This window comes from Pseudomonas aylmerensis, from assembly GCF_001702265.1.
Taxonomy (GTDB): domain Bacteria; phylum Pseudomonadota; class Gammaproteobacteria; order Pseudomonadales; family Pseudomonadaceae; genus Aquipseudomonas; species Aquipseudomonas aylmerensis.
In genome coordinates this window covers 344,377-400,124 of sequence record NZ_MAUE01000026.1, presented here as the reverse complement: position 1 = coordinate 400,124, position 55,748 = coordinate 344,377, and the positions used below count along the sequence as shown (strand labels likewise).

The 55,748-nt window shown below is 62.7% G+C and carries 54 protein-coding genes and 1 pseudogene (1 of these 55 running past the window's edge); 26 read left to right on the top strand and 29 right to left on the bottom strand.

The window, feature by feature from the left end; genetic code table 11:
- From ispH to BBG20_RS19415, 3 genes are read left to right on the top strand one after another with little or no spacing between them, the layout of a single operon-like run.
- Positions 1-930 carry a 4-hydroxy-3-methylbut-2-enyl diphosphate reductase gene (gene ispH / locus BBG20_RS19425; protein WP_065906076.1) on the top strand — a complete coding sequence of 310 codons (930 nt, stop codon included), beginning with the start codon at positions 1-3 and terminating at the stop codon, positions 928-930.
- 18 nt (positions 931-948) lie between these two features.
- Entirely contained in the window at positions 949-2,244 is a 1,296-nt protein-coding gene (gene ispG, locus BBG20_RS19420) for a flavodoxin-dependent (E)-4-hydroxy-3-methylbut-2-enyl-diphosphate synthase (RefSeq protein WP_065906075.1), read from the top strand.
- Positions 2,245-2,267: 23 nt separating this feature from the next.
- Entirely contained in the window at positions 2,268-3,236 is a 969-nt protein-coding gene (locus BBG20_RS19415) for a terpene synthase family protein (protein ID WP_065906073.1), read from the top strand.
- Positions 3,237-3,254: 18 nt separating this feature from the next.
- On the opposite strand, the gene BBG20_RS19410 is transcribed toward BBG20_RS19415, so the two are convergent.
- Together BBG20_RS19410 and BBG20_RS19405 are read right to left on the bottom strand one after the other, a co-directional pair.
- Positions 3,255-4,238, bottom strand: coding sequence for a polyprenyl synthetase family protein (locus BBG20_RS19410; protein ID WP_065906071.1), 984 nt, complete (start codon positions 4,236-4,238; stop codon positions 3,255-3,257).
- Positions 4,239-4,379: 141 nt separating this feature from the next.
- Positions 4,380-5,567, bottom strand: a complete 1,188-nt coding sequence (locus BBG20_RS19405) for an MFS transporter (protein WP_065906069.1) — start codon at positions 5,565-5,567, stop codon at positions 4,380-4,382.
- A gap of 142 nt (positions 5,568-5,709) precedes the next feature.
- On the opposite strand from BBG20_RS19405, the gene BBG20_RS19400 reads away from it, so the two are divergent.
- The gene (locus BBG20_RS19400) at positions 5,710-6,285 is read left to right on the top strand and encodes a TetR/AcrR family transcriptional regulator (protein WP_065906067.1); all 576 of its coding nucleotides are present in this window, start codon (positions 5,710-5,712) and stop codon (positions 6,283-6,285) included.
- A gap of 6 nt (positions 6,286-6,291) precedes the next feature.
- On the opposite strand, the gene BBG20_RS19395 is transcribed toward BBG20_RS19400, so the two are convergent.
- From BBG20_RS19395 to BBG20_RS19370, 6 genes are all read right to left on the bottom strand, one after another.
- On the bottom strand, positions 6,292-7,647 hold the full coding sequence (locus tag BBG20_RS19395) for an MATE family efflux transporter (RefSeq protein WP_065906065.1): 1,356 nt from the start codon (positions 7,645-7,647) through the stop codon (positions 6,292-6,294).
- 70 nt (positions 7,648-7,717) lie between these two features.
- The gene (locus tag BBG20_RS19390) at positions 7,718-8,677 is read right to left on the bottom strand and encodes an AAA family ATPase (protein ID WP_065906063.1); all 960 of its coding nucleotides are present in this window, start codon (positions 8,675-8,677) and stop codon (positions 7,718-7,720) included.
- 3 nt (positions 8,678-8,680) lie between these two features.
- Complete coding sequence (locus BBG20_RS19385) at positions 8,681-9,724, bottom strand: aliphatic amidase (protein ID WP_065906061.1); 1,044 nt, start codon at positions 9,722-9,724, stop codon at positions 8,681-8,683.
- 10 nt (positions 9,725-9,734) lie between these two features.
- Positions 9,735-10,082, bottom strand: a complete 348-nt coding sequence (locus tag BBG20_RS19380; RefSeq protein WP_065906060.1) for an FmdB family zinc ribbon protein — start codon at positions 10,080-10,082, stop codon at positions 9,735-9,737.
- A gap of 2 nt (positions 10,083-10,084) precedes the next feature.
- A complete protein-coding gene (fmdA, locus tag BBG20_RS19375) occupies positions 10,085-11,314 on the bottom strand; it encodes a formamidase (protein ID WP_065906058.1) in 1,230 nt (409 codons plus the stop codon).
- Between the two features lie 87 nt (positions 11,315-11,401).
- Positions 11,402-12,133, bottom strand: coding sequence for a GntR family transcriptional regulator (locus tag BBG20_RS19370; protein ID WP_177343952.1), 732 nt, complete (start codon positions 12,131-12,133; stop codon positions 11,402-11,404).
- A gap of 113 nt (positions 12,134-12,246) precedes the next feature.
- Between BBG20_RS19370 and BBG20_RS19365 the strand changes: the two genes are divergently transcribed.
- From BBG20_RS19365 to BBG20_RS19355, 3 genes are all read left to right on the top strand, one after another.
- Positions 12,247-13,602, top strand: a complete 1,356-nt coding sequence (locus tag BBG20_RS19365) for a class-II fumarase/aspartase family protein (protein ID WP_065906055.1) — start codon at positions 12,247-12,249, stop codon at positions 13,600-13,602.
- Positions 13,603-13,687: 85 nt separating this feature from the next.
- Positions 13,688-14,992, top strand: a complete 1,305-nt coding sequence (locus tag BBG20_RS19360) for a cation:dicarboxylate symporter family transporter (RefSeq protein WP_065906053.1) — start codon at positions 13,688-13,690, stop codon at positions 14,990-14,992.
- Positions 14,993-15,004: 12 nt separating this feature from the next.
- A complete protein-coding gene (locus BBG20_RS19355) occupies positions 15,005-16,396 on the top strand; it encodes a class II fumarate hydratase (RefSeq protein WP_065906051.1) in 1,392 nt (463 codons plus the stop codon).
- Positions 16,397-16,458: 62 nt separating this feature from the next.
- Here BBG20_RS19355 and BBG20_RS31945 read toward each other — a convergent pair whose 3' ends face one another.
- The 6 genes from BBG20_RS31945 to urtA all read right to left on the bottom strand — a co-directional run bounded on the left by BBG20_RS31945 (position 16,459) and on the right by urtA (position 22,808).
- Positions 16,459-17,541, bottom strand: coding sequence for a hypothetical protein (locus BBG20_RS31945; RefSeq protein WP_141697302.1), 1,083 nt, complete (start codon positions 17,539-17,541; stop codon positions 16,459-16,461).
- Between the two features lie 341 nt (positions 17,542-17,882).
- On the bottom strand, positions 17,883-18,572 hold the full coding sequence (gene urtE, locus BBG20_RS19345; RefSeq protein WP_065906049.1) for an urea ABC transporter ATP-binding subunit UrtE: 690 nt from the start codon (positions 18,570-18,572) through the stop codon (positions 17,883-17,885).
- A gap of 10 nt (positions 18,573-18,582) precedes the next feature.
- Positions 18,583-19,341, bottom strand: a complete 759-nt coding sequence (gene urtD, locus BBG20_RS19340; RefSeq protein WP_025855702.1) for an urea ABC transporter ATP-binding protein UrtD — start codon at positions 19,339-19,341, stop codon at positions 18,583-18,585.
- Positions 19,338-20,501, bottom strand: coding sequence for an urea ABC transporter permease subunit UrtC (gene urtC / locus BBG20_RS19335; RefSeq protein WP_065906047.1), 1,164 nt, complete (start codon positions 20,499-20,501; stop codon positions 19,338-19,340). The genes urtD and urtC overlap by 4 nt, the downstream gene beginning before the upstream one ends.
- A 10-nt stretch (positions 20,502-20,511) precedes the next feature.
- Complete coding sequence (gene urtB / locus BBG20_RS19330; protein ID WP_065906044.1) at positions 20,512-21,429, bottom strand: urea ABC transporter permease subunit UrtB; 918 nt, start codon at positions 21,427-21,429, stop codon at positions 20,512-20,514.
- 170 nt (positions 21,430-21,599) lie between these two features.
- Positions 21,600-22,808 (bottom strand): urea ABC transporter substrate-binding protein, encoded by a 1,209-nt coding sequence (gene urtA, locus BBG20_RS19325; RefSeq protein ID WP_065906042.1) that lies wholly within the window; start codon positions 22,806-22,808, stop codon positions 21,600-21,602.
- A 300-nt stretch (positions 22,809-23,108) separates the two neighbouring features.
- Between urtA and BBG20_RS19320 the strand changes: the two genes are divergently transcribed.
- Together BBG20_RS19320 and BBG20_RS19315 are read left to right on the top strand one after the other, a co-directional pair.
- Positions 23,109-26,492: an ATP-binding protein gene (locus BBG20_RS19320; RefSeq protein ID WP_065906040.1), complete on the top strand. Its 3,384-nt coding sequence runs from the start codon at positions 23,109-23,111 to the stop codon at positions 26,490-26,492.
- Positions 26,467-27,132, top strand: coding sequence for a response regulator (locus tag BBG20_RS19315; RefSeq protein WP_065906038.1), 666 nt, complete (start codon positions 26,467-26,469; stop codon positions 27,130-27,132). Before BBG20_RS19320 ends, BBG20_RS19315 begins: the two co-directional genes overlap by 26 nt.
- A 121-nt stretch (positions 27,133-27,253) precedes the next feature.
- On the opposite strand, the gene BBG20_RS19310 is transcribed toward BBG20_RS19315, so the two are convergent.
- On the bottom strand, positions 27,254-28,084 hold the full coding sequence (locus tag BBG20_RS19310; protein WP_065906036.1) for an IclR family transcriptional regulator: 831 nt from the start codon (positions 28,082-28,084) through the stop codon (positions 27,254-27,256).
- 242 nt (positions 28,085-28,326) lie between these two features.
- Between BBG20_RS19310 and BBG20_RS19305 the strand changes: the two genes are divergently transcribed.
- Genes BBG20_RS19305 through BBG20_RS19275 form a run of 7 tightly spaced genes read left to right on the top strand, consistent with a single transcriptional unit; the run spans position 28,327 to position 34,766 of the window.
- Positions 28,327-29,355 carry an ABC transporter ATP-binding protein gene (locus BBG20_RS19305; RefSeq protein WP_065906035.1) on the top strand — a complete coding sequence of 343 codons (1,029 nt, stop codon included), beginning with the start codon at positions 28,327-28,329 and terminating at the stop codon, positions 29,353-29,355.
- Complete coding sequence (locus BBG20_RS19300) at positions 29,352-30,197, top strand: ABC transporter permease (protein ID WP_065906033.1); 846 nt, start codon at positions 29,352-29,354, stop codon at positions 30,195-30,197. Before BBG20_RS19305 ends, BBG20_RS19300 begins: the two co-directional genes overlap by 4 nt.
- Before the next feature lie 4 nt (positions 30,198-30,201).
- Positions 30,202-30,996, top strand: coding sequence for an ABC transporter permease (locus BBG20_RS19295; RefSeq protein WP_065906030.1), 795 nt, complete (start codon positions 30,202-30,204; stop codon positions 30,994-30,996).
- The gene (locus BBG20_RS19290; RefSeq protein ID WP_065906028.1) at positions 30,996-31,286 is read left to right on the top strand and encodes a (2Fe-2S)-binding protein; all 291 of its coding nucleotides are present in this window, start codon (positions 30,996-30,998) and stop codon (positions 31,284-31,286) included. The genes BBG20_RS19295 and BBG20_RS19290 overlap by 1 nt, the downstream gene beginning before the upstream one ends.
- Positions 31,283-32,626: an FAD/NAD(P)-dependent oxidoreductase gene (locus BBG20_RS19285; RefSeq protein WP_065906027.1), complete on the top strand. Its 1,344-nt coding sequence runs from the start codon at positions 31,283-31,285 to the stop codon at positions 32,624-32,626. Before BBG20_RS19290 ends, BBG20_RS19285 begins: the two co-directional genes overlap by 4 nt.
- Positions 32,623-33,720, top strand: coding sequence for an NAD(P)/FAD-dependent oxidoreductase (locus BBG20_RS19280; RefSeq protein ID WP_065906025.1), 1,098 nt, complete (start codon positions 32,623-32,625; stop codon positions 33,718-33,720). The genes BBG20_RS19285 and BBG20_RS19280 overlap by 4 nt, the downstream gene beginning before the upstream one ends.
- 14 nt (positions 33,721-33,734) lie before the next feature.
- Positions 33,735-34,766 carry an ABC transporter substrate-binding protein gene (locus BBG20_RS19275; RefSeq protein ID WP_065906023.1) on the top strand — a complete coding sequence of 344 codons (1,032 nt, stop codon included), beginning with the start codon at positions 33,735-33,737 and terminating at the stop codon, positions 34,764-34,766.
- 123 nt (positions 34,767-34,889) lie between these two features.
- Here the strand turns inward: BBG20_RS19275 and nadE are convergent, their stop codons facing one another.
- The 3 genes from nadE to BBG20_RS19260 form a co-directional block, all read right to left on the bottom strand.
- A complete protein-coding gene (nadE, locus tag BBG20_RS19270) occupies positions 34,890-35,705 on the bottom strand; it encodes an ammonia-dependent NAD(+) synthetase (RefSeq protein WP_065906021.1) in 816 nt (271 codons plus the stop codon).
- Between the two features lie 75 nt (positions 35,706-35,780).
- Entirely contained in the window at positions 35,781-37,019 is a 1,239-nt protein-coding gene (gene pncB, locus BBG20_RS19265; protein ID WP_065906019.1) for a nicotinate phosphoribosyltransferase, read from the bottom strand.
- A gap of 11 nt (positions 37,020-37,030) precedes the next feature.
- Positions 37,031-37,678: an isochorismatase family protein gene (locus BBG20_RS19260; protein WP_065906017.1), complete on the bottom strand. Its 648-nt coding sequence runs from the start codon at positions 37,676-37,678 to the stop codon at positions 37,031-37,033.
- Positions 37,679-37,824: 146 nt separating this feature from the next.
- Here BBG20_RS19260 and BBG20_RS19255 point away from each other — a divergent pair, with 146 nt between their 5' ends.
- The gene (locus BBG20_RS19255; RefSeq protein WP_065906015.1) at positions 37,825-38,517 is read left to right on the top strand and encodes an NUDIX hydrolase; all 693 of its coding nucleotides are present in this window, start codon (positions 37,825-37,827) and stop codon (positions 38,515-38,517) included.
- Between the two features lie 42 nt (positions 38,518-38,559).
- On the opposite strand, the gene BBG20_RS19250 is transcribed toward BBG20_RS19255, so the two are convergent.
- Together BBG20_RS19250 and BBG20_RS19245 are read right to left on the bottom strand one after the other, a co-directional pair.
- On the bottom strand, positions 38,560-39,333 hold the full coding sequence (locus BBG20_RS19250) for an L-iditol 2-dehydrogenase (RefSeq protein ID WP_065906013.1): 774 nt from the start codon (positions 39,331-39,333) through the stop codon (positions 38,560-38,562).
- A gap of 18 nt (positions 39,334-39,351) precedes the next feature.
- The gene (locus BBG20_RS19245; protein ID WP_065906011.1) at positions 39,352-40,662 is read right to left on the bottom strand and encodes an ABC transporter substrate-binding protein; all 1,311 of its coding nucleotides are present in this window, start codon (positions 40,660-40,662) and stop codon (positions 39,352-39,354) included.
- A 210-nt stretch (positions 40,663-40,872) separates the two neighbouring features.
- On the opposite strand from BBG20_RS19245, the gene BBG20_RS19240 reads away from it, so the two are divergent.
- The 3 genes from BBG20_RS19240 (at position 40,873) to BBG20_RS19230 (ending at position 43,954) form a co-directional block, all read left to right on the top strand.
- Positions 40,873-41,808 (top strand): AraC family transcriptional regulator, encoded by a 936-nt coding sequence (locus BBG20_RS19240; protein WP_065906009.1) that lies wholly within the window; start codon positions 40,873-40,875, stop codon positions 41,806-41,808.
- A 155-nt stretch (positions 41,809-41,963) separates the two neighbouring features.
- Positions 41,964-42,911, top strand: coding sequence for a nucleoside-specific channel-forming protein Tsx (locus tag BBG20_RS19235; RefSeq protein ID WP_065906007.1), 948 nt, complete (start codon positions 41,964-41,966; stop codon positions 42,909-42,911).
- A 14-nt stretch (positions 42,912-42,925) separates the two neighbouring features.
- The gene (locus BBG20_RS19230) at positions 42,926-43,954 is read left to right on the top strand and encodes a purine-nucleoside phosphorylase (protein ID WP_065906005.1); all 1,029 of its coding nucleotides are present in this window, start codon (positions 42,926-42,928) and stop codon (positions 43,952-43,954) included.
- A 603-nt stretch (positions 43,955-44,557) separates the two neighbouring features.
- Here the strand turns inward: BBG20_RS19230 and BBG20_RS19225 are convergent.
- From BBG20_RS19225 to BBG20_RS19220, 3 genes and pseudogenes are all read right to left on the bottom strand, one after another.
- On the bottom strand, positions 44,558-45,517 hold the full coding sequence (locus tag BBG20_RS19225; protein WP_065906003.1) for a quinone oxidoreductase family protein: 960 nt from the start codon (positions 45,515-45,517) through the stop codon (positions 44,558-44,560).
- A 27-nt stretch (positions 45,518-45,544) separates the two neighbouring features.
- A complete protein-coding gene (locus BBG20_RS31940; RefSeq protein WP_074851542.1) occupies positions 45,545-45,718 on the bottom strand; it encodes a DUF1427 family protein in 174 nt (57 codons plus the stop codon).
- 70 nt (positions 45,719-45,788) lie between these two features.
- Positions 45,789-46,573 (bottom strand): annotated as a pseudogene (locus BBG20_RS19220) (AraC family transcriptional regulator).
- 117 nt (positions 46,574-46,690) lie between these two features.
- Between BBG20_RS19220 and BBG20_RS19215 the strand changes: the two are divergent.
- Together BBG20_RS19215 and BBG20_RS19210 are read left to right on the top strand one after the other, a co-directional pair.
- Positions 46,691-46,933 (top strand): DUF6555 family protein, encoded by a 243-nt coding sequence (locus tag BBG20_RS19215; RefSeq protein WP_065905999.1) that lies wholly within the window; start codon positions 46,691-46,693, stop codon positions 46,931-46,933.
- A gap of 14 nt (positions 46,934-46,947) precedes the next feature.
- Positions 46,948-47,211: a hypothetical protein gene (locus tag BBG20_RS19210; RefSeq protein WP_065905997.1), complete on the top strand. Its 264-nt coding sequence runs from the start codon at positions 46,948-46,950 to the stop codon at positions 47,209-47,211.
- Between the two features lie 99 nt (positions 47,212-47,310).
- Here BBG20_RS19210 and BBG20_RS31935 read toward each other — a convergent pair whose 3' ends face one another.
- The 3 genes from BBG20_RS31935 to BBG20_RS19200 all read right to left on the bottom strand — a co-directional run bounded on the left by BBG20_RS31935 (position 47,311) and on the right by BBG20_RS19200 (position 48,516).
- Complete coding sequence (locus BBG20_RS31935; RefSeq protein WP_016977247.1) at positions 47,311-47,481, bottom strand: metallothionein; 171 nt, start codon at positions 47,479-47,481, stop codon at positions 47,311-47,313.
- Positions 47,482-47,570: 89 nt separating this feature from the next.
- Positions 47,571-48,023, bottom strand: coding sequence for a DMT family transporter (locus tag BBG20_RS19205; RefSeq protein ID WP_065905995.1), 453 nt, complete (start codon positions 48,021-48,023; stop codon positions 47,571-47,573).
- 4 nt (positions 48,024-48,027) lie between these two features.
- A complete protein-coding gene (locus BBG20_RS19200; RefSeq protein ID WP_065905993.1) occupies positions 48,028-48,516 on the bottom strand; it encodes a DMT family transporter in 489 nt (162 codons plus the stop codon).
- A 118-nt stretch (positions 48,517-48,634) separates the two neighbouring features.
- Between BBG20_RS19200 and BBG20_RS19195 the strand changes: the two genes are divergently transcribed.
- Both BBG20_RS19195 and BBG20_RS19190 read left to right on the top strand, forming a co-directional pair.
- Complete coding sequence (locus BBG20_RS19195; protein ID WP_065905991.1) at positions 48,635-49,567, top strand: LysR family transcriptional regulator; 933 nt, start codon at positions 48,635-48,637, stop codon at positions 49,565-49,567.
- 142 nt (positions 49,568-49,709) lie between these two features.
- On the top strand, positions 49,710-50,114 hold the full coding sequence (locus BBG20_RS19190; RefSeq protein ID WP_226939966.1) for a type II toxin-antitoxin system Phd/YefM family antitoxin: 405 nt from the start codon (positions 49,710-49,712) through the stop codon (positions 50,112-50,114).
- A gap of 184 nt (positions 50,115-50,298) precedes the next feature.
- Here the strand turns inward: BBG20_RS19190 and BBG20_RS19180 are convergent, their stop codons facing one another.
- From BBG20_RS19180 to BBG20_RS19170, 3 genes are all read right to left on the bottom strand, one after another.
- Positions 50,299-51,618 (bottom strand): Nramp family divalent metal transporter, encoded by a 1,320-nt coding sequence (locus BBG20_RS19180; RefSeq protein WP_065905989.1) that lies wholly within the window; start codon positions 51,616-51,618, stop codon positions 50,299-50,301.
- A 41-nt stretch (positions 51,619-51,659) separates the two neighbouring features.
- Complete coding sequence (locus BBG20_RS19175; RefSeq protein ID WP_065905987.1) at positions 51,660-53,213, bottom strand: DUF726 domain-containing protein; 1,554 nt, start codon at positions 53,211-53,213, stop codon at positions 51,660-51,662.
- Positions 53,214-53,316: 103 nt separating this feature from the next.
- Positions 53,317-54,114 carry an AraC family transcriptional regulator gene (locus BBG20_RS19170; RefSeq protein ID WP_065905985.1) on the bottom strand — a complete coding sequence of 266 codons (798 nt, stop codon included), beginning with the start codon at positions 54,112-54,114 and terminating at the stop codon, positions 53,317-53,319.
- Between the two features lie 107 nt (positions 54,115-54,221).
- On the opposite strand from BBG20_RS19170, the gene BBG20_RS19165 reads away from it, so the two are divergent.
- Both BBG20_RS19165 and BBG20_RS19160 read left to right on the top strand, forming a co-directional pair.
- Complete coding sequence (locus BBG20_RS19165; protein ID WP_065905983.1) at positions 54,222-55,007, top strand: crotonase/enoyl-CoA hydratase family protein; 786 nt, start codon at positions 54,222-54,224, stop codon at positions 55,005-55,007.
- 79 nt (positions 55,008-55,086) lie between these two features.
- Positions 55,087-55,748 carry the 5' portion of a diiron oxygenase gene (locus BBG20_RS19160; protein WP_065905981.1) on the top strand. 298 nt of this gene lie beyond the right edge of the window, so only the first 662 of its 960 coding nucleotides appear in the window; it begins with the start codon at positions 55,087-55,089; its stop codon lies beyond the right edge, outside the window.

The following is a 55,748-nucleotide window of genomic DNA, read 5'->3' as shown; positions in this document are numbered from 1 at the left end:
ATGAACATCATCCTGGCTCAATCAAGGGGTTTCTGTGCCGGCGTCGTGCGGGCCATCGACACGGTCGAGCAAGCCTTGGCGCAATTCGGCGTACCGGTCTACGTGCGTCATGAAATCGTGCATAACCGCCATGTGGTACAGACACTGCGCGATCAGGGTGCAATCTTTGTCGACGAACTGGACCAGGTGCCGCTCGGCGCCGTGACCATTTTCAGCGCACACGGGGTGACGCGTGAAGTGGAAGACCAGGCTTCAGACCGTCACCTTCGTGTGCTCGACGCGACTTGCCCGTTGGTGAGCAAAGTCCATCACCATGGGCGCCATTACGCCGCGAAAGGCCATCAACTGATCCTCATCGGCGAGCCCGGGCACCCGGAAGTCATCGGCATCCTGGGCCAGGTTGATACACCGATCACGCTGATCCAGACCGTTGAACAGGTCCAGGCCCTGACGTTTGCGACCGACACTCCCCTGGCCTATCTCACCCAAACCACCTTGAGTGTCGATGACACCCGTCACGTGATCGCAGCCCTGACGCAGCGCTATCCTCACATTATCGGTCCCTCCAGCCGCGACATCTGCTATGCCGTACAGAACCGACAGCAGGCGGTGCGTGAGCTGTGTACCCAGGTAGATAGGTTGCTGGTGGTGGGCAGCGCCAACAGCGCAAACGCCGTGACCTTGCGCAAACTGGCCAGCGACAGTGGTACGCCCAGCTACCTGGTGGCCGACGGCAGTGAAGTGGATATTCGCTGGTTTACGCCACACATGACCGTCGGAATCAGCGCCGGCGCGTCAACGCCAGAGGCTTCGGTACAGGACGTTATTGCAGCCCTGGCACGAATCGCCCCGCTGCACATTCAGACGCTGGCGGGCCGCGAGGAACGTGTGCAGTTTCAACCGCCCCTCGGGTTGATTGCCCGGCAATAAGCCAAAGGAGCCTGCGCCATGAACACCCCCATTGCGCGGCGCGTCACGCGCCAGGTACACGTCGGGACTGTGCGCCTGGGCGGCGACGCGCCGATTGTGATCCAAGCCATGACCAATACGGATACTGCCGACGCCGAGGCGACGGCGACCCAAGTGGAGAGCCTGGCGCGGGCCGGCGCGGAACTCGTACGTATCACCGTCAACAGCCACGAAGCCGCCGCACAGGTGGCGAACATCCGCGAACGACTGGACCGACGCATGATCGACGTGCCCTTGGTGGGCGACTTTCATTTCAATGGCCATCGCCTGCTCGCCACTTACCCCGAATGTGCCCAGGCGCTGGCCAAATACCGGATCAACCCCGGCAATGTCGGCAAGGGCGCACGACGCGATGAACAGTTCTGCCAGATGATCGAGGTCGCCTGTCGCTACAACAAACCGGTGCGCATCGGGGTCAACTGGGGCAGCCTCGACCCTGACCTGCTGGCGCGCATGATGGATGCCAATGCTGTCCTCCCCGCGCCACTGGCGGCCGATGCGGTGATGCGCGAGGCGCTGGTGGTCTCGGCGCTGGACAATGCCCAACGGGCCATCGAGGTCGGGTTACCGACGGACCATATCGTGTTATCGGCCAAGGTCAGCTATGTGCAGGACCTGATAGCGGTTTACCGCAACCTGGCAGCGCGCTGCGATTTCCCCCTGCACCTGGGGCTGACCGAAGCCGGGATGGGTTCCAAAGGCATCGTCGCGTCAACGGCTGCCCTGGCCGTGCTGCTGCAGGAAGGCATCGGCGACACCCTGCGAATTTCCCTCACCCCGGATCCCGGCGGCGAGCGCGCCAAAGAAGTCCAGGTGGCCCAGCAGATCCTGCAAACCATGGGCTTGCGCGCCTTTACTCCGCAGGTGGTGGCGTGCCCGGGCTGCGGGCGTACCACCAGCGTGTTCTTCCAGACACTGGCGCAGCGAATCGAAGGCTTCCTGAGGGAGCAAACGCCGCACTGGCGCGCAAGCTACCCCGGCGTCGAGCAAATGCAGGTCGCGGTCATGGGCTGTGTGGTGAACGGTCCCGGGGAAAGCCAGTTGGCGGACATCGGCATCTCATTACCCGGCGCCGGAGAGCATCCTTCGGCGCCCGTGTATATGGACGGCAAACGGGTGATGACACTCAAAGGACAGACCATCGCCGAAGACTTTATCCGCCTGCTGGACGCCTACGTCGCGGCACGCTACGGCCACCAACCAGAGGCGCAGCTCACGCTCAGCGCGCTGATAGACGGCGATCCGGCACAGGTACAGTGCCTGACCCTTCCGTAAACCCTGAACCTGAGGACACCGCAATGCCGGACTCGCCCCTGATCGTCCCGAAGCTGCATTGCCCTGAGCCCACACGCGTCGATGAACAGCTCGCGCGACAGGTCGACGACTTGCTGCTGCCCTGGATAGACCGGATGGGTGTTTTTACAGGCCAGACGGCAAAGGTCCACGCAACCGGTTTCGGACGCTTCGCCATGCTTTGCCATCCCGATACGGACGCCCCCGAGCGATTACTGCTGGTCGCCCAAGCCTTCGCCGCGCTGATCTCGCTGGACGATCAGTACTGTTACGACGAATTGAGCGGCACCGTCCCGCAGCCGCTGGGGCCGCGCCTGTTATTGGCCCTGGCGGCAGTAGAGCCTGTCCGCTTGACTGCCCCCTACAGTGCGACGCTGGCACACGCCCTGGCGTCGGACGCCGTCACGCGAGCGCTGCAAGATTGCATGGTTCATCTGGTGTCACTGGCGAGCCCCTCCCAGGCAGCCCGTGTCCGGTATGAACTGGCAGTCCTGTTCGTGGCGATGAATGCTGAAGCCACGTGGCGCACCGCACAGGTACCCACGCTTACCTGGGAGTATCTCGTGCAGCGCCAGGGCAACAGCTTTATGCCGTTCACGGCACTGATAGATGTGGTGGCGGGCTATGAATTGAACGCCAATATCTATGCCAGCGCACCGGTGCGCCAAATCATCACCTTGGTGTCTTGCGCGGCGACTCTGGTCAACGACCTGTATTCAACGGCCAGGGAACAAGCAACCGGCGAAGCGTTCAATCTGCCGACCTTGTTGGCGGACGAGCACCACTGCTCTCTTCAGGACGCCATGTGCATGGCCGCGATGATCCATGATGACCTCGTGCGAACCTACGAGGCTCAAGAGTACAAGCTGCTCAAAGACGCCTCGCCCGCGCTGAAGCGTTTTTTGCGCGGGCTCAAGGCGTGGATGGCAGGGAGTCGGGAATGGCATCAACGCAGCGGCCGCTATCAGGTATGAGAGTCGATGGCCATCGCCCTACGCAACCAGGGTCAGATAATAGTTGTCCTTGAGGTCTTGCTTGAATTCAAGGCGCTGCAACAATGCCTTGAACCGGCGGGCCTGCCCCAAGGTTTCGCCCTGCGCGGCTTGATAACGCGCGATTTGATTGTCCACCTCGTCCATATCGCTCAGCATTTTCTTGAACGTGTCGTCCATCTCCTGCAACGCCTGGTCAAATACCCCCTGCTGACCATAGGCACGGATGATTTCGCGCTTTTCTTCGTCAGAACGAATGCGTTTGGCCAGGGTCTTGCCCGCCAGCAGCATCAGATAGGATTTGGGGCCACTGTCGAGATCCGGCGCAAAGCCTTTTTTTTCGAACCAGGGTATATGGTTCATGTCGCAGTAGTCGTTTTGGAATCGGTAATACAGCGACAGCGTCAACAACAGCGAGCGCAGTGGCTGATACACGGCCATCGGCAGGGGCTGCAGAACCTGGAATGCATCCAGGATCAATAAAAACAAACAGCCGGTATTGGCTTCGGAAATAAGCCGGTATTCCTCCCGCGTCGGCAAGCGTTTGCCTGAATTGATTTTCACGTCCAGGCATTGGCCGATATGCATCCGTTCCAGACTTTCAAGGCCAACGCGGACCAGATCGACATTACGGGTTCCCGCCAAAGCCTGCAGGCCTGCCAGGTATCCGTACATGCCCGAGATCAGCGCAACCGGGATGCCATACTTTACCCACGCCGCAGGAGCCCCTCTTCTGACCTCATCCTCATCGATAATATCGTCATGCATCAGGCAGGAGTCATTAAAGTTTTCCGCCACCGTCCATACGATAGCGACAATATCGCCACTGACCCCATATAACTCTGCCAATGCCTCGGTCATTTCAATGCGAACTTTCTTGCCCGGCTGGTTTTCCTGGTAATCAAAGGGACGTTTCCACGCCGTTCGGGTTTCGGAATAAAGTTGACTCGCGAAAGACTCAGTACTCTCAGGAAGCTGTTTCATCACTCATCCTCACTTAAAAACGTTTAACCGCGCTTCCTGTCGGTTACTACTTCCTATCCACTGAGAATAGTCGACAAACAATGGATGGGTAACGTTGAGCACTCACCGTTTTATTGATTGATGCGGGCCGTTATCCACGTCTTATCGAATTGCGTGAACGTCTAGCCGCCGAAACCCCAACACCGCGGAGCCCAGCACCACCGCCCCCGCCGCCAGTGCCACCCAGAACCCACTGGCCGCGCCGGAGTGGTCGATCATCCAGCCGGAACTGGCGGCGCCGATGGCCACGCCGATGCTCAGGCCGGTGATCAGCCAGGTCATGCCTTCGGTGAGGCGGCTGGGGGGGACGATTTGTTCTACCAGCGCCATGGACACAATCAGCGTCGGGGCGAAGAACAGACCGGAGATGAAGATTGCCACGGCAAGGCCGGGGATGTTGGTCACCAGCAGCAACGGCAAGGTGGTCAGCGCCGTGGCTACGCCGCAGTACAGGAACTGGCGGGGCAACGGCGCCTTGAGCTTGAGGGTACCGAACGCCAGCCCGGCCAGGCACGAGCCGATGGCATACACCGACAGCACGATACTCGCCGCCGCCGGCTGGCCCTGCTGTTGGGCAAAGGCCACGCTGACCACATCGACCACGCCGACAATCACGCCCATGGCCAGCAGCAGGATCATCAGGATCAATACCGAAGGCGACGCGATCAGCCAACGGCCGTGATGATCGTGGTGTTCGTGTACCGGCGGTTCGGTCTCGCGCTGCAGCACGAACGTGGTGACGCCTACGGCCAGCAAGAGCGCCGCGACCAACGGCCCGGCTTCCGGGAACAGCACCACACTGAGGCCCACCGAAATCGGCGGGCCGATGATAAAGCACACCTCGTCAAGCACCGACTCCAGGGCAAACGCGGTTTGCAACTGGGGCTGGCCGCGGTACAACTCGGTCCAGCGTGCCCGCACCATCGCCGACATATTCGGCATGCAGCCGGCCAGGGCCGCGAACACGAACAGCGTCCAGTTCGGCGCCTGCAAGCGGGTGCACAGCAACAACAGCAGCAACGCCCCGCCACCGATCAACGCGGCGATCGGCAGCACCCGACCCTGGCTGTAGCGGTCGACCAGGCGCGACACCTGCGGCGCGCAAAACGCCGTCGCCAGGGCAAATACCGCCGCCACCGAACCGGCCAGGCCGTAGCCGCCGTGCACCTGCGAGAGCATGGTGATCAGGCCGATGCCCGCCATTGACACCGGCATGCGCGCCAACATGCCCGCGAGTACAAAAGCCCGGGCGCCGGGGACCTGGAACAACTCGGCGTAGGGGTTTGCCATCCTGCTCTACCTCTTCCTGAATGCCCTGCAACTTGCTATCTGCAATGATCAAGGCAAAATACATACGGTGCGTATGTGACAAAGCATGCGTAACATACGCAGCGTATGTCAATCCTTCACTTGCCGATTGCGAGCCCAATCCATGAGCCGAGCCCGTGCTGAAATAATCGAAGACACCCGCGCCCGGCTGATCGCCAGCGCGCGCCTGGCCTTCGCCACCCAAGGCTACGCGAATACCTCGATGGACGACTTTACCGCCCGCGCGGGCCTGACGCGCGGGGCGTTGTATCACCACTTTGGCGATAAAAAAGGCCTGTTGGCGGCGGTCGTAGCCCAGCTCGACGGCGAGATGGACGCCCACTTGCAGCGCCTCAGTGACGAAGCTTCGGACCCCTGGTCGGGCTTTTGCGAACGCTGCCGCGCGTATTTGCGCATGGCCCAGGACGCGGAGATCCAGCGCATCGTACTGCAGGATGCGCCGGCCGTATTGGGTGACACCGGCTCCCAGCAGCACTGTGTGGAATCCCTGCGTCAACGGCTCGATGCCTTGATGCACAACGGTGTGATCCCGCAGGCACCGAGCGCCGCGCTTGCGCAGTTGATCAATGGCAGCCTGGTCAACACCGCGCTGTGGATCGCCCGGGATGCACACCCGGGCGAACGCCTTGAAGAAGGCCTGCAGAGCCTGGAACTGCTGTTGCGCGGCTTGAAGCAATAAACCGCGCTAGACCAGCCGCTTGATCTGCTTATGCCGCCACACCAACCGGTAATACGCGGTCTGCAAGCCCAGCATCGCCAGGTAGGTCACTGGAAACGCCATCCACACGCCTTCCAGCCCGAAGTGCGCGTTGAGCAGGTAGGCCATCGGCAACTCGACGCACAGCACGCAGAAAATCGAGATGACCACCGGCATCAGCACCACGCCGCTGGCGCGCATGATCCCGCCGATCACCGCCTGGAAACCGAATACCAGGATGCTCCACAACATGATGTGCAGCAGGTGTTCGGCGTTGACCCGCGCCGCGTCGTCGGTGATGAACAAGCCGAGCAACCAGTGCGACAGGACATACCCCAGCACAATCAGGCCACCGGTGAGGCAGGTGTTGATCAGCAGCCCGGTGCGCAAGATCGGCCCGATACGCTCCAGGCGACCGGCGCCAATCGCCTGGGCACCGAGGATCGAGGCAGTGATGGCAATCGACAGCGCCGGGAACTGCACGTAGTTGACGATTTGCGTCACCGCGCCATAGGCCGCCGTCGCCTGCGAACCATGGCTGTTGACCAGGGCAAGAATGACCAACTCCGACAGCGATAACACCACCATCTGCAGGCCGGTAGGCAGGCCGATGCGCAGGACCTTGGCCAAAATCGCACGGTCCAGGCGCAAGGCCGCCAGCAGTTCACGGTCCGGCGCCATCACGTGATGTTTATGCCGCAGGCGCAGGATCAGGAACAGCATCGCCGCGGCGTTGCCCACCAGGCCGGCGTACACCGCACTCTGGATGCCGAGGGGCGGCAGGCCGATCCAGCCGCGAATCAGCGCCGGGGTCAGCAGCAGGCCGACCAGGGTCGAGACCATCAGCGCCAACAACGGCGAGATCGTGTCGCTGACGCCGCGCAACAACTGGGTGTAAAGGATGAACACCAGCAACAGCGGCATGATCAACATCATCATCTGGGCGTAGCCCACCGCGTCGTCGAGCACATCCACCGGGGTGCCCAAGGCTTGCAGCGCCGGGCGGGTAAACAGGCTGCCAAGCACCGCCGCGACCAGCCCCACCAACGCGCCCAGCGTCAGGGTGGCACCGGTGATCGCCTTGACCATGCCGGTTTCCTGGGCGCCCCAGGCCTGGCCGATCAATACGGAGGCGCCCGCCCCCAGGCCAATCACCAGGGCAATGAAGAAGAACACGATGGGGAACATCCCCGACACCGCCGCCAGCGCCTGGGTGCCGAGCATTTGCCCGACATAGATACCATTGAGCGTGCCGGAAAAACTCTGCAGGAAGTTGGACAGCACCATCGGTGCCAGAAAGATCAGGTAGACCTGCCACAGCGGGCGTTGCATGGGGCTTTGCATGAAAAACGGGGCCTCGAAAAGCGAAAGCGTCCGAGGGTTATACCGTAATTGGATCCCAGCTTCCCGTGGTTTATCCGCCGCTGCACGCAACCACCAGGCAACCCTGGTGAAGCGTCGCATGCAGGTGCCGGGCTTCGCCGCGCAATACACACTCGGCAATCGCCGGCTCCAATTCGACACGCAGCCTGCGCGCCAATGCCCGCGCGCCAAAACGCACATCATGCTCGCGACACAACCACGCCCGCGCCTGCGCATCCACGCTCAATGAGCGCTGCTGCGCCGCGAGGCGTTGATTGAGTTTGTTCAACTCCACGTCCAGCAAAGCCTCCAACCACTGGGCGTCGATGGGCTCGAACACCAGGATGCGGTCGATGCGATTGAGAAACTCCGGCTCGAAATGCCCGTGCAGTGCCTCTTCGAGCACCGCCGCCTCGCCACGCGCAAACACCCGCAGCACCCGCCGCCAGCCCTGGGCAAAGCGCTGGCGGTGCCGGCGCGCCTGTTGCGCGCCGATGTTGCTGGTCATGAAGATCAGGCTGTTGCGAAAGTCCAGGGTGCGCGTGCCACCGGCCAGGGTCAGCTGGCCGTTTTCGAGAATGCCGAGCAGGCTGCGCACGACTTCCTGGCTGGCCTTTTCCAATTCGTCGAACAGTACGATACCGGGTCGACTGTAGGTGCCCTGGATCAATTCACTGTTGAACAGGCTGATGCCTTCCTTGCTGCCCACATAGCCCGGCGGTGCGCCAGTCAGCGCGGCGGCGTAATGCTCCTGGGCCAGGGTGTGCATGTCGATGCGGCAAAAACCGTCGGCGCGCCCGTGCAGCGCCTGGGCCAGCAGGCGCACGATTTCGGTCTTGCCGACCCCGGTCGGCCCCATGAACAGGTTGACGCTGAGCGGCCGGTCACGCTCGCCGATGTCGGCCTTGACCACCTTGAGCAAGCTTTCCACCTGGGCCAGCGCCGCCTGCTGGCCGACGATCCGGCTGCGCAGCAACGCCATGACCTGGGCCGGTTCGAAGGTAAAACGCATGCCCTACCCCTGCGTCTGTTCTTTACCGCCATGGGGCAATTGCCCCACCGGGCATTCGGCGACACCCACCGTGCCGCGGGTGATTTTCTCCACGTTCTCCTGGGCCTTTTGCGCATCCAGCACCCAGGTGCGGTAGAACTCGAACGGGCAGTCGGCCACGCCCTTGTCGCCATCGCCCGAGGCGTGCATGCCGGTGTAGCCACGGTGCAACAGCTTGAACAGGTGGTTCTGCGACTGGTCATTGGCCCGCGCATCGCGGATCTGCGAAACCGACAGCTGGGCGTACTGGATGCCCATCTCCTCCTCGCCGCACTCGCCCAGGGTGCGCCCGTCGAAACCGATGATCGCCGAGTGGCCGAAGTACGAATACACCCCGTCGAACCCTGCCGCATTCGCTACGGCCACATAGCAGTTGTTGGCCCAGGCCATGCTCTTGGACATCTGCACCTGTTGCTCCTTGGCCGGGTACATATAGCCCTGGCAACGCACGATCAACTCCGCGCCCTTCATTGCACAATCGCGCCAGATCTCCGGGTAGTTGCCGTCGTCGCAGATGATCAGGCTGATCTTCATGCCCTTGGGGCCTTCGCACACATAAGTGCGATCGCCCGGATACCAGCCCTCGATGGGGCACCAGGGAATGCACTTGCGATAGCGCTGCACGATCTCGCCGAGATTATTGATCAGCACGAGGGTGTTGTAGGGCGCCTTGTGCGGATGCTCCTCGTGGCGCTCGCCGGTCAGGGAGAACACGCCCCAGGTGTTGGCCTGGCGGCACGCCGCCGAGAAAATCGCAGTCTCCTCACCGGGGATGCTTGCGGCGGTGGCCATCATCTCGTCGTGGTCGTACATGATGCCCATGGTGCTGTATTCCGGGAACACCACCAGGTCCATGCCCGGCAGGCCCTGTTTCATGCCGACAATGATGTCGGCGATCTTCCTGGCGTTGTCGATGACGTCGGCCTTGCTGTGCAGGCGCGGCATCTTGTAGTTCACCACCGCTACACCGACGGTGTCCGGGCTGCTGGAAATGTCGCCATGGCGCATTGCAACTCTCCTAGTGACTGATCATCCACGGCCGGGGGCCGGTCTTGGTCTTGAGGCCCAGCGGGTTGGCCTTGCTCGGCAGCACCGCCTTACTGGTGCCGCAGCAACTGCAACCCGCCGGGTGCCGGCGACTTTCCTGGTATTCGCCGACAGTCTGCGGCGCGTGGGCGCTGCGCTCGTTGCCGGCGATGGCCTTGCGTTGGTTGGCCGACAGCGTTTGCAGGGCTGGCGCCGACACCAACAGCTGCCCGCCGGGCCCGGCACAGTACGGGCACTGGCTGGGCGCGTGGCGCTGGGCAATCGGCCGTAGCTGGGTGAAGGTGCCGCACGTGTCGCAGGCGTATTCGTAGGTCGGCATGGCTACAGGTCCGGGGCAATGGGCAGGTCGATGCTGCCGTCGAGGAAGCGCGTCGGGCCATTGGCGTTGGGGTTGATATCGAACTCGAAGATCTCCGTGGGCAACCACAAGGTCGCGCAGGCATTCGGGATGTCGACCACGCCGCTGATGTGTCCCTGCACCGGCGCCGAACCGAGCAGCGCATAGCCCTGGGCCGGCGAGTAGCCGAACTTGGTCAGGTAGTTGATCGCATTCAGGCACGCCTGGCGGTAGGCGACGTTGACGTCCAGGTAGTGCTGCTGGCCCTGCTCGTCGACCGAGATGCCTTCGAAGATCAGGTAGTTCTTGTAGTTCGGCGTGATCGGGCTCGGCCTGAAGACCGGGTTCTTGATGCCGTACTTGGCCATGCCGCCCTTGATCAGCTCGACTTTCATGTGCACCCAGCCGGCCATTTCGATGGCGCCGCAGAAGGTGATTTCGCCGTCGCCCTGGCTGAAGTGCAAGTCCCCCACCGACAGCCCGGCGCCGTTGACGTAGACCGGGAAGAAGATCTTCGAGCCGCGTGACAGATCCTTGATATCGCAGTTACCGCCATGCTCGCGCGGCGGCACCGTGCGAGCACCGGTGGCGGCGGCATCGTCACGGGCCTGGCCCTTGAGCTTGCCCATATGGGCGGTGGCGGCCAGCGGTGCGTTGGCCAGCGGAGGCACGCGGGTCGGGTTGGTGTCGATCAGTTCCTGCTCGCGGCGGTTCCAGTCGGCGAGCATCACCGGGTCAGGCAGGCAGCCGATCAGGCCGGGGTGGATCAGGCCGGCGAAATTCACCCCCGGAATGTGCCGCGAGCTGGTGAACATGCCCTTGAAATCCCAGATAGCTTTTTGTGCGCTGGGGAAGTGATCGGTGAGGAAACCGCCGCCGTTCTGGCGCGAGAAAAAGCCGTTGAAGCCCCACTGGGAATCGGCCTTGGCGCCGATATCGAGCAGGTCCACCACCAGCAGGTCACCCGGCTCGGCGCCGTGCACGCCCACCGGGCCGGAGAGGTAATGCACGGTGGACAGGTCGACGTCGCGCACATCGCTGGCGTCGTCGTTGTTCTTGATGGCGCCGGCGGTCCAGTCGTAGGTTTCCAGGATAAAGTCGTCGCCCGGCTTCACCCAGCACGCCATCGGGATATCCGGGTGCCAGCGGTTGTGGATCTGCTCGTTCTCGGTAACGGGTTGGTTGAGGTCGACTTTGATCAGCGTTTCGGTCATGGGCTGGCTCCTGGACGGATGACATTGCGTTCAATCCAGTCTCATCGGGCCAGCCCAATCGGGAAATACGTTGGATGACGTATGGGCTCAGAGCTTGTCGCGTTTCATCTGCATGGTCAGGGTGAAACGGTCGGCGGGATAGACCGTTTCCGACACCGCAATCAGCGCCCCGGCTTCATCGCGGTATTGGCGGATGATGTTCAACCCCAGCGCGCCGCCCTGCGCCTTGAGGCTGGCAGCCAGCTCGGCGGGCAACTGCACCGGGCGCACCTGTTGGTCAACCACCTCGATAGGCCGCGAGAAGGCCTTGCCGATCAGCGCGGCAATGAGTTCGTCGGGGTGCTTGCGCGCGTCGGGGATCACCTCGGCAAAAGCCTGTTCGGCGTACACGTCGGTCCAGCACAACGGCGCATTGCCGGCGCTGGCATCGACCTTGATGCTCGACACACAGAAATAATGCCCGCCCGGTTCCAGCCCCAGGCGCCGGGCCAGGGCGATATCGGCGACAAACTCCCGCACGCCCTGGATATCGCGGATATGCGTCTCGGCCACCTGCACCAGGTCGGCCACCGAGGCCATTGCCTGGGAGTAGCCGCCCTGCGGCGAGGCGGCTTCGACCCGCGTGCCCACACGCTTGCGGCGCGAGACCATGCCCTGCCCCTGCAACTGGTCAATAGCCGCGCGCACCGTGTGGCGGCTGACCGCGTACAGCGAGCACAGTTCGAATTCAGTCGGCAACAACGACCCTACCGGGTAATGGCCGCTGCCGATCTGCTCGATCAAGTCCTTGGCAACTGCCGCATAACGCCTCTGGCTCACGCTTTCCATTCTTACCCTCGCTGTCGAGTTGACAGTGTATCAGTCCAGGCGCAATCATAATGTACGGACATATTAAATATGTATGGTTTAAAAATAACAAATAGGGTTTTCCCATGTCGAGTACCGTTTTTGATTCCGCCCTGTTCCGTGACATGTTCGGCACCGCCGAAATGCGCGGTGTGTTTTCCGATAAAGCGCTGATCGAGCGTTACATCGAAGTGGAAGTGGCCCTGGCCCGCGCCGAGGCGCGTTGCGGGGTGATCCCTGCCGAGGCGGCCGAGCAGATCGCTGCGCTGTCGCAGTACCAGGCGCTGGACCTGGCGCTGATGCAGCACGAGACCGAGATCGTCGGGTACCCGATCCTGCCGCTGGTGGAGCAACTCTCGAAGATTTGCGGCGAAGCCGGCCGCTACGTGCATTGGGGCGCCACCACCCAGGACATCATGGACACTGCCGTGGTCCTGCAGGTGCGCGCTGCGCTGGCCATCGTCGAGCGTGACATCCAGGCGGTACGCGGCCTGCTCGCCGGCCTCGCGCAGCGCTACCGCGACACGCCGATGGCCGGCCGTACCCACTTGCAGCACGCGCTGCCGATCACCTTCGGCTACAAATGCGCGGTCTGGCTGAGCATGTTCGACCGCCACGCCGAGCGCCTGGTGGAACTGCGCCCACGCGTCGAAATCGGCCAGTTCGCCGGGGCCGCCGGCACCCTCGCCTCCCTCGGCGACAAAGGCCTGGATGTGCAGGCAGCGCTGATGGCCGAACTCGGCCTGGGCGTGCCACAAGCCACCTGGCACGTGGCCCGCGATGGGCTGGCAGAAACCCTGAACTTCCTTGGCCTGGTCACCGGTTCCCTGGGCAAGATCGCCCTCGACATCATGATGATGATGACCAGCGAACTGGGTGAGGTGTACGAGCCCTTCGTCAAGGGCCGTGGCGCCAGCAGCACCATGCCGCAGAAGCGCAACCCGATTTCCTGCGAACTGATGTACGCCGCCGCCAAGGGTGTGCGTCAACACGCCGGGCTGATGCTCGATGCGATGATCCAGGATTTCGAACGCTCCACCGGCCCGTGGCAGGCCGAATGGATCGCCATTCCGGAAGCCTTTGCCCTCAGCGCCGCGTCCCTGGGGCAGGCAACCTTCATGCTCGCCGGCCTGGAAGTGCGCCCCGAGCGCATGCGCAAGAACCTCGACATGACCCAGGGCCTGATCGTCGCCGAAGCCGTGATGATGGGACTCGCCCCGGCGCTCGGCCGCCAGGTGGCCCACGACGTGGTGTACGCCGCCTGCCGCATGGCCAACGACCAGGGCACCAGCCTGCTCGACGCCCTGCTCGCCCAGGGTGAAGCCACTGCGCAACTGGACCTCGCCGAACTGCAACGCCTGACCGACCCGGCCAATTACCTGGGGCTGGCACCGCAGATGGTCGATATCGCGCTCGCGCGCCAGGGTGCGGTAAAACGCTGACCTTGCAGGGGCCGGCTTGCCGGCTCCCGCAGGGGGTTACCTGCGCTTTACGTCGCCGAACCATAACAACAATGAGATCACAGACATGTCATCCACCCCCGCAAAAAAACCGCTCTACAAGGACCTGACCTTCCAGGTCGTCGCCGCGATGTTCCTGGGGATCGCCTTCGGCTTTCTCGCCCCGGAACTGGCTGCCAGTTTCAAGATCCTTGGCGATATCTTCCTCAAGCTGATCAAGACCGCCGTCGCGCCGCTGGTGTTTTTCACCGTGGTCCACGGCATTGCCTCGGCCGGCGATATCAAGCGCGTCGGCAAAGTAGGCCTGCGTGCATTGATCTACTTCGAAGTGGTGTCGACCATCGCCCTGGCCATCGGCCTGTTGTGGGGCAACCTGCTGCAGATCGGCTCCGGCATGCATGACGCCCACCCGAGCGCCGCTGCCGCTGCCGCCACCACCGCCGCGGTGGCCAAGGGGCACGCACCGGCCTCGACCATGGACTTTATCTACGGCATTTTCCCCGACAATTTCGTCGGCGCCTTCGCCGGTGGCCAGCTGTTGCAGGTGCTGGTGATCTCGGTGTTGTTCGGCTTCGCCCTGCTGGCCCTCAAGCCCGAGCGCCGCGAAGTCATCGAAGATGGCCTGAACCGCATCTCCGAGTGCTTCTTCGAGTTCATCAACCTGATCATGAAGTTCGCGCCGCTCGGCGCCTTCGGCTCGGTGGCCTATGCGGTCGGCAGCAACGGCACGGCGGTGCTGATGTCCCTGGCCAACCTGGTGTTGATGTTCTACGTCGGCATCGCGTTCTTTATCTTTGTGGTACTCGGCGCGGTGTGCCGCCTGAGCGGCTTCAGCCTGTGGCGCTTCCTCACGTATATCAAGGATGAAATCTTCATCGTGCTCGGTACCGCGTCGTCGGAAAGCGCGCTGCCACGCCTGCTGCAGAAGCTCGAGAAGTTCGGCTGTTCCAAACAGAGCGTCGGCCTGGTGCTGCCCACCGGCTATGCGTTCAACCTCGACGGCACCTCGATCTACATGTCGCTGTGCGTGCTGTTTATCGCCAACGCCTACGGCGTGCCGCTGAGCTGGGAACAACAGCTGGGCATCATCGCGATCATGCTGGTGACCTCCAAGGGCGCGGCGGCAGTGTCGGGTGGCAGCTTCGTGGTGTTCGCCGCCACCGTCACGGCCATCGGCGTGCTGCCGGCCGAAGGCCTGGCGCTGTTGTTCGGGGTGTACCGCTTCATGTCCATGGCCATCGCCACCTGCAACACCATCGGCAACAGCGTGGCCACGGTGGTGGTGTCGAAATGGTCCGGCGAGTTTTCCCAACAGACCGCCCAGGATGAATATCAACGTGTCCTCGGCCGCCCCGCCGGCGCGGCGCTTTAACGGAGCATAGGGATGTCCAGTACACGAATCGAACACGATGCGTTCGGCCCCGTCGAAATCCCGGCCGACCGCCTGTGGGGCGCACAAACCCAGCGGGCCCTGCAGGTCTTCGGCAGCAAGCAGCCGTTTCCCGCCAGCCTGATCCGCGCCTTCGGCCAGCAAAAGCGCGCCTGTGCCCGCGCCAATGCGCGGCTCGGCACACTGGCCCCGGCCCTGGCGGACGCCATCGAACAGGCGGCCGAGGCCTTGGCCGACGGCGCTTTCGACCAGCACTTCCCGCTGTCGATCTGGCAGACCGGCTCCGGCACCCAGACCAACATGAACGCCAACGAGGTGATCGCCAACCGCGCCAACCTGATGCTGGGAGGTGAACTGGGCAGCAAGTCACCGGTGCACCCCAACGACCACGTGAACCGCTCGCAGTCGTCCAACGACAGCTTTCCGACGGTGATGCACCTGACCACCGTGCTGGAACTGCGCGGGCGCCTGCTGCCCGCGCTGGGCCAGCTGCACAACGAACTGAAAGCCAAGGCCGACGCCTGGCAGGACGTGCTGAAAATTGGCCGCACGCACCTCATGGATGCCGTGCCGATGAGCCAAGGCCAGGCATTTGGGGCGTTTGCCCAGCAGATCCAGCACGGCATTGCACGCCTCGAAGGTTGCATGCCGCGCCTGTGCCTGTTGCCCCAGGGCGGCACGGCGGTGGGCACCGGCTTGAATACGCCGGTGGGATTCGATGTGGCGTTCTGCGAAGAAATCAGTCAGCTCACCGGCGTCGCCTTTGCAACCAACCCGTGCAAATTCGAAGGCATGGGCACTCACGATGCGCTGGTGGAAGCCTCCGGCGCACTGAACGTGCTGGCCGTGTCACTGACCAAGATCGCCAACGATATTCGCCTGCTCGGTTCGGGTCCGCGTTGCGGCCTGGGGGAATTGATCGTGCCGGACGATGGCCTGACCTCCTCGATCATGCCCGGCAAACGCAACCCGACCATCGCTGAAGTGCTGGTGCAGGCGGCCATGCAGGTCATGGGCAATCACACCACCATCACCCTGGCGGGCGCGTCGAGCACGTTCGAGTTGAATGTGGCCAAGCCGGTGCTGATCCACAATCTGCTGCAATCGATCGAGGTGCTGACGGATGCCGTCAGCCTGTTCAGCCACAGGTTGCTCAGTGGCCTGGAGGTCAATCGCGCGCAACTGGCGCACAACGTCGAGCATTCGCTGTTGTTGGCCACGGCACTCAACCCGGTGCTGGGCTATGACCGTGTGGCGCAGATCACCCGCAAGGCTGCGGACGAGGGGCTGACACCGAAGGAAGCGGCGGTCCGGTTGGGGTTGATCAGTGCCGAGGCATACGCCCAGCACGTACGGCCGGAAGCCATGATCCGCCCGACACCCTAGCGGGCCGCGACGCCTGAAGGACGCGAGGTGCCACCGACGTGATCGGCGGCACCCTGCGCAGGTCAACGGGGGCGCTCGTCGTCCCGCTCTTTCTTGATCATGTACTTCAGGTTGTCCAAATCGAATCGCTGGTCCTTGTACCCAGGATTACCTTTGTCATCCACGCCGATATCGGTGTCTTCCAGAAGCTCTTTGCGCTGCAGAAACTCAGTCGCTGCCTGGCGCGCTGCTGGGGTGTAGGTTTTATTCGAAGGCACTAACCCAGCGGCTTGTTTCAGTTCCTTGAAGTTGACATAGTTATCACCATCACCGTACTCGACAAAGTGCTTTTTAATCGTTTCAAGCAGCTCTGAGTTACTCATGTTTTCGAATCGATTGGAGGCATTTGCCAGGTCCTGCCGAGTAAAACTGCCATCCAGTTCGCCGGTTTTACCTTCATCATATTCTCTAAACCAACTGCCATTATCCAGCAATGCCTTGGCAATATTCATCTCATCCTCAGTCGCCGGGGTACCGTCCAGGCGGTGACCTGCAGCCACTGCATTCAGCGACCTGTCGGTGATATAGCCCGGTTTGCCCGGGTCTTCCAGGGAACTGAAGCGGGTGAGTACTCGGTTGCTGAAGTCTTCCTTATTAAGGTCGCTATACGAGTTGCTTTTATCATCCGGCATCCCGTAACCCGGCGCGCGCTGGTAGCTAGGTCGCTGCGACGAGAAGCCTGGATCTTCATAACGCGGCGCGGGTCCGGAATATTGCGAGGGACATTGCTGGTTGACCCTGTGTTGTTGCATGGCGCCGTTATATTGGCCCCCGCGCACCGGCGGCATGGACAGTGCCTCCTGCGCCTCAAGAACATCAATAGCAGCAGATACGTCGCCTTGACTGATATACCCATCTTCCTGGCCGCCATGATTAACTGAATCGAATAACGTTGCTATTTCCGGAATGCCGAGAATCACTTTAGCCAACTGGGTCATATCATTGTCCCAAGGATTTCTCATCGGGGCACGATTGGCCTTTTCACTGAGTGAATCTATCGTGACAAAACCCGATCCACCTACGCTGAAATAATTAAAGTTATCTGAAAATTTCTGCGCGATACCGGACCACGGAGCATTCGCATAAGGGTTATAAGAACCCCTCATTCCACCATCAGGGGGGACTGACATTAAGCCCATGCCGGAAACCGCCCGACAGTGGGGTTGTTGGGGATAACACAGGTCCATAGTTACACCTCAGGTCATGGAGTCGATAGATGCCAATCCAATAAAGCTGCTCGACGGATTAACGTCCCACTCTGTGGCCACTGACAACACGCCAGTTCCAAAGACCCGAGGCAAACAGACAACTCAGCACCGGAAAAGGACTTGGACAGGCTCAGCATACGGCCCGAGCAGCACGCCGATAAAACCTGGCATGGCTGTAGGAAAACGCCTGGAACAAACACGCTTCCTCGCAACCCAACGGTCACTTTTGCAGCCGCAGTTCACACCGACAAATACCGGCTGATGGTCGCTTCATCCACCCTATCCCGCGTCTCCTCAATTACAAACCGGCCCTTCTCGATCACCAGGAAACGGTCGGCGATATCCAGGGTAAACGACAGCACTTGCTCCGACACCACTATGGTCAGGTCGCGCAGGTTGCGAATCTCCTTCAGCGTGCGCGCGATGTCCTTGATGATCGACGGCTGGATGCCCTCGGTCGGTTCATCCAGCAGCAGCACCTTGGGATTGGTCGCCAGCGCGCGGGCAATCGCCAGCTGCTGTTGCTGGCCACCGGACAGGTTGCCACCCTTGCGCGACTGCATGTCGTAGAGCACCGGGAACAGCGCATACAGATCCTCCGGCACCTTGCCGCGTGCTGACGCCGGCAGGCCGGTCTGGATGTTTTCCAGCACCGTCATGCTCGGGAAAATCATGCGCCCCTGCGGCACATAAGCGATGCCGCGTTCCACCCGCTCATGGGTTTCCAGCGCCGACACATCGTGCCCGTCCACGCTAACCTGGCCTTTCCACTGCGGCAGGATGCCCATCAGGCTCTTGAACAAGGTGGTCTTGCCCATGCCGTTGCGGCCCATCACCGCGACGATCTCACGCTTGGCCACGTTCAGGTCCAGGTCGTGGAGGATCTGGCTCTGCCCGTAGCCGCAGGACAACTGGTCGATCTTGAACATGCCCGCTTCCTCAGTGGCCCAAATACACTTCGATGACTTTAGGGTTGCTTTGCACCGACTCCATGCTGCCCTCGGCCAGCACCTTGCCCTGGTGCAGCACGGTAACCTTGTGGGCGATGCTCTTGACGAACTCCATGTCGTGCTCGATCACCAGCACCGATCGGCCCTGGCTGATGCGATTGAGCAGCTCGGCGGTCTGCGCGCGTTCGTTGACACTCATCCCGGCCACCGGCTCATCGAGCATCAGCAACTCGGGGTCCTGCATCAGCAGCATGCCGATTTCCAGCCACTGCTTCTGTCCGTGGGACAGCAGGTCGGCCTGTTGCTGCAGCAGGTCACCGAGGAAGATTTCCCGCGCGACTTCTTCCACCCGCGCGATCACCTGGGCGTTGCGCTTGAAGAACAACGCGCCCCACACCTTGCGCCCGGCCGGGTAGGACATCTCGAGGTTCTCGAACACCGTGAGGTTCTCGTAGATCGACGGGTTCTGGAACTTGCGCCCGACGCCGGCGCGCACAATGTTGTACTCGCGCATCTTGGTCAGTTCCTGGCCGTCGAACTGGATGCTGCCGCTGGTGGCGCGGGTCTTGCCGCAGATCAGGTCGAGCACCGTGGTCTTGCCGGCGCCGTTGGGACCGATCACCACGCGCACTTCGTTGCGATCGATATACAGGTTGAGGTTGTCGACCGCCTTGAAGCCGTCGAACGACACGGTGAGGCCTTCGATGGCCAGCACCGGTTTTTTCATTTCAAAGCCGACGGCGGTCATGGCTGGGTCTCCAGGATCTTGCTTTTAGCCTTGGATTTAACCGACGGGCTCGCCGGAGTCGCCGCTACGGGTTTGCGCCGCAGCACTTTGGCCAGCGCCTGGCGCCCATGGCTGTCCCACAGGCCGGCCAGGCCGTTGGGGAAGTACATGACCACGGCGATAAACAGGCCGCCCATCAGGTACAGCCACAACTCGGGGAAAGACTCGGAAAAGTAGGTCTTGCCGTAGTTCACCAGCAGCGCGCCATACACCGCGCCGAGCAGCGACATGCGCCCGCCCACCGCGGCGAAAATCACCATCTCGATCGACGGCACGATGCCCACGAACGACGGCGACATGAAGCCCACCTGCAAGGCAAACATCGCCCCGCCGATCGCCGAGAACGCGGCGGCTACGCAGAATACGAAGATCTTGAAGCTGGCCACGTCGTACCCGGAAAACCGCACGCGTTCTTCCTTGTCGCGCATCGCCATCAGCAGCCGGCCGAGCTTGGACGCGAGGATGAAACGGCCAATAAAGATGCAGCCGAACAGCAAGCCGGCGTTGATGAAGTACAGGATCAGCTTCGCGCTGTCGGTGCGCAGGTCCCAGCCGAGCAGGGTCTTGAGGTCGGTGATGCCGTTGACGCCGCCGGTCAGGCCTTGCTGGCCGACGATCAACACGGTGAGGATCAGCGCAATCGCCTGGGTCACGATGGAGAAGTACACATCGCCCACGCGCCGCTTGAACAGCGCCATCCCGATGATGAACGCGAGCAGCACCGGCACCGCGATCACCGCCACCAGGGTAAAGCTGAAACTGTGGAACGGCTGCCACAGCCAGGGCAGTTCGGTGATCTGGTTCCAGTCCATGAAGTCCGGAATGCCCGGGGTTGACTGGATCTTGGTGCTCTCGGGGTCCGAGGCTTCCAGCTTGAGGAACATCGCCATGCAGTAGCCGCCGACGCCGAAGAACACGCCCTGCCCCAGGCTGAGAATGCCGCCATAGCCCCAGCACAGCACCAGGCCCACGGCGACGAACGCGTAAGTCAGGTATTTGCCGACCATGTTCAGCCGGAACGCGTCGAGGGTCAGCGGGAATACCACAAGGATCAACAGCGCCAGCAGCACGATGCCGATCAGGTTTTGCTGGCCGCCCAGCAGCTTGTCTAAAGCCTTCATCTGCTCGCCTCTACTTGCGCACTTTGATGGAGAACAACCCTTGCGGGCGCAGCATCAGGATCAGAATCACCGAGGACAGGGTGAGTACCTTGGCCATCGAGCCACTGAGGAAAAACTCCGACAGCGATTGGGTCTGGGCGATCACGAACGCCGAGGCGATGGTGCCGAACAGGCTTTGCGCGCCGCCGAACACCACCACCAGGAAGGTGTCGACGATGTACTGCGATCCCGCCGTGGGCCCGGTGGAGCCGATGGTGGTGAACGCCGCGCCCGCCACACCGGCGACGCCACAACCGAGGGCGAAGGTCATGCGGTCGACCTTGCGCGTGTTGATGCCCACCGCGCGGCTCATCAGGCGGTTCTGCACCGTGGCGCGCACCTGCAGGCCCCAGCGCGAGCGGTAGAGCATGATGAAGATCGCACCGGTCAGCAGCAGGGTCAGGCCCATCATGAACAGGCCGTTGCGCGGGATCTCGATGGCATCGGTGAAATTCACCGAGCCCATCAGCCAGGCCGGTGGTTCGGCGCTGACTTCGCGGGCGCCGAACACCGAGCGAAAGGTTTGCTGCATCACCAGCGACAGGCCCCAGGTGGCGAGCAAGGTGTCCAGCGGGCGCTTGTACAAGCGGCTGATCATCGCCCATTCCACCAGCCAGCCGATGGCCCCGGCCACCAGGAATGACAGGCCGATGGCGAAGAAGAAGTAATAGGGTTGGAAGCTTGGCGCAAAGTGCGCGGTGAGGCTGGAGCACACGTAGGTGGTGTAGGCGCCGATGGTCAGGAACTCGCCGTGGGCCATGTTGATCACGCCCATCTGTCCGAAGATGATCGCCAGCCCCAATGCCATCAGCAACAGCACGCAGAACACGGACAAGCCGTTGAACCCCTGCATCGCCGCGATGGCTCCAAATTCCGATAGCCATTCCATGATGATGGTCTCCTGAGCGGGAGGTAATGATGAAAACCAAGGTCTGCTTTTGATTTATGTGGGAGCGGGCTTGCTCGCGAATGCGGTGCATCAGTCAAACCATCTGTGAATGACACTGCGCTTTCGCGAGCAAGCCCGCTCCCACCTTTAGATCAGCGCCAGATCCAGGCTTATTGGTAGCCTTTGGGAAACGGGTTCGGCTCGATCAGATCCGACTCGTAGATCACCTTGAACTGGCCGTTGGGCTGCACTTCACCGATGCGCGACTTGCTCCACAAATGATGGTTCTCGTGGATCTTCACGTAGCCTTCCGGCGCGGTTTTCAGCTCGATGCCCGGCGAGGCGGCGACGACTTTATCCACGTCGAAACTGCCGGCCTTCTCGACCGCTGCTTTCCACAGCCATGGGCCGAGGTAGGCCGCCTGGGTCACGTCGCCGATCACCGCGTCCTTGCCGTACTTGGCCTTGAAGGCTTCGACGAAGGCTTTGTTGTTGGGGTTGTCCAGGCTCTGGAAGTACTTCATCGAGGCATAGAAACCGGCCATGTTTTCGCCGCCGATGCCGAGCAGTTCGTCTTCGGTCACCGACAGGGTCAGCAAGGTTTGCTTGGACGAATTCACACCTGCCGCGTTGAGCTGTTTGTAGAACGCCACGTTGGAGCCACCGACCACTGCCGCGAAGACCACGTCCGGTTTCTTCAGCTTGACCTTGTTGATCAGCGAACCGAACTGAGTGTTGCCGAGTGGGTAGTAGTCTTCGCCGACCACGGTGCCGTGCAGCACGTTTTCAATGTGCTTGCGCGCGATCTTCATTGAGGTGCGCGGCCAGATGTAGTCGGAGCCGACCAGGTAGAACGTCTTGGCGCCCTTGGTCTTGGCGATCCAGTCGAGGCTGGCGAGGATCTGCTGGGTGGCTTCCTGCCCGGTGTAGATCACGTTTTTCGACTGTTCCAGGCCCTCATAGAAGGTCGGGTAGTAGAGCAGGCCGTTTTCTTTCTCGAAGATCGGCAGCACAGCCTTGCGCGAGGCCGAGGTCCAGCAGCCGAACACGGCGGCAACCTTGTCGTTGACCAGCAGCTTCTTGGCCTTTTCGGCGAAGGTCGGCCAGTCGGAGGCGCCGTCTTCCTGGATCACCTTGATCTGCCGTCCCAGGATCCCGCCCGAAGCGTTGATCTGCTCGATGGCCAGGCGTTCGGCCTGGATCGAACCGGTTTCGGAAATCGCCATGGTGCCGGTGGCCGAGTGCAACTGGCCGACGGTGACTTCAGTCGGGGTCACGGCCAGGCCTTCGTTATCGGCCAGCACGCCCTGGCTGAACAGTGCGGCCGCCAGCAAGGACAAGGCCAACAGGGGTTTGGAGCGGATCAATCGTGGTGCCATGGGGCGACTCCTCTGCAATGAGGGGTCCAGCATGGCGGCGGCCGGCCAGCACGGGTATACGCAGCCTGACGTAACGGCATACGTCATTTGACGTATGCCACTGCGCACCATTTTCGAGCAGGATCCCGCCCGCCCTGACAGCACCGATCAATGCGGGAGCTGGCTGGCCTGCGATGGCGGTGTATCCATCGACTTCCCATGCCTGACCTACCGCCATCGCAGGCAGGCCAGCTCGCACATTTTGAATCGGGGCACGGAACTTGCTCATCCACCTTGCCCACTCCCCGGAGCCATCCCACCGTGCACCCCCTCCCCGGCACCCAGCGCATCGTCAAGATCCGCCGCGACTACAACACCTGGGTCGCCGACGAGACCATGGAAGACTACGCCCTGCGCTACACCCCCAAGTCCTTTCGCAAATGGTCGGAGCTGCGCATCGCCAACACGGCCCTGGGCGCGGTGTCCTTCCTGGCTCTGGAAGCCATCGGCGGCGTGCTGGCCCTGAGTTACGGCTTCACCAATACGTTCTGGGCGATTCTCGCCATCAGCCTGGTGATCTTCCTCACCGGCCTGCCCATCAGTTACTACGCGGCGCGCTATGGCGTGGACATGGACCTGCTGACCCGTGGCGCCGGCTTCGGCTATATCGGCTCGACCATCACCTCGCTGATCTACGCCAGCTTCACCTTCCTGTTCTTCGCCCTGGAAGCGGCGATCATGGCCCTGGCGCTGGAGCTGTATTTTCATATCCCGCTGGCGATCGCCTACGTGATCTGCTCGCTGCTGGTGATCCCGCTGGTGGCCTACGGCGTGACGTTGATCAGCCGCCTGCAGCTGTGGACGCAACCGGTGTGGCTGCTGTTGCTGGTGCTGCCCTATGGCTTTGTGTGGTGGAAAAACCCCGACGCCTTCAGCGACTGGACCAGCTTCGTCGGACGCAGCGGCGATGGCGGCGGCTTCAACCTGCTGGCGTTCTGCGCCGCCTGCACGGTGGCGCTGTCACTGGTGACGCAGATCGGCGAGCAAGTGGACTACCTGCGCTTCCTGCCGGAAAAAACCGCCGCCAACCGTAAGCGCTGGTGGGCCGCCCTGCTCTGCGCCGGCCCTGGCTGGATCATCCCCGGCGCGTTGAAAATGTTCGCCGGCGCGTTCCTCGCGTTTCTCGCCTTGCAACATGAAATCCCCATGGAACGCGCCGCCGAGCCGACCCAGATGTACCTGGTCGCGTTCCGGTACGTGTTCAGCTCGCCGGAATGGGCGCTGGGCGCGATGGTGCTCTTCGTGTTCATCTCGCAGATGAAGATCAACCTGACCAATGCCTACGCCGGCTCCCTGGCCTGGTCGAACTTCTTTGCCCGCGTGACCCACAGCCACCCGGGCCGCGTGGTGTGGCTGGTGTTCAACGTGGCCATCGCGCTGATGCTGATGGAGCTGGGCGTGTTCGATGTGATCGACCAGGTGCTGGGGCTCTACGCCAATATTGCGATTGCCTGGATCGGCACGCTGGTCGCTGACCTGGTGATCAACAAACCGCTGGGGCTGTCGCCCAGGCACATCGAGTTCAAGCGCGCGCACCTCTACGACATCAACCCGGTGGGTGTCGGCTCGATGCTGGTCGCCTCGTTACTGTCGATCCTCGCGCACTTCGGGCTGTTCGGCAGCCTGGCCCAGGCCGCGCCGCCGTTCGTGGCGCTGGGCACGGCCTTGATCATGGCGCCGCTGTTGGCCTGGCTGACGAAAGGCAAGTACTACATCGCACGCACTAGCGACCTGCAACTGATCCACCCGGTGGCGCCCGCCACCCACGCGGTGTGCGGGCTGTGCAGCAACCCGTTCGAAACCGCCGACATGGCGTTCTGCCCGGCCTACAGCACGCCCATCTGCTCGCTGTGTTGTTCACTGGACGCACGTTGCGGCGATCGCTGCAAACCCCACGCGCGCCTGGTCACCCAGTTCGAAGGCGTGTTGCGCTGGCTGCTGCCGACTACCCTGATGCCGCGCCTGCACACACGGCTGGCCCATTACCTGGGGTTGCTGCTGGTACTGGAGCTGTTGCTCGCCAGCGCCCTGGCGTTGATTTACGTGCAGGCGGCCCAGGGTTTGCCGCACTCCGAGACCCTGTACCAAGCGTTCTTCAAGGCCTTCCTGACCCTCTCGGTACTGGCCGCCGTGCTCGCCTGGTGGGTGGTGCTGACCCGCGAAAGCCGGCGCGTGGCCCAGGAAGAGTCCGACCGCCAGACCTTGCTGCTGATGCACGAAATCGACGCCCACAGCCTCACCGACCAGGCCCTGCAACACGCCAAGGAAGCCTCCGAAGCCGCCAACGCCGCCAAGAGCCGCTATGTCACCGGGCTGTCCCATGAGCTGCGCACGCCGCTGAACAGCATTCTCGGCTTTACCCAAATCCTGCAGCGTGACGGCGCCATGCCCGAGCAGCACCAGGACGCACTCGCGACCATCCTGCGCAGCGGCTCGCACCTGTTGTCGCTGATCGACGGCCTGCTGGATGTGGCCAAGATCGAGGCCGGCAAGCTGCGCCTGGAACTCACCGAAATCCCCTTCCCCGAACTGATCCATGACCTGGAGCAGATGTTCACGCCGCAAGCCCAGGACAAGGGCCTGCGCTTTCGCCTGGACTGCGTGGGCAAGATCCCGGCGGTGGTGCGCGGCGACGAAAAGCGCGTGCGCCAGATCCTCATCAACCTGCTCGGCAATGCGGTGAATTTCACCGACAGCGGCGAGGTGTGCCTGCGGGTCAGCTACAGGCGCGAGACTGCCAATTTCGAAATCATCGACACCGGCATCGGCATTGATCCGGGGCAGATCGAGCGGATTTTCCAGCCGTTCGAACGCGGCGACCTGATGCGCCAGGACAAGGGCGTCGGCCTCGGGCTGACCATCACGCGCATGCTCACCTCCTTGATGGGCGGCGAGCTGCGCGTGACCAGCGAACTGGACAAAGGCACCTGCTTCCAGGTGCGACTGTTTCTGTCCCAGGTGCGCGCGCCGCAGGCGGTGGTGCATGTGGAACACGACATCATCGGCTACCAGGGCGCGCGTCGGCGCATCCTGGTGGTGGACGACCATGTGGACCATCGCAAGGTGCTCAGTGGCATGCTCACGCCGTTGGGCTTTGAGGTGGTGCAGGCCAGCAACGGCCAGGATGCGATTCGCCAGGTGGCGCTGCTGGCCCCGGACCTGATCCTGATGGACCTGTCGATGCCGACCCTGGACGGCTACGAAACCAGCCGCCTGATCCGGCGCAATGCGCTGTGCACCGCGCCGATCATCGTGATCTCCGCCAACGCCTTTACCGACGACCGCGAGCGCAGCATCGCCGCGGCCTGCAACGACTACCTGGCCAAGCCGGTGCGCACCCCGGAACTGCTCGGGCGCCTGCAACAGCACCTGGACCTGCAGTGGCTGCGGCGCACCAAGACCTTCACCGCACCGCCGCCGCCCAGCGTATTGCCCAGCCCTGAAGACCTTGCCGCCCTGGCGGAACTCAGCGCCATCGGCTATGTGCGCGGCCTGCACGCCAAACTCGACACGATCCTTGCACACCGCCCCGATGCCGAACCGTTCATCACCAAGCTGCGCGGGCTGCTCAAGGGCTTTCGCCTGGATGAACTCAACCGAACCCTCAAGGAGGCCGCAGATGAATGCACTCACCCACAGCACTGAACCCGGCGTGGTGCTGATCGTCGACGACACCCCGGACAACCTGGCATTGCTCTGTGACGCGCTCGACGACGCCGGCTACATGGTGCTGGTGGCCCTGGACGGCCTCAGCGCGTTGAACCGCGTGCAACGCCGGCGTCCGGACCTGATCCTGCTGGACGCGATGATGCCCGGCCTGGACGGTTTCGAAACCTGTCGCCGGCTCAAGGCAATGCCGGCCAGCGCGGATGTGCCGGTGGTGTTCATGACCGGGCTGACCGACAGCAAGCACGTGGTGCAAGGCTTCGAGGTGGGTGGCAGTGACTACGTGACCAAACCGATCCAGACCGATGAGGTACTGGCACGGGTGGCGGCGCACCTGCGCACGTCACGCATCTTGCTGTCGGCGCGGGAGGCGACGCAGCCGAATGTGCTGACGCTGGAGGATGAGCCGGCACAGCGGCTGCTGTCGGCCAGGTTCCAGTTGACCGAGCGTGAGGTGGAGGTCTTGCGCTGGGTCGCGTGCGGCAAGACCAATCGGGATATCGGTGACATCCTGGGGTTGAGCCCCAGGACGGTGAACAAGCATCTGGAGCATGTGTATGTGAAGTTGGGGGTGGAGACCCGGACGGCGGCGACATCCGTGGCCCTGGCCGCGATCTGAACAATGGGGGGGGCGGGCTTGCTCGCGAAAGCGGTGTGTCAGTGGACATATCCATGACTGATCTATCGCACTCGCGAGCAAGCCCGCTCCCACACTGGTTCTTCATCGTGGCGGAGAGGGGTTACCCACCGAAGGTCTGCGACGGCCTGCGCAGGGTCGGATCGAACGGGTTGATCCTCGGCCCGATCGCCGCCGCTTCGCGCTTGAGCAACTCAACCACCATTGGCAAGCGGCTCGGCCCCAACCGATCACTGATGGTTGCCACACTCAGCGCCGCTACCGCGTGGCCGTCGCGATTGAGGATCGGCACCGCCAGGCCCGCCATGCCTTCCAGCACCCCGGTATTGCGCGCCGCATAACCCAGGTTGCGCACGTTCTCGACCTCCGAGCGCAGCAGCACCTCGTCGTACAGGTGAAAGTCCTTGAGCCGTGGCAGGTTGTAGCGGATCACCGTCTCGCGCTCTTCTTCCGGCAGGAACGCCAGGATCGCCAGGCTGCCCTGGCCCACGCCCAGCGCCACCCGCCCGCCGATATCGCCGGTGAAGGTACGGATCGGGTACGGCCCTTCGCTGCGGTCGAGGCAAATCGCATCGAAGCCACTGCGCGCCAGCAGGAACAGCGAATCACCCAATGACGCACTCAGGCGCAGCATGCTCGGCCGCACCAGGTCGCGCAGGTTGCCGGTCTTGCCCGCGTTCGCCGCCAGCGCGAAGAACTCCAGGCTCAAGCGATAGCGCTTGCTGCGCGCATCCTGCTCGACCATGCCCTCATCCATCAGGCTGCGCAACAGGCGGTGAGTGGTGGGCTGGGACAGGCCAACCTGTTGCGCAAGTTGGGTCACGCGTTCGCCACCTTCCGGCACCTCGCCCAGGGTGCGCAGCAGCGCAAACAGTCGGGGGACTCCGCCGGCGCCGACTTCCCGGGCATTTTTATTCCGCTCAGTGGAATCCATATCACGTGATCTCTTAGAAAATTCTGGTGAGTGAATAAAAACGAAAAAAGTAGTTCATTGAGTGAAATTCCATCTTCCGCCCATCCTAGTCTTCGTCCTAATCTGCGTCCACAGGGGCGAAATGAACAACTAACGGCAGCCGACTCAAGATCGAGCGCCAACGCACCGGCAACACCTCATTCGCATCTGCCCAAAACAAAAAAGCGCGTTTCGACGCGACTCAAAAAAGGTGGAACGCAGACATGGCATTTCTCCAACTCAACGCCTTGAGCAAACGCTACGGCGCCGTCGACGCGGTGGTCGCCACTGACCTGGCGGTGGAAAAAGGCGAGTTCGTTTCGCTGCTCGGCCCTTCCGGCTGCGGCAAGACCACCACTCTGCAAATGATCGCCGGTTTCGTCGATGTCAGCGCCGGGCAGATCCTGCTCGACGGGCGCGACATTACCCACGCCAAGCCCGCCAGCCGTGGCCTGGGCGTGGTATTCCAGAGCTATGCGCTGTTCCCGCACATGACCGTGCGCGACAACGTCGCCTTCGGACTGAAGATGCGCAAAGTGCCGTCCGCCGAGATCGCCAGCAAGGTCAAGACCGTGCTCGAACTGGTGCGCCTGGCACCCCACGCCGAGCGTTACCCACGGGAGCTGTCCGGCGGCCAGCGCCAACGCGTGGCCCTGGCCCGCGCCCTGGTGATCGAACCACCGGTATTGCTGCTCGATGAACCGCTGTCCAACCTCGACGCCAACCTGCGCGAAGAGATGCAGTTCGAGATCCGTCGCATCCAGTGCGCCGTCGGTATCACCACGTTGATGGTGACCCACGACCAGGCCGAAGCCCTGTCGATCAGCGACCGCGTGGTGGTGATGCAGGCCGGCCGCGTGACCCAGATCGATGCGCCGTACAAGCTCTACGAACACCCGCGTACGCGCTTTATCTCGGACTTCGTCGGCAAGGCCAACTTGCTCGCCGGTGATTACGATCAACTGGGTATCCCGCAAGTGCGCCACGAAAGCGGCGACGGCGAACTGGTCCTGAGCCTGCGCCCGGAAAAGATCAGCCTGGTGCAAGCCGGTGCCGGGCGCCTGCAGGGCAAGGTGCTCGACCGCTACTTCTTCGGCAGCCAATGGCTGTACCGCATCCACACCCCTCTCGGCGAAATCACCGTGGTGCGCAGCAATGACGGCAGCGCGCCGCTGGGCTGCGGCGCGGCGGTCGGCCTGGAGTGGCAGGCCGAACTGCTGCGGGTACTGGCGGCGGATGAGGTGCACGCATGAGTCGCGGCTATTTGCTTTCACTGCCGGCCCTGCTGCTGTTTACCGGGCTGCTGATCCTGCCGCTCGGGCTGACACTGGTGCTGTCGTTCAACGTGTTCGACTACCAGGTCGGCGTCAAGGGTGATGAATGGACCCTGGCCCACTACCTGGCGCTGTTCAGTGACTCGTACTTCTACGAGATCTTCTGGCGCACCTTCTGGATCAGCGCGCTGGTGACCCTGCTGTGCGTGGTGATCGGCGTCCCCGAGGCTTACATCCTCAGTCGCATGGGCACGCCATGGCGCTCGATCTTCCTGATCCTGATCCTCACGCCGCTGCTGATTTCGGTGGTGGTGCGCGCCTTCGGCTGGAGCCTGCTGCTGGGTGCCGACGGGCTGGTCAACCAGGTGATCCAGGCCCTCGGCGGGCGCCCGGTGAAGCTGCTGTACACGCCATTCGCAGTGATCATCGCGCTGGTGCACGTGATGCTGCCGTTCATGATCATTCCGGTGTGGACCTCGCTGCAAAAGCTCGATCCGTCGGCTGAACAGGCCGCGCTGTCGCTGGGTGCAAGCCAGGCCACGGTGATGCGCAGGATCGTGTTGCCCCAGGTGATGCCCGGCGTGCTGTCCGGCACCCTGATCGTGTTCGGCCTGGCCGCCAGTTCGTTTGCGATTCCCGGCCTGCTTGGCGGACGACGCCTGAAAATGGTCGCCACCGTGGTGTACGACCAGTACCTCTCGGAACTCAACTGGCCCATGGGCGCCACCATCGCGGTGGTGCTGCTGTTGGTCAATCTGCTGATCATGCTGAGCTGGAACCGCATGGTCGAAGGCCGCTATAAAAAGTCCCTGGGGGTTTAAGCGCATGTCCAGAAACGGTCCTTTGGCCCTCGGCTTTCACGGCCTGGTGGTGCTGTTCATGATGGCGCCGCTGGTGGTGGTCTGCCTGGTGGCCTTCACCCCGGAAAACACCTTGAGCCTGCCCACCTCGGGCTTCTCCCTGCGCTGGTTTCGCGCAGTGTTCGAGCGTGCCGACTTTATCCAGGCGTTCTACAACAGCCTGATCCTGGCGTTTACCGCCGCGACCCTGGCCACCTTGATTGCTGTGCCGGCGGCCTTGGCGATCAGCCGATACTCGTTCCCGGGGCGCAACTTTTTCAGCGCGTTGTTCCTGTCGCCGATCATCATTCCGCACCTGGTCCTGGGCGTGGCGATGCTGCGCCTGTTCGCGCTGATGGGCGTGAACGGCAGCTTCACCTGGCTGATGCTCGCGCACGTGGTGATCATCACCCCGTATGTGCTGCGCCTGGTGCTGGCAGCGGCGATCGGTATTGACCGCAGTGCCGAACAGGCGGCGGAGTCCCTGGGCGCCGGGCGCTTCACGCTGTTTCGCCAGATCACCTTGCCGATGATTTTGCCCGGCGTCGCCGGGGGTTGGCTGCTGGCCTTCATCAACAGTTTCGATGAGGTGACGTTGTCGATCTTCGTCAGTTCGCCGGCCACGCAGACGCTGCCGGTGCGCATGTACGTGTACGCCACCGAGTCCATCGACCCGATGATGGCGGCGGTGTCGGCGTTGGTGATTGCGCTGACGGCGGCGACCATGATTCTGCTCGACCGGGTCTACGGCCTGGACCGCGTGCTGGTGGGGAAACATTGATGGCCTTGTTCAAACGATTGGCCGAAACCACGCGCCCTGCCCTGGCCTTTACCCTGGACGGGCAACCCGCCACCGGCTTGCTCGGCGACACGTTGCTGACCGCCGTTCTGACCTGCGCCGAGCACCTGCGCGGCAGTGATTTCAGCGCCGAACGCCGCGCCGGGTTTTGCCTGATGGGCGCCTGCCAGGATTGCTGGGTACGGCTTGAGGATGGGCGCCGCGTGCGGGCCTGCTCGACGCTGCTGGAAGAAGGCCAGGCGATCAGCCGCGAGCCGGGGCGCCAGCTATGAAGCCGGTGGTGATTGTCGGTGCCGGCCCGGCAGGGATCAGCGCTGCGCGCACCCTGCTCGACCATGGCATCAAAGCCTGCCTGGTGGATGAAAGCCTGCGCGGCGGCGGGCAGATCTATCGGCGCCAGCCGGCAAACTTCCAGCGTACGGCCAAGCAGATCTACGGGTTCGAGGCGCGCAAGGCCGAGGCCGTGCACCGTACGCTGGATGAACTCGCGCCGCTGATCGACTACCGCCCGCAAACGCTGGTGTGGAACGCCGAGGATGGGCGCCTGGACATGCTCAATAACGGGCGTGCCGAGAGCGTCGAGTATGCGCGGATCATCGTCGCCACCGGCGCCACCGACCGCATCCTGCCAGTCCCGGGCTGGACCTTGCCGGGGGTGTACAGCCTGGGCGCGGCGCAAATCGCCTTGAAGTATCAGGGCTGCGCGATTGGTGAACGGGTGGCGTTTTGTGGCAGCGGACCGTTGCTGTATTTGGTCGCGTACCAGTACGCCAAGGCCGGCGCCCAGGTGGTGGCAGTGCTCGACAGCGCGCCGTTCAGCGCGCAATGCCGTGCAGTGCCGGCCCTGCTCCGGCAACCGCTGACCTTGGCCAAGGGCTTGTATTACCGCGCCTGGCTGACCGCTCACGGCGTGCCCGTGCATCAGGGCGCGACGCTTCAACAGATCGACGGCGAGCAGCGCGTGCGTGGCATCCGCTGGGACCAGCAAGTGCTGGAATGTGACGCCGTGGGCTTCGCCCATGCCTTGCGCAGCGAGACACAGCTGGCGGACTTGCTCGGCTGTGAGTTTGCCTGGAGCGCGTTGAATCGCGCCTGGTTGCCGCAACGCGACGGCGCCGGACGCAGCAGTGTGAGCGACGTGTACCTGGCCGGCGATGGCGCTGGAATCATGGGGGCAGACGCGGCAGCAATGGCCGGCGAACGCGCAGCCTTGGCGGTGCTGGAAGATTCAGGCATTGCCATCGATCATCGCCGCCCGGCTGAGCTGGAGCAGCAACTGGCGGCTATCCAGCGCTTTCGCCATGGTCTGGAAACTGCGTTCCCGTTCCCTGAAAACTGGGCTGCGCAGGCGCCGGATGCGTTGATCCTGTGCCGTTGCGAGGAAGTCAGCGTCGGTGATGTGCGCGCCGTGGTCGATGAAGGCCATTGGGAAATCAATCGGGTCAAGGCGTATTGCCGCGTCGGCATGGGTCGCTGCCAGGGCCGCATGTGCGGGCTGGCGGCGGCGGAAATCGTCGCCGAGCGCAGCGGTCGCGCAGTTGAAAACGTCGGCCGCCTGCGTGGCCAGGCTCCGATCAAGCCGTTGCCGTTCGGCGTGGAGGTGCAGCCATGATCGACGTCATCGTACTTGGCGGCGGCATTGTCGGCGCTTCGGCAGCCTTGATGCTGGCGCAGAAGGGCCAGCGCGTGGCCCTGGTGGAACGGGATTTTTGCGGCTCGCATTCCAGTGGTGTGAATTACGGCGGCGTGCGCCGACAAGGCCGGCCGCTGCATCAGTTACCGCTGTCGCAACGCGCCCATGCGCTGTGGTCCGACCTGCCGGGGTTGATCGGCATCGACGGCGAGTACGTGCGTTCCGGGCATCTGAAACTCGCGCGCAGCGCGGCGGATTTTGCTGCGCTGCAAGCCTATGCCGAGCACACCCGAGGCTTTGGCCTGGGCTTGCAATTGCTGGACTACACCGAGCTACGTGCACGCTTTCCCTGGGTCGGCGATATCGCCGTGGGCGCTTCGTTGTGTCCGGAAGACGGGCATGCCAACCCGCGACTGGTGTCTCCGGCTTTCGCCCGTGCCGCGCAACGCCTTGGCGCGGCGGTCCACGAGCAGGCCGAAGTGCTTCAGGTCGAACATGACGGCCAGCGCTTTCAGGTGCGCTGCGCCAACGGCCTGCACTTACAGGCGCTGTGGTTACTCAATTGCGCCGGCGCCTGGGCCGGCACCGTGGCCGCGCACTTCGGCGAGCCGGTGCCGATTACCTCGGCGCATCCGGCGATGCTGGTCACCGAGCCATTGCCGATGGTGATGAACGTGAGCACCGGCGTCGAAGGCGGCGGGATTTATGCGCGGCAGGTTGCCCGGGGCAATTGCATCCTCGGTGGCGGGCGCGGTTTTGCCCTCGGCCCGCTGACGGCGCGCCCTGGCCAGGCCGCGGTGCTGGAGATTCTGCGCAATGCCGGCGAGTTGTACCCGTTCCTCAAGGGTGCCCAGGCGATTCGCACCTGGAGCGGCACCGAAGGTTACCTACCCGATCACGAACCGGTGATCGGGCCCAGCAGTACCCAACCGGGCTTGCTCCACGGTTTCGGCTTTGCCGGCGCCGGGTTCCAGCTCGGCCCCGCGGTCGGTGAAGCCCTGGCAGAGATTGTCTGCGACGGGGCCAGCCGCCAACCCATCGAAGCGTTTTCCATCCGTCGTTTCCAAGCCTGAGAGGAAAAACCTCCATGAACCTCCGTATTGCGCTGTCCTGCTTGTCCCTCGCCTTGCTCACCACCACCGCAAACGCCGCGCCGACGCTGTACCTGGGCATGAATGGCGGCACCATGGAACGGGTGTACGCCGACAAGGTGCTGCCCGCGTTCGAGAAGGCCAATAACGTCAAGGTGGTGATCGTGCCTGGCACCTCGTCGGACATCCTCGCCAAGGTCCAGGCCAACAAAGACAACCCGCAGATGCACGTGATGTTCCTCGACGACGGCATCATGTACCGCGCCATCTCCATGGGCCTGTGCGACACGTTGGCGCCGAGCCTGACCCTGGAGCAGATCCCGGCCAAGGCGAAAATCAAGCAGCAGGCCGTGGCCGTGACCCTGGGCGTCACCGGCCTGGGCTACAACGCCAAGATGTTCAAGGAAAAAGGCTGGGCCGCGCCCACCTCGTGGATGGACCTGGCCGACCCGCGCTTCAAGGACAAAGTGGTGTTCCAGTCCCTGGCCTCGTCGACCTTCGGCCTGCACGGCTTCTTGATGTTCAACCGCATCCAGGGCGGCGATGAAACCAACGTCGACCCGGGATTCAAGGCCTGGCCGAAAACCGTTGGCCCCAACGTACTGGAATACATCGCCAGCTCGGCGAAAATCTCCGAGATGGTGCAGACCGACGAAGCGGCGATCTTCCCCCTCACCCCGACCCAGGTCACCACCCAGAAGTTGCTCGGCGTGCCGATGGAATATGCGCAACCGAAGGAAGGCGCGGTGGTGCTGAACGTGGCTGAATGCGTGATTGCACGCAATGACCAGCCGGAACTGGCGCAGAAGCTCGCAGCATTTTTGCTGACCGCCGAGGCCCAGGCACCGGCGCTGGAAGAAGGCGACCAGATCCCGTCGAACCCGACCACACCGACCACCGACAAGACCCGCGCACGGGTGGAGGCGATGCAGGGTTACTTGCAGACGGCGATTTCGATCGACTGGGACCAGGTGAACCAGGCGCGGCCGGAGTGGAATGCACGGTGGAGTCGGTCAATCGAGCGATAGGCCGACCCCCACGTAGTGGACGTGGGAATTACGCTTACCTTGCCCTAGCGAAAAACCACAACGATAACGCGGGCATGCTGGAAGTACGTGGTGCCGATTGGTTTTTCGCTGGCGAGCCCGCGCCTACGAGGGGGTGATGGGCAGTGCGCGTTTGTGGGCGGTCTTGAGGTAGGCCTGCTCGATAAGGCTCCTCACTCGTTCGCTCACCGGCTCGCCCATCAGGTAGGCGTCGATCTCTGCATAAGTACAGCCGTAGGCGTGTTCGTCCGGTTTGCCCGGCACCAGCTCTTCCAGGTCGGCGGTCGGCAGTTTGTGCACCAGCGTCGCCGGGGCGCCGAGGGCGCTGGCCAGCAGGCGGACCTGGGTCTTGGTCAGCCCCGAGAGCGGCGCCAGGTCGCAGGCGCCGTCGCCGAATTTGGTGAAGAAACCCATCAGCGCTTCGGCGCCATGGTCGGTGCCGACCACCAGGCCGTTGTGCAGGTTGGCCACCGCGTACTGGGCGATCATGCGGGTGCGGGCCTTGACGTTGCCCTTGATGAAATCCACGTGGCTGGCGCTGGCTTGGTTGGCGTCGAGGCTGGCCATCAGGCCGTCGACGCTGGCGGCGATGTTCAGGGTCTCGATGTGGTCCGGGGCGATGAAATCCAGCGAGGCCTGGGCATCGCTTTCATCGGCCTGGGTTTTATAGGGCAGGCGCATGGCGATAAAGCGCGCGGCGTAGTCCTCATTTCGCAGTTGCTCTACCGCCAACTGGCACAGGCGGCCGGCGGTCAGCGAGTCGACACCGCCACTGATGCCCAGTACCAGGGCCTTGCAGCCGGACTGGCGCAAGGTGGTCTTGATGAAATCGATGCGCCGCTGGACCTCTTTGGCTTCATCGCCCTTGCCCAGTTGCCGATCGATATTCAGTTCCTGCGCGATACGTTCTTGGGTTTGCATATCACACCTCTGTATTGCCGGGATTGACCTGTGGGAGCGGGCTCGCTCGCGAAGACGACATGTCAGTCGACACCGTCAGCGCTGATCCAGCGCATTCGGGAGCACGCCCCCTCCCACAGAAAACACCTGGGCCGCGTACTGCAAGAACGACGGGTCTTCGCAGACGTTCTTGATCGGATCATCGGAGAATTTCACCACCGGCTCGCCGTGCACCCGCACCAGCTTCATCACGATGCTCAGCGGCTCGACGCCCTCCACATCGCAGGCCAGGCTGGTGCCCATGCCGAAGCCGAACTTGGCCTTGCCACGGATGTGCCGCAGGATCGGCAGGCATTTTTCGAAGTTCAGGCCGTCGGAAAACATCAGGTCCTTGGTCATCGGGTCGATGCCCAACTGTTTGTAGCGGGCCAGCACCTTGTCGGCCCAGGCGATAGGGTCGCCGGAGTCCTGGCGCAGGCCGTCGTAGAGCTTGGCGAAGTACAGGTCGAAATCCTTGAGGAAAAAGTCGGTGCTGATGCAGTCGGTCAAGGCGATGCCGAGGCGGCCCCGGTACTCGCGCACCCAGTTTTCCAGCGCCGCGTTCTGGCTTTCACGCAGGCGGCCCAGTTGCTGGTGCACCATCAGCCATTGGTGGGCCATGGTGCCGATCAGCGGCAGGTCGAACTCATAGGCCAGGTGCGCATTGCTGGTGCCGACGAACTGGCCGGGGAAGTCGCGGCGCATGATGTCCACCACTTCGCGCTGGGCCTTGAACGAAAGGCGCCGGCGGGTCGAGAAGTCCGACACACGCAAGTCGGCCAGCTCCTCGCGGCTGAGGTTTTTCTCCAGCCAGTCGAACTTCTGATAGAGCTTGCGGGTGACGTCTTCCAGGCTCACGTCGGGGTATGTGTCGCGGTTGCGCAACTCGCTGACCATCGCCAGAACCGGCTGCTCGAACATGATGCAGTGCAGCATCGGGCCGACCACGCGGATGTTCAACTGGCCGTCGATCTCACTGACGTGGATATAACGCAGATTGAAGCGGAACAAGCCGAGAAAGCGCTCGTAGTCCGGGGTCAGGTATTCGCGAAAACGCGGGTTGAACAAAAAGCGCAGCTCGCCTTCTCGCATCTGCAGGCCGGCCATGTTCTCCAGCTCGGCGCGCAACGCGGGGATCAGGTGGCCGAGCTTTTCCCTGGAGCGGACGATGAAGTTGTATTCCACATCGACATTCGGGTGCTGGTGCAACACCGCCTGCATCATGGTGAAGGTGTAGTAGTCGGTGTCGAGCAAGCCCTGGATCACCGGGGATTCGTAGTCGTAGGCACTTTCCATGGTGTATCTCCTTAACGCGTGGCCATCGCGGCCAGTTCTTCGCGGGTGCTGCTGATGCAGGCACCGGCCTTGAGCAACTCGTTGACGGCCTGCACACCGCCCTCCTCGCTGATACTGCGGCACGCCGGCACGTGCAGGACCACCTCCAGCCCGGCCTTGAGCAGTTGCAGGGCGGTGGTCTTGACGCAGTAGTCGAGGGCCAGGCCGCCGACGATCACGCGGCTGACACTTTGGGCCTTGAGGTACTCGATCACGCCGGTGGAGAGCTTGTCGTGCAGGTCGTGGTAGCAGGCGCCGTAGGGGTGCAGGTCGGGTTCGACGCCTTTCCAGATGAAGTAGTCGTAGTCATAGGGCGTGGGCAGTTCGTCGAGCAAGGTAAAGCCCTCGGTACCCGGCACGCAGTGGCTGACCCAGGTGACATCGGCGTGGACCAGGCCGGTGGGCTGCAGCATCTCGCTGTGCTGCGTGACCACCCAGGGTGCATGCGGGGTGTGCGCGTCCTTGCTGCCGACGCGGTGGCCGGAGAGGCTGGCCATGAAGTTGAGTTCGGCACCGATCTGATCACCACCGACCACCGGCAATTCGTTGGGGCACAGCGGCGTGAAGCTCTTCTGGGCATCGACGTCGAATGAAGCAATGGCGGTTTTCGCGAGGGTCATGGCGGATCTCCTGTGGCCTGGAATCAAAAGTACACGTCATGTACTTTCATTGCAAGAAACATTTATATATCTATCCCTGGCCCAGTACATGACATATCTGTTCGATCCGCTAGACTGTGCCTCATCGTTGTTCAGAAGGACGTCACATGCCCCTTAGCCCCTACCTCCATACCGTCGACCTGTGCGTGCTGTGCTATTGCCGCACGGCCGGCGAACTGAAACTGCTGCTAAACAAACGCGAGGCCGAGCCGTTTGCCGGGCACTGGGCGCTGCCCGGCGTGGTGGTGAATGGCGACGTGCAAGATCTGAGCCTCCAGGCTGCCGTGGAGCGTTTGCGCACCAGCGACAAGGTCGGCCTGGCGTTGGCCTGGAGTGAACAAGTGGGCACGGTGGGTGACGCGTTTCGCGATCCGCGTTGCTGGTCGTCGTCGACCTTTTACCTGGCGATCGTCGCGGATGAAGTCAGCCTGGGTGAGCATCAGGGCTGGTTTGCACTGAAGGCAGTGGCCGATGGCAGCATCAAGCTGCCGTTCGATCACAACAGTATCGTCGCGGCCGTGCAGGAACGGTTGCTCTCCAAGTCGCTGTACAGCAGCTTGCCGCTGATGTTCCTGGGCAATGAATTCAGCGCACCGGAAGCGACCACGATCTTTTCCCTGGTGCTGGAGCGGCCGGTATTGAAGACCAGTATTCGCCAGCGGCTATTGAAGCTGACAGAGGCGGGGTATCTGCGTGAGACGGGGCGCAAGAAGCACGGTGAAGGCGGCCGGCCCCAGGCGACGGTGGAGAACCTGAAGCCCGGGGCGGTGTATTTTTTTGATCGCAGTTTCGCCGAGTAAACCACCCCTGCAGGCGCCCGGCTTGCCGGGCGCCTACCAGGATCAGTTCATCCAGTTGCCACCGTCGACGTTGTAGGTCTGGGCCACCACATAGTCGGCCTCTTTGGACGCCAGGAAGATTGCCATCCCGGTCAAATCCTCTGCCGTACCCATCCGCCCGAACGGCACCTCACCCCCTACCCGCCTCTTCTTCTCGCCAGGCGGCAAACCTTCATGCCTGGCGAACAGCGCATCCACCCCATCCCAGTGCTCGCCATCCACCACACCGGGGGCGATGGCGTTGACGTTGATGCCCTGCTTGATCAGGTTCAACCCCGCCGATTGTGTAAGGCTGATCACCGCCGCCTTGGTTGCGCAGTAGACCGCCACCAGCGGCTCACCGCGCCGCCCGGCCTGGCTGGCCATGTTAATGATCTTGCCGCCGTGGCCCTGGCTGATCATCTGTCGCGCGGCAGCCTGCAGGGTGAACAGCGTGCCGGCGACATTGATCGAGAACAACCGCGCGTAGCTGTCGCGGGTGATGTCGACGATGGGCGCCAGGTCGAACAGCGCGGCGTTGTTGATCAGGATATCGAGCTTGCCGGCCTGGGCGACCACGGCGGCAATCGCGCTGTCGATGGAGGCCTGGTCGGTGACGTCCATCGCCACCGCGTAGGCCTGGGGGCCCAGTTCGGCTGCAGTAGCCTGGGCGCGTTGCAGGTCGATATCGGCGATGGCAACGGTGGCGCCTTCGGCAATGTAGGCCTGGGCAAACGCGCGGCCGATCCCGCGCGCCGATCCGGTGATCAGCGCGCTCTTACCTTCGAGTCGTTTCATTGAGGTGTCCTGTCAAAACTATTTCGGGTAGCCGGCGCGTTTCATCTCGCGCTCGGTGGTGGACTGCGCCTGCTGCAACGCCTGGTCAACCGACATGCCGCCGGTGAGCGCCGCCGAGAACAGCTTGCCGACGGAGGTGCCGATGGCCTGGAACTCGGGGATGGTCACGTACTGGATGCCCACGTACGGCACGGGTTTGGCCGAGGGGTGCGCGGGGTCGGCGTGCTTCATCATCTCCAGGGTCACCTGGGCGAACGGTGCGGCCTTGAGGTACGCCGCGTTGTAGGTGGATTGGCGGGTGCCCGGCGGTACGTTGGTGATGCCTTCTTTATCCGCGACCAGCTGGATGTACTCCTTCGAGGTCGCCCAGGCGATAAATGCCTTGGCGGCGTCCTTGTGCTGGGAGGTGGCCGGGATCGCCAGCGACCAGGCGTAGAGCCACGAGGAGCCTTTGTCGGTGACTTCAGTGGGGGCAGCCGCGAAGCCGACGCTGTCGGCGACCTTGCTCTGGCTCTTGTCGGTGGTGAAGGAGCCGGCGACGCTGGCATCGACCCAGATCGCACATTTGCCGCTATTGAACAGCGCCAGGGTTTCGTTGAAGCCGTTGCTGGACACGCCCGGGGGGCCGTATTGCTTGAGAGTGTTGACGTAGAAGTTGGCGGCGGCGGTCCACTCAGGGCTGGTCAGCTCGGGCTTCCACTGCTCATCGAACCAGCGCGCGCCAAAGGCATTGGCCATGGTGCTCAGCAGTGCGATGTTTTCACCCCAGCCGGCCTTGCCGCGCAGGCACATGCCGTATTGGCCTTGGTCCTTGGCAGTGAGCTTGGCGGCGAACTCGCCGAGCTGCGTCCAGGTCGGGTGCGCGGGCATGCTCAGGCCAGCCTGCTTGAACAGGTCGGTGCGGTAGTAGGTCACGGTGCTTTCGCCGTAGAACGGCAACGCATACAGGGTGTCGTTGACCGACAGGCCCTGGCGCACCGACGGGAAGATGTCGTCGGCATCGTAATCGGCCGGCAACTGGGTCAGCGGCTCCAGCCAGTGCTTGGCGCCCCACAGCGGGGTCTCATAGGTGCCAATGGTGAGCACATCAAACTGCCCGCCCTGGGTGGCGATATCGGTGGTAAGGCGCTGGCGCAGCACGTTTTCTTCCAGTACTACCCAGTTCAGCTGGATGTCCGGATGCTGCTGCTCGAACACCTTGGACAGGCGCTGCATGCGGATCATGTCGCTGTTGTTGACGGTGGCGATGGTGACGGTGTCGGCGGCCTGACCGGGCATTGCCACTGCCAGGCCGGAAAGCAGGAACAACGCGTGCGGGAGCTTGAACATGGCGGTTTCCACCTGTTGTTTTTGTTGTTGAGCGCCGATTACAGCAGCTTGGCCAGTCCCCCACAAACGCAGGGCGAATGCTCGACTGATACTTTTTTAACCGCCGTTCCAGGATCAAAAAAGTATCAGTGCCGGGCGAAACCAAGGGTAGCGCACGGCTTGCCAACCCGCGTATTTTGAGGCGATCCGACAAGTAAAAGAGGCATCACCATGCCCATCAGCCGCGCCCAACTGTTCGAACACCGCCCTGCCGAGCTTGAAGTGATCCTGCCTGAGCCGGACCACTGCTTTCGCTGGTTCGAACATGACTACCCCTATGACCTGGCGCGCTGGAATCACCACCCCGAATTTGAAATCCACCTGATCCGCCAGGGCAGCGGCAAGCTGGTGGCGGGCGACTATATCGGCGCGTTCGGTGCCGGGCATGTCGCGCTGATCGGCCCGGACCTGCCGCACGACTGGATCGGCGAGCTGGCTCCCGGTGAATACCTGAGCGGCCGCGACGTGGTGCTGCAATTCGACGGCGCCGCCCTCCTCGCCTTGCGCAAGACCCTGCCCGAACTCGGCGACTTGCAGCCGCTGTTCGAGCAAGCCCGGCGTGGCCTGGAGTTCACCGGCGCCACGGCGCTGCAGGCTGCCCGCCTGATGGAAGCCATCGGCAGCGCCCACGGCCTGCAGCGGTTGATCCTGTTCCTGCAACTGCTCGACACCCTGAAAAATGCCCCGCTCCCTCAGGTAAAGGCGCTGGCCAGCCCCTGCTACGCGCCGACCCTGGACGCACGCAGCGCCGAACGCATCAACAAGGCCTTCGACTACTTGATGACGGAGCTGACCGGCGACGTGCGCCTGTCGGTCATCGCGCAACAACTGGAGATGAGCGAACCGGGTTTCTCGCGCTTCTTCAAACGCAACACCGGCCATGGCTTTATCGACCTGATGCGTAAATTCCGCGTGCAACGCGCCTGTCGGCTGCTGCAGAGTGAGATGTCGGTGGCAGATATCTGCTTTGAAGTGGGCTACGCCAACCTGTCCAACTTCAACCGGCATTTTCGCATCGAGATGAACCAGACGCCGAGTGAGTATCGGCGCGAAACCGCGATGCACCTGTTCAATCGCATCGAGAAAATGACACCCAGTCAATTTTGACCAAAAGGTCGATTAATCGCGCTTTTTTCCATTCAGCTCAATCCCTTGAACAAAGTTGGTACGCCACGTGCAAACGTTTGCGGAACGAACTTGCCAGCCAAGTTCACCACTACCCGCAGAATCGGGTTCCAACCGCGTACGAATAGGGATTTTCAATGCACCCCACCTCAAGGCCTCGTGCTTGCTTTGGTGTTTCCTTGCTACTGGCTGCCGTTACGGGAGTACTCAGTGCACCCATTTTGGCGCAGCAAAAACCCGTGGATGACTCGGCACAGGGCGAAACCCTCAGCCCCGAAGCCAGCCCGGCTAAAAAAGGCGTGTATTGGTCGGACTGGTTCAACCAGGACCTGACCTTGATCGGCAGCAAAGACATCAGCTTCGGCCCCAAGCCGCAGGACGACGTGTACCTGGAATACGAGTACTTCGGCCGCAAGGGGCCTTTCGAGCTGTACGGCTACATCGACGTGCCGAAGATCCTCACCATCGGTAACAGTAATGACAAAGGCGTGTGGGACCATGGCTCGCCGGTGTTCATGGAGCACGAGCCGCGTATTTCCATCGACTACCTGGCGGGGCGCAGCCTGGCCATCGGCCCGTTCAAGGAATGGTACGTGGCGTTCGACTGGATCTACGACCACGGCAGCAACAAGGACAACCGTGCCAACACCCTGTACAGCGGCCTCGGCACCGATATCGACACCCACTCGCGGGTCAACCTGTCGGCGAACTTCTACGGGCGTTACCAGTGGGAAAACTACGGCGCCAGCAATGAATATTCCTGGGATGGCTACCGCGCGCAGATGAAGTACATCGTGCCCATCAGCAGTTTCGACAACGGTGCCTCGCTGACCTACATCGGCTTCACCAACTACGATTTCGGCTCGGACCTGCACAAGGACAACCCGGCGCGCACCGCCAATTCCCTGGTGGCAACCAACGTGCTGCTGTACTCGTTCACGCACCTGCGCTTCACCCTGGTCGGTCGTTACTTTCATAACGGCGGCAACTGGGAGGATGGCAGCGAGCTGAACTTTGGCGAGGGCAACTTCCGCGCCCGCTCCGACGGTTGGGGTTACTACGCCGGCGTGGGCTATCAATTCTGATCAAGGAGCATTCGATGAAAGCGTTTACCCGTCTGTCACTGGCCATCGGCCTGGCGCTGCTGCCCCACGTGGTGCTGGCTGATACACCGGCGCCGATCAAGCCCAAAGTGATGCTGATCACCATGTTCGCCCCCGAGGCGCAAACCTGGATCGACCGCCTGGCACTCAAGCAGGAAGTGCGCGTGCCGGGCCTGTCGGCCGAATACCCGGTGATCCGCTGCAACACCGAGGACGTCTGCCTGCTGGTCACCGGCATGGGCCAGACCAACGCCGCCGCGTCCACCCTGGCACTGGCCCTGTCGCCCAAGTTCGACCTGCGCCAGAGCTATTTCCTGATCGCCGGGATTGCCGGCATCAGCCCCAAGCACGGCACCCTCGGCACGGCGGCGTGGGCGCATTACCTGGTGGAATTCGGCACCCAGTGGGAGCTGGACTCGCGGGATGCGCCCAAGGAGTGGCCAACCGGCTATATCGGCATCAACACCAAGGGGCCCAACGAGAAACCACCGTTGGACTACAAGACCGAAGTGTTTGAGCTGAACCCGAAGCTGCAAGCCAAGGCGTTTGCGCTGTCGCAAAAAGTCGAGCTCACGGAAAGCAAGGAATCCAGCGCCTGGCGCAAACACTACCCCGCCGCGCCAGCCAACCAGCCGCCGCAGGTCACCCGCTGCGACACCCTGGCGGGTAACACCTGGTTCTCCGGCACGCGCCTGAGCGAGCGCGCCGAAGTCTGGACCCAGCTGCTCACGGACAATAAAGGCGAGTACTGCACCACCCAGCAGGAGGACAACTCCACCTACGAGGCCCTGCTGCGCGCCAGTCGCGAAGGGTTGGTGGATATCCAGCGCCTGGCGGTGGTGCGTGCCGGTTCCGATTTCGACCGCCCTTATCCGGGCTACAGCGAAGTGGACAACCTGCTGAAGTACGCCGATCAAGGCGGTTTTGTACCGGCGCTGGAAAACCTGTACCGCACGGGCAACCCGCTGGTGCAAGCGATCCTGAAGAACTGGTCGGCGTGGGAAAAAGGCGTCCCCGAAGCCTGACGAGCGTTGACTTGTGGGGGCTGGCTGGCTTGCCTGCGATGACGGTGGGTCAGCCAACTTCGCCGCTACTGATCCAACGCCTTCGCGGGCAAGCCCGCTCCCACAATGGAGCTGCGCTAGAGACGGGACTCAGGCCTTCACTCGATCAGTGTGGGAGCTGGCTTGCCTGCGATGGCGGTTGGTCAGTCAGCTTCGCCGCTACTCACACTCCGCCTTCGCGAGCAAGCCCGCTCCTACAGGGGAGCTGCGCCAGACACGGGACTCAAGCCTGCACTGGATCACTGTGGGAGCTGGCTTGCCTGCGATGGCGGTGGGTCAGCCAACTTCACCGCTACTGATCCACCGCTTTCGCGGGCAAGCCAGCTCCCACAGTGGAGCTGCGCCAGACACGGGACTCAAGCCTGCACCCGATCAGTGTGGGAGCTGCGCCAGGCACGGGACTCAGGCCTGCACTCGATCACTGTGGGAGCTGGCTTGCCTGCGATTGGGCTGGGTCAGCCAGCTTCGCCGCTACTGACACTCCGCCTTCGCGGGCAAGCCCGCTCCCACAGTGGAACTGCGCCAGACACGGGAATCAAGCCCGCTCCCCCTTTTTTGAGCGTGTCAGGGCAGGAGGATGATCTTGTCTGCACTGCCCTGGTTCACATCTTCATAGCACTGCACACCGTCGGCCAGTGCCACTTCGCGCAGGCCGGTGGGCAGCGGCAGCAGGCCTTCATCGAAGAAGCGTCCGAACTGCTCGAGCATCACCGCGCATTGCTCGCAGTTGTAGAGCAACGAATTGATCCCCACCACCGAGCCACCCTTGCGGTACAGGGCCAGGGCCGGCAATTGCACGTGGCCGTCCACCGGCGCGGCGATGATCGCGATGCGACCGAATGGCGCCAGGCCCGCCACGGCCGCCGGCAACCAGAAACCGGTGTTGTCGAGGATCACATCGGCACCGCCCTTGAACACTGCGTTCACCTGCGCGCCCAGCTCGTCCGGCGTGCCCAGGGCAATCGCGTCGACACCCTGCGCCTGCAACACCTCGACCTGCTCGACCTTGCGCACCGCCGCCAGCACCTGGGCCCCGCGAATTTTCGCCAAGGCCAGCGCCGCGCTGCCGACCGCACCATTGGCGCCGATCACCAGCAGCCGCGTGCCTTTGCCGACACCGCTGCGTTCCAGGGCATCCCAGGCGGTGGTGTACGGCACGCCAAGGCTTGCGGCCTGGGCAAAACTCAAGTGGCTGGGTTTATGCGCCACGCCCTTGGCGGACACGGTGAGGTACTCGGCGTGGGAACCATCGGCGAAAAAGCCCAGGTCGCGTCCGGTGCCCCACACGGCCTGACCGACCAGCGCCTGCGGCCCCTGCACCACCACACCGGCAAAATCGCGGCCCGGAATGCGCGGCAAGGTGGTGTAGGGGAAGCGGCCGAGCACGTTTTTTACATCGCTGGGGTTCAGGCCCGCGGCCTTGATCTGGACCAGAACTTCACCGGCCGCCGGCACCGGGGTGGCGACGTCGACGAAACCCAGGGCGTTAAGGTCGCCGGTAGCGGAAAACTGCAGTGCTTTCATGACGCAATCCTCAGGAGGGAAAGAAAATCAGGACAACCAACCGCTGACCAGCTGCCGCCCCATGGGCCACAGTTGCTCGCCGAGCAGCATGCCCATCAGGCCCACCAGGGCGATGGCCGGCGGCGCGGGCGAGCGAAAATCCAGCGCGCCGTAAATCACGCCGACAAACAGGCCGATGGCGAGGGAGATCAGGTAGTTCATGGGGGCTGCGCCTCAGGGGGTTGATGGGCTCAGTGTAGAGAGCCCATTTCTGAAGCATCGGCCAAGTGCTTCAGGATTTCGGCCAACCCCTCAGCCGACGTATTGCGAAGGCGCCACACCGAGTTCGCGGCGAAACATGTCGCTGAAACTGCTCGGCGAGTACCCAAGCGACCGTGCGATCGCACTCACAGACTGGCCCTGGATCAACTCCGCCACCGCCGTGGCCAGTTGCACCTGGCGGCGCCACTCGGCAAAGCCCATGCCCAGGTTGTGCTGGAACAGCCGCGCCAAGGTGCGCACGCTGGCACCGGCCGTGTCCGCGTGCTGCTCGAAGGGGATTTCCAGGGACGGCTCGGCCATCACCGATTGGCACGCGTTGATCAGGCGTCGGTCGGCCTCGACCGGCATGGCGATGCGGATCTGCGAGCGACGCGCCCGTTGCAGCTCCAGCAGGGCCAGGCCGACCACCGCGTCGTAATACGCCGCGTCAGCGCTGTCGCCCTGCTCCACCAGCGCGACGATCAGCTCACGCAGCAGCCCGCCGACCTCAATCACCTGCACCTGGCTGTCCAGCGTCGCCGCCAATGATGGGCGCAGGTAGATATTGCGCATCTGCAGGTCCGACACCACCCGGATCCCGTGCTCCACCCCAGGCGGCAACCACACGGCACGCTGGGGCGGCACCACCAAGGCTTCGCGGGGGGTCTCGACCCACATCACGCCGCTCATGGCGTAGAGCAATTGTCCCCAGTCGTGACTGTGCGGCTCCACGTACAACCCACGCGGGTAAGTACGCGCCAACGGCTGCACGGGGACGGCGTGATCACTGAGGTCGGGGGGCGCAGCCAGGGCCATGGGGGGCACATCAATCAAGGGTGAGCCGCCATGGTAATGACCACCGCTCGACAATCCGAGTGAATTTTTAGCGCCCGCGAGGATCACTTGCTTTACACCACCAGGGTTGATGGGCCAATGAATAACGCAAAACTGTTCGTGATCGACTACAGCCTCCATGGCGAGCCGAAGTCATTCATCATCCGCCTGGAAAAGCTTGACACCCTGGAAGCTTGGCATTGGGCAAGCTGTGACGCCGGCGTGGGCCGTATCGGCCGTTTCGCCCGTGAGCAGGTCAAGAAGACCAGCCGGGAGCAGGCCGAGAAGTTCGGCATTACCAACGTGCAATGGCGCCGCTCGGATGCGCGCGCTCAGGCTTGATCAGGGAGAAAACCATGGATTCAATCAATGGCAGGGCGCGCATTGATTACACCCGCGACACTTTGTTCGGGCCGCTGGCCAAACAGGCCGAGTGCCAGGTGAGCCTGCAACACGCGCCAGGCTGGCTGGTGCTGAAGGTTTTCCAGCCACTGCCGGATGATCTGCATGACGCGCAAACCGTGGTATTTGCGCTGGAGGGCCGCCGTACCAGCGGCGTGGTGAAAGACCGTCAACGCCTGCCCGATCATAGCCTGCGGCTCGAACTCGAACGCCAGTGACCGCAGAAACTGCGTAGGAGCCGGCTTGCCGGCGATGGCGACCTCAAGATTCGTGCAGTCCTTGGGGGCGCATCGCCAGCAAGCCGGCTCCTACGGGGGTTAGCCTTTAGCCGACTTGGCGCATTCGCAGCCAGTAGCCGCCGCACACGGCTCGCCATGAGCATGATGCTCGGCACAGCCCTGGCAGCAATAGCCCTTGCCGTCCTTCATTACCGCATCAGCTCCCAGCACACACTTGCAGTGTGGGCAGGCACAGGTTTTATCGGGCATGGTCAGACTCCTTCTTCATGGTCGTCCCGGTGCGGCGAGCGCCGGCACCTTAAGCAGTGACTGCCGCCCGCCGTCGATGGTTCAAACCATCAGTCGGTGCGCGTATTGCTGCGGTACATGAACACCAAAGCCAGGGCCAGACACGCCATTGCAACGATCCGGGCGCCCGACAATTCGATCGCCGGGTTGCCCAGCCAGCCGAAGTTGTCGATCAGCATGCCCATGCCCAGTTGGCCGAGGATCACCGCTACGGTGGCGACCGCCGTACCGACCACCGGCACCGCGCCGACCATCACCATCATGTACACCACACCAAACAGCGCGCCGGTCAGTTGCCATTTGGGCACGTCCAACAGGGTCACGGGATAGGCCGGTTCGAAGAACAGAATCATCAGCGCGGTAACAATCGCCCCGACCACAAAGGTCACCAGGCTGCCGCGCAATACACCCACCGCCTGGCCCAGGCGACCATTGATCGCCGCCTGCACACTCAACACCGCCCCTGCGGCTATCACCAGTACCAATAACAGAATCAGATTCATCGCCTTAACCTCGTGCAATCAAAACAAGTGCCACCACAATCAACGCCAGGGCAATCCAGCGCTCGCCATTCACGCGCTTGCGCGCCGTGCCGAACCAGCCGAAATGGTCGATCAGCACGCTCTTGCCGACCTGGCCCGACAGAATCGCGATCATGGTCATGGCAATCCCGATATGCGGCGTGGCCAGGGTCAGCACCACCACGTACATCGGCCCCAGGAAGCCGCCGATCAATTGCCAGCGCGGCAGCTCGGACAGGGCCGGGCCCTTTTGCGGGCCGCTGAACAACAGCAGCAAATACAGGATCGCCGAGCCGACGCCGAAGATGCTCAAGGTCGCCCACAAATGCCCGACTTGCACGCCCAGCGGCCCGAGCAGGCCGGCTTCGACCGACAGCCCCATACCGGCCAGGATCACCAACGGCAACAGCAGCAGCCGCAGGAGGTTTTTTTTCGGCTTGGCTTGCGCCACGCCCTCGATAGAACTTGCTTGCATACATCACCTGCACATCAACAAAGGATTGGATGACGCGCATTATCCGGTGGTCGTCCTGTGCGATAAATGGGAGCATACGGACAACACCTTTGCGCATTACGCACAACCTGGAGGCATGATGCAGGGCTTGAATGAATTGAGTTTCAAGGCGCTACGCCTGTTCGTGGCGGTGCTGGACCATGGCAGCTTTTCGGAAGTGGCACGCCGCGAGAGCCTGGCACCCTCCTCGATTTCCCGGCAGATCCAACTGATGGAACAGGCCCTCGGCCAGCAATTGCTCTATCGCCACACCCGCGCGGTCAGCCCCACCGAGGCCGGGCGTTTGCTGGGACGCCACGCGCGCTTGATGCTGGAACAACTCGAAGCCGCCGGCCAAGCACTGCAGGAGCAGGAAAGCGAACCCAGCGGCCTGGTGCGCATCAACGCGCCGATGGTCTTTGGCCAGCGCCACCTGGCACCGTGGCTGGGCGAGTTGTGCCGGCGCTACCCGAAGCTGCAACTGGATATCCAGCAGACCGACACCTACGTCGACCCGCTGCAAGACGGTACCGACCTGATGTTTCGCATCGGCGTGCTCAACGACTCCAGCATGCAGGCTCGCATCTTTGCCCCGCAGCGTTTTCGCCTTGCCGCCAGCCCCGCCTATCTGGCCCTGCATGGCACACCCACCCACCCTGACGAACTGATCGACCACCAGTGCCTGGCCTACAAGGGCATCACCGGCCAGCAACGCTGGTTCTTCCGCAAGGGCCAGGGCGACTGGAAGCCCTACAGCGTCAAGGGCCCGATCACCGGTAACCACGCCGACACCCTCACCCACGCCGCCGAGCAAGGCCTGGGGCTGGTGGTGTTTCCCTCCTGGTTGATCGGCGAAGGCCTGCGCGCCGGCACGTTGCAGGCGGTACTGACGGACTATGAGGTGGCGACCACCCTGGAGCCCCAGCAGATCGCCGCGTTGTGGCCGGGGAGCCGACGGTTGTCGCTGAAGGTGCGCACGGTGATCGATTACTTCGTGGAGTGTTTTGGCAGCGTGCCGTATTGGGATCGGTGAGGCGGGTTGAGTGTGCAGGACATCGCTGCTGCGGATTTTTCCCACCCAATGAGGTAGGCCCGTTCTGTTTTTCCGGGCCAGCATTTTCCAGCACGGCAGGCTCGGGCAGACTCCCAGCAGATCTTTTTTTTGGGGAAACGCCATGGAAGTCGTGCATTACAAGAAAGTGCGGTCTGAACGGGCCATTGCAGCCAGCGGTCGGACCGTTTTTGATAGCTCACGAAATTTTGGCTATTTTTGGCCAAAACATGCGGGTGACGCCATGATTACCGTGCCCTTGGGTGAAGCGAAAAATAATCTCTCGAAACTGGTAGATGAAGTCGCTTCCGGCAAAGTCATCACCATCGCCAAGCACGGCCGTGCGATGGCACAGCTGGTCCCGGTGGGTAAATCCAAGGGCCAGAGAATCGGGGCCATGAAAGGCAAGCTCGTGATTGCGCAGGACTTTGACGCACCGTTACCCGACGATCTATTGGATACCTTCGAAGGCAGCCATCGATCAGAGTGCTGCTGGATACGCACATCGTGCTATGGCCCTGACGGATGACCCCAGGCTGTCCAGCAAAGCCAGGAAGCTGATTGAACATGCAGCGGAGATCTACATCAGCGCTGCAACATTCTGGGAAATGGCGATCAAGATCGGCCTACTGCTGACTGCGGATCCACAGGTTGCCCAATACACGTCCCTGGCAATCCTGGTTTAAATCATCCCAATGGCCCCGCAGGCTTGATCAAAACACCCACTGGCCAATCAACCACGCATTCGCCCCACTGATCACCGCAAACAGGAACCACGCCAGCATTCTGGTCGGCAGCCGATTGACGAACGGTCCCATCAGTTGCTTGTCGCCGGTCATGCGAATCAGCGGGTACAGCGCGAACGGCAGCTGCAGGCTGAGCACCACCTGGCTGAGGATCAGCAGTTTGCCGATGGCGTCGTCGCCCATCAGCCATACGCCCAGGAACGCCGGGATCAGCGCCAGCCCGCGGGTGATCAAGCGACGTTGCCAGCAAGGGATGCGCAGGTTGAGATAGCCCTCCATGATCACTTGCCCGGCGATGGTGCCGGTGAAGGTCGAGCTTTGCCCGGACGCCAGCAAGGCGACGCCGAACAGGATGCTGGCGAAGGCGCCGCCCACCAGTGGGTCCAGCAGGTGATAGGCGTCCTGGATCTCGACCACATCGGTGTGCCCGGTTTTGTGGAAGGCCGCGGCGGCGAGGATCAGGATCGCCGCATTGACCAGCAACGCCAGGGCCAGCGAGCCGATGGTGTCGATTCGGGCCAGCTTCACCGCGTCCTGTTTGCTGGCGAGGTCTTTGCCGATCAGCCGGGTTTGTACGATCGAGCTGTGCAGGTACAGGTTATGCGGCATCACCGTGGCCCCGAGGATGCCGATGGCCAGGTACAACGGCGCGGCGTCGCTGATGGCCGACAATGAGGGCGTGAAGCCGCTGAACACGTCGGGCCAGTAAGGCTTGATCAGCACCAGCTCGATGAAGAAACACACGCCGATGGTCGCCACCAGCGCCAGCATGATCGCTTCCAGGCGGCGAAAGCCCCGGTTTTGCAGGGCGAGGATCAGCAACGTGTCAAAGGCAGTGATGACGATGCCGGTTGTCAGTGAAACCCCCAGCAGCAAGTGAAACGCCAGGGCACAGCCAAGCACTTCGGCGAGGTCGGTGGCGATGATCGAGACTTCCGCCAGCAGCCACTGGGTGCGTGCCGAACGCGGGCTGTAGCGCTCGCGACACAGTTGCGCCAGGTCCTTGCCGGTGGCGATGCCCAGCCGCGAGCACAGGCACTGCACCGCCATCCCGGCGAGGCTGGCCAGCAGCACCACGAACAACAAGTTGTAGCCATAGCGCGACCCGGCCTCGATGGCCGTGGCCCAGTTGCCCGGGTCCATGTAGCCGATGGAGATCAGCAGCCCGGGGCCGGCAAACATGAGGATGCGCTTGAAGAACGAAGCGTTGGGATCAACGGCGACGGAGCCGGCCACTTCCGGTGGGCAGAATGGAGCGGTAGCGATTTTCGGCAGGCTGAATTTCACGCGGTATCCCAGGTAAACACACAAGACAAGGGCGCAGCTTATCAGTCGGATGCGACCGTGCGCATCACCGTGTCCCGAGGCAGGTCAAACGTCTCGACCACCTGCACCACCAGGTCGATCTCCTGGTTCAGCGCTTCACGCTCCATGCGTTGGCGAATCAGCCCGACCACCAGCACCGCCAGGGTGGTGATCGAATACGCCGGGCCGGAAAACGCACGCACCCCACTCACCAACAGCATGGCGGCGGCCAAGGCCTGGCCCACCACCGGGATCGCCGTGGCCGCCCCACGGCGCAGGATAAACCCGGTCAATCCGGCCAGTGCCGTCCCGCTCAACGCCGCCGTGGCCGAGCGGCCGACATCGAAACGGCTGAACACGCCCTGCTCTTTCTGCGCCGCCGCCTTGAGTTCAGCGTCGAACACTTGGCGGTCGGCCGTGCTCAGCTTGGCTTTGTACTGCTCGATCAGTTTTTCCGCGACCCGTGCTTCGACATCAGCCAAAGCCACCGTCTCCAGTGGCTCATCGAACTTGATCCCCAGGCGCTGCGCGACATCTTCGGCGATCTGGCGGTAATTCACGCCATGGCCACGGGCCAGATTCATGAAGCTGTCGCCGCCCATGCGCTGCAACTCGATGGCCAGCTTCAGCGGCTCGCGTACCGTGGCATCGATCGAGGCACTGCGTTTTTGTGCCATCAACTCGGCGAGGAACTTCACTTCTTCCGGCCGCGCCTGCACCAGGGCCGGGAACAGGTCTGCGTCCTCCTCGGCAAAGCGCACCTCGCTGCTGCGCTGGTCGGCGCGGATCATGCCGCGCCGCTCCTGCAACAGGTCGGTGTACTGCACCACGGTCTGCAACTGCGGCCAGTAGGCGGCGTGATCGAAGCTGGCCAGGTGCACATTGGTGACCTTGGCCTTGAGCGCCGGAGTCACCGGGATCGCGTAACGACCAATGCAGCGCTCGGTGTCGGGCTTCATCGCCAGGGCCCAGTCCTTGCTCGAGTGACAGTTGATCACCCGCCCCTTGAGCAGCGCCGAGACCTCGTCCCACGGGCTCGACGTACAGATCGCGCCGCCCATCAGCAGCAGGTTGTCCAACGGCAGCTCGCGAGCGGTTTCGGGGTTGGCCAACAGACTCTTGACCAGAATGCGCGCGCCCAGGGAGTGGCCGATCAGGTTGATACGCCGCACTTGCAGCGCTTCCCCGTGCAGGTAACCGGCGAGTTCCGGCAGCAGGCTCCTGGCCACTTCGTCGACCCGGGCCTCGACACTTTTGTAATGGTCGAGGAAATAGGCAATCGCCTTGCCCACCCCCACGGTCGCCGCGCCGAGGCTACCACCGCCAAGCATCGCGGTGATCACGTCCTTGAACGGCGCAAACAGGTTTTCCAGGAAATGCCCCGCCGGCCAGAACAGCATCAGGTTGGTCGAGCCTTCGATCGCCGCCAACTGTTGCTTGAAATTGCCCAGTTGTTGCTGATTGAAGAACGCCGAATAACCGTGGACATAGAGATTGAGCACCTCCCCCTGCGGCTCGCCACACAACACGAACGTGGGCTTGCGAGTGCGGTGCATTTCATCCCACTGGTGCTGCATGGGGCGGTGACTCCTGGTGACAAGGGACGGCGATAGTAACAAAGGGTGAGACTCAACGCCGTACCGCTGGGGAGAAAGGCGCCAGGTTGGCACCCTCCTCCTTTCAGAACATCGACGCCGCCTTGGATTTGGCCAGGTAGCGCGCCGGTGAATCCCCCAGGTTGCGGCGAAACACCGAGGTGAATGCGCTGGAACTGCTGAACCCCAGCTCGAAGGCCACATCGGTGATCGACGAGCCGTGACTGAGCCGCGCCGTGGCCTCCAGCAGGCAGACCTGCTGGCGCCACGATACAAAGGTCATGCCGGTGCACTCCCGGAAGTTACGCGTAAAGGTGCGCCGGCTCATGCTCGACCAATCGGCCATTTCGCCGATGGAGATTTTCTGCGTCGGCGCTTCGAGAAACCGCTGACAAGAACGGGCCAGGCGCGACTCGGAGGGCAATGGCGCGCTGAGCGGCAGCTCGGGCATGGCGCCGATCTCGTCGATCAACAGGGTCAGCACGCAGCGGTCCCTGACACTCGGCGACGCCGACGGCCCGATGGCCAACGCCGCTTCCAGCAAATGCCGCAGCAGCGGCGACACCCCGAACACCTGGCAGTAATCCTGCAAACCGGCACGCTCGGCCGCATCGTCGTCCAGGTAGGTGTTGAGCATCACCACATCGCCGCGCATGTGCATCTCATGCGCCACCCCGCCCGGCACCCAGATCGCCCGTTGCGGCGGGACCACCCAGTTACCCAGGTCGGTGAACATCTTCAGCGCCCCCGTCGAGGCATAGGCGAACTGTCCCCGACGATGGGTGTGGCGTGGAAACACCGTGCCGGACGGGTACTCCCGCAGCGTCACCACCGCTTCGGGGCTGTCGAGTTCGTAAGGAGAAAAAGTGAAGGTCGGCGGCATGGCCCGATTTTGTCAAAGTATGACCTGACATAGCAAGCGGGCCATTACTCTGCCACCTAGAATCGTTGCTCCCCAAGTTGGGTTCATATCGAAGGGATACTCGGAAAATGACGATCAAAAACTACTTGGACGTACGAGTAGATGGCGCGGTGTTGATGGTGGGCCTCAACCGCCCGCAGAAGCGCAACGCCATGTCTCTCGAGGTCATGCATGAACTGCGCGAGACCTTCAGCAACCTGCCTGAAGGCATTGGTGCCGCCGTGCTCTACAGCACCAGCCAGCATTTCTGCACGGGGCTGGACCTGTCGGAAATCCGCGACCAATCGGTGATCGACAATGTCCAGGCCTTCCGTGAGTGGCATAAAACCTTTGAACTGATCCAGTTCGGCAAGGTGCCGGTTGTGGCCGCCATTACCGGTGCGGCCATCGGCGGCGGCCTGGAAATCGCCACGGCCTGCAGTATTCGCGTGGTCGATGACAGCGCGTTCTTCTCGCTGCCCGAAGCCATGCGCGGCCTGTATGTGGGCGTCGGCGCCTCGGTGCGCTTCCCGCGCATCGCCGGCATCGCCCTGATGACCGACATGATGCTCACCGGCCGCACGCTCTACGCCAAGGAAAGCTACGAGCGCGGCGTGGCGCAGTACCTGGTCCCGGTCGGCCAAGCGGTGCTCAAGGCGACCGAACTGGCGCACAAGATCGCCGGCAACCTGCCCATGACCAACTACGCGGTCACCCACGTGCTGCCACGCATCGTGGATCAAAGCCAGCAGGACGGCCTGATGACAGAAGCCTTGATTGCTGCAGTGGTGTCCTCCGACACCCGCACACAGGATCGCCTGGCGGATTTCCTGGATCGCAAGAAGGACAAGATCCAGACCGCCCCGGCGGTGTAACTCGCGGTCGTGAATGTTGCCGAGCTTCCTCGGCAAACCATGGATGGCCTTCACAACTCACTATCAACCCGGTGAAACCATGTTTCAGCACAGCACTCAAGACGATCTTTATCGCAGCAATGACGCAGCCGATGAACGATTGATCAAAATCGAACGCAGCTGGCACAAACGCGCACAGATCAAGCTCGATTCCCAACGCCCGGATATCCAGCTCGACCTGCAGGCCCCGGACTTTCTCGAGGCCCTGTTACCTTTCGCCCATGACCCGCACTACCAGCACTACCCCCACGCGCTGAAACTGCTGATCCTGTCGGCGGGCTGGGTGATCTACAACCAGAAAACCATCGCCATCGAAACCGAGATCATCTGCCCGTCCTGCATCGACCTGCTGCAACTGGGCTCGCGCCTGAGCTCAGCCAGCGCCGCGACCATTTCCGAAACCCTGGCGGATGAGGCCTACCACACGCTGTTCTCGATCAACATGTGTGAATTGGCGATTACCCAGCGCGGCATGCGCATCAAATGGCCGGAGCTGGAATTGACCCGCCACTTGAGCCAGGCCCAGGCGACGATGTCCGAGGCGGACTTCAAGATCTACCGCCTGGCCTTCTCGCTGGTGTCGGAGACCTTCATCAGCGACTACCTGGCCGACCTCAGCGACGCACCCGAGATCCAGCCGGTGTTCCGTCACGTCGTGGCCCTGCACAAAAAAGACGAGCTGGTGCACAAGCACATCTTCCC

Bases quoted from the DNA above. Each gene is read 5' to 3' on its own strand.
- ispH (WP_065906076.1), top strand. From the start codon at position 1: ATGAACATCATCCTGGCTCAATCAAGGGGTTTCTGTGCCGGCGTCGTG.
- ispG (WP_065906075.1), top strand. From the start codon at position 949: ATGAACACCCCCATTGCGCGGCGCGTCACGCGCCAGGTACACGTCGGG.
- BBG20_RS19415 (WP_065906073.1), top strand. From the start codon at position 2,268: ATGCCGGACTCGCCCCTGATCGTCCCGAAGCTGCATTGCCCTGAGCCC.
- BBG20_RS19410 (WP_065906071.1), bottom strand. From the start codon at position 4,238: ATGAAACAGCTTCCTGAGAGTACTGAGTCTTTCGCGAGTCAACTTTAT.
- BBG20_RS19405 (WP_065906069.1), bottom strand. From the start codon at position 5,567: ATGGCAAACCCCTACGCCGAGTTGTTCCAGGTCCCCGGCGCCCGGGCT.
- BBG20_RS19400 (WP_065906067.1), top strand. From the start codon at position 5,710: ATGAGCCGAGCCCGTGCTGAAATAATCGAAGACACCCGCGCCCGGCTG.
- BBG20_RS19395 (WP_065906065.1), bottom strand. From the start codon at position 7,647: ATGCAAAGCCCCATGCAACGCCCGCTGTGGCAGGTCTACCTGATCTTT.
- BBG20_RS19390 (WP_065906063.1), bottom strand. From the start codon at position 8,677: ATGCGTTTTACCTTCGAACCGGCCCAGGTCATGGCGTTGCTGCGCAGC.
- BBG20_RS19385 (WP_065906061.1), bottom strand. From the start codon at position 9,724: ATGCGCCATGGCGACATTTCCAGCAGCCCGGACACCGTCGGTGTAGCG.
- BBG20_RS19380 (WP_065906060.1), bottom strand. From the start codon at position 10,082: ATGCCGACCTACGAATACGCCTGCGACACGTGCGGCACCTTCACCCAG.
- fmdA (WP_065906058.1), bottom strand. From the start codon at position 11,314: ATGACCGAAACGCTGATCAAAGTCGACCTCAACCAACCCGTTACCGAG.
- BBG20_RS19365 (WP_065906055.1), top strand. From the start codon at position 12,247: ATGTCGAGTACCGTTTTTGATTCCGCCCTGTTCCGTGACATGTTCGGC.
- BBG20_RS19360 (WP_065906053.1), top strand. From the start codon at position 13,688: ATGTCATCCACCCCCGCAAAAAAACCGCTCTACAAGGACCTGACCTTC.
- BBG20_RS19355 (WP_065906051.1), top strand. From the start codon at position 15,005: ATGTCCAGTACACGAATCGAACACGATGCGTTCGGCCCCGTCGAAATC.
- BBG20_RS31945 (WP_141697302.1), bottom strand. From the start codon at position 17,541: ATGAGGGGTTCTTATAACCCTTATGCGAATGCTCCGTGGTCCGGTATC.
- urtE (WP_065906049.1), bottom strand. From the start codon at position 18,572: ATGTTCAAGATCGACCAGTTGTCCTGCGGCTACGGGCAGAGCCAGATC.
- urtD (WP_025855702.1), bottom strand. From the start codon at position 19,341: ATGACCGCCGTCGGCTTTGAAATGAAAAAACCGGTGCTGGCCATCGAA.
- urtC (WP_065906047.1), bottom strand. From the start codon at position 20,501: ATGAAGGCTTTAGACAAGCTGCTGGGCGGCCAGCAAAACCTGATCGGC.
- urtB (WP_065906044.1), bottom strand. From the start codon at position 21,429: ATGGAATGGCTATCGGAATTTGGAGCCATCGCGGCGATGCAGGGGTTC.
- urtA (WP_065906042.1), bottom strand. From the start codon at position 22,808: ATGGCACCACGATTGATCCGCTCCAAACCCCTGTTGGCCTTGTCCTTG.
- BBG20_RS19315 (WP_065906038.1), top strand. From the start codon at position 26,467: ATGAATGCACTCACCCACAGCACTGAACCCGGCGTGGTGCTGATCGTC.
- BBG20_RS19310 (WP_065906036.1), bottom strand. From the start codon at position 28,084: ATGGATTCCACTGAGCGGAATAAAAATGCCCGGGAAGTCGGCGCCGGC.
- BBG20_RS19305 (WP_065906035.1), top strand. From the start codon at position 28,327: ATGGCATTTCTCCAACTCAACGCCTTGAGCAAACGCTACGGCGCCGTC.
- BBG20_RS19300 (WP_065906033.1), top strand. From the start codon at position 29,352: ATGAGTCGCGGCTATTTGCTTTCACTGCCGGCCCTGCTGCTGTTTACC.
- BBG20_RS19295 (WP_065906030.1), top strand. From the start codon at position 30,202: ATGTCCAGAAACGGTCCTTTGGCCCTCGGCTTTCACGGCCTGGTGGTG.
- BBG20_RS19290 (WP_065906028.1), top strand. From the start codon at position 30,996: ATGGCCTTGTTCAAACGATTGGCCGAAACCACGCGCCCTGCCCTGGCC.
- BBG20_RS19285 (WP_065906027.1), top strand. From the start codon at position 31,283: ATGAAGCCGGTGGTGATTGTCGGTGCCGGCCCGGCAGGGATCAGCGCT.
- BBG20_RS19280 (WP_065906025.1), top strand. From the start codon at position 32,623: ATGATCGACGTCATCGTACTTGGCGGCGGCATTGTCGGCGCTTCGGCA.
- BBG20_RS19275 (WP_065906023.1), top strand. From the start codon at position 33,735: ATGAACCTCCGTATTGCGCTGTCCTGCTTGTCCCTCGCCTTGCTCACC.
- nadE (WP_065906021.1), bottom strand. From the start codon at position 35,705: ATGCAAACCCAAGAACGTATCGCGCAGGAACTGAATATCGATCGGCAA.
- pncB (WP_065906019.1), bottom strand. From the start codon at position 37,019: ATGGAAAGTGCCTACGACTACGAATCCCCGGTGATCCAGGGCTTGCTC.
- BBG20_RS19260 (WP_065906017.1), bottom strand. From the start codon at position 37,678: ATGACCCTCGCGAAAACCGCCATTGCTTCATTCGACGTCGATGCCCAG.
- BBG20_RS19255 (WP_065906015.1), top strand. From the start codon at position 37,825: ATGCCCCTTAGCCCCTACCTCCATACCGTCGACCTGTGCGTGCTGTGC.
- BBG20_RS19250 (WP_065906013.1), bottom strand. From the start codon at position 39,333: ATGAAACGACTCGAAGGTAAGAGCGCGCTGATCACCGGATCGGCGCGC.
- BBG20_RS19245 (WP_065906011.1), bottom strand. From the start codon at position 40,662: ATGTTCAAGCTCCCGCACGCGTTGTTCCTGCTTTCCGGCCTGGCAGTG.
- BBG20_RS19240 (WP_065906009.1), top strand. From the start codon at position 40,873: ATGCCCATCAGCCGCGCCCAACTGTTCGAACACCGCCCTGCCGAGCTT.
- BBG20_RS19235 (WP_065906007.1), top strand. From the start codon at position 41,964: ATGCACCCCACCTCAAGGCCTCGTGCTTGCTTTGGTGTTTCCTTGCTA.
- BBG20_RS19230 (WP_065906005.1), top strand. From the start codon at position 42,926: ATGAAAGCGTTTACCCGTCTGTCACTGGCCATCGGCCTGGCGCTGCTG.
- BBG20_RS19225 (WP_065906003.1), bottom strand. From the start codon at position 45,517: ATGAAAGCACTGCAGTTTTCCGCTACCGGCGACCTTAACGCCCTGGGT.
- BBG20_RS31940 (WP_074851542.1), bottom strand. From the start codon at position 45,718: ATGAACTACCTGATCTCCCTCGCCATCGGCCTGTTTGTCGGCGTGATT.
- BBG20_RS19215 (WP_065905999.1), top strand. From the start codon at position 46,691: ATGAATAACGCAAAACTGTTCGTGATCGACTACAGCCTCCATGGCGAG.
- BBG20_RS19210 (WP_065905997.1), top strand. From the start codon at position 46,948: ATGGATTCAATCAATGGCAGGGCGCGCATTGATTACACCCGCGACACT.
- BBG20_RS31935 (WP_016977247.1), bottom strand. From the start codon at position 47,481: ATGCCCGATAAAACCTGTGCCTGCCCACACTGCAAGTGTGTGCTGGGA.
- BBG20_RS19205 (WP_065905995.1), bottom strand. From the start codon at position 48,023: ATGAATCTGATTCTGTTATTGGTACTGGTGATAGCCGCAGGGGCGGTG.
- BBG20_RS19200 (WP_065905993.1), bottom strand. From the start codon at position 48,516: ATGCAAGCAAGTTCTATCGAGGGCGTGGCGCAAGCCAAGCCGAAAAAA.
- BBG20_RS19195 (WP_065905991.1), top strand. From the start codon at position 48,635: ATGCAGGGCTTGAATGAATTGAGTTTCAAGGCGCTACGCCTGTTCGTG.
- BBG20_RS19190 (WP_226939966.1), top strand. From the start codon at position 49,710: ATGGAAGTCGTGCATTACAAGAAAGTGCGGTCTGAACGGGCCATTGCA.
- BBG20_RS19175 (WP_065905987.1), bottom strand. From the start codon at position 53,213: ATGCAGCACCAGTGGGATGAAATGCACCGCACTCGCAAGCCCACGTTC.
- BBG20_RS19170 (WP_065905985.1), bottom strand. From the start codon at position 54,114: ATGCCGCCGACCTTCACTTTTTCTCCTTACGAACTCGACAGCCCCGAA.
- BBG20_RS19165 (WP_065905983.1), top strand. From the start codon at position 54,222: ATGACGATCAAAAACTACTTGGACGTACGAGTAGATGGCGCGGTGTTG.